This is a genomic window from Bacteroidales bacterium, from assembly GCA_026418905.1.
In the GTDB taxonomy this organism is placed as follows: Bacteria; Bacteroidota; Bacteroidia; order Bacteroidales; family DTU049; genus JAOAAK01.
This window is the reverse complement of record JAOAAK010000047.1, coordinates 1-57,671: the sequence shown is the minus strand read 5'-3', so window position 1 is coordinate 57,671 and position 57,671 is coordinate 1. Positions and strand designations below refer to the sequence as shown.

The 57,671-nt window shown below is 36.3% G+C and carries 45 protein-coding genes, 4 tRNA genes and 1 riboswitch (1 of these 50 running past the window's edge); of the genes, 35 read left to right on the top strand and 14 right to left on the bottom strand.

The genetic code is table 11. The features are described 5' to 3' along the window. The 3 genes from cysK to N2Z72_09100 form a co-directional block, all read right to left on the bottom strand. On the bottom strand, positions 1 to 582 hold the 5' portion of the coding sequence (gene cysK / locus N2Z72_09110) for a cysteine synthase A (protein MCX7697829.1). Its footprint begins 327 nt before the window's first position; only the first 582 of its 909 coding nucleotides appear in the window; its start codon is at positions 580 to 582; the stop codon falls past the left edge of the window. 1 nt (position 583) lies between these two features. Next, positions 584 to 657 (bottom strand) — tRNA-Arg (locus N2Z72_09105). 6 nt (positions 658 to 663) lie between these two features. After that, positions 664 to 738 (bottom strand) — tRNA-Pro (locus N2Z72_09100). 63 nt (positions 739 to 801) lie between these two features. Here N2Z72_09100 and N2Z72_09095 point away from each other — a divergent pair. After that, entirely contained in the window at positions 802 to 3,087 is a 2,286-nt protein-coding gene (locus N2Z72_09095) for an OmpA family protein (protein MCX7697828.1), read from the top strand. On the opposite strand, the gene N2Z72_09090 is transcribed toward N2Z72_09095, so the two are convergent. Beyond that, entirely contained in the window at positions 3,088 to 3,555 is a 468-nt protein-coding gene (locus tag N2Z72_09090; protein MCX7697827.1) for a pyridoxamine 5'-phosphate oxidase family protein, read from the bottom strand. A gap of 60 nt (positions 3,556 to 3,615) precedes the next feature. Between N2Z72_09090 and N2Z72_09085 the strand changes: the two genes are divergently transcribed. Further along, positions 3,616 to 5,787, top strand: a complete 2,172-nt coding sequence (locus N2Z72_09085) for a PKD domain-containing protein (GenBank protein MCX7697826.1) — start codon at positions 3,616 to 3,618, stop codon at positions 5,785 to 5,787. Positions 5,788 to 5,844: 57 nt separating this feature from the next. Here the strand turns inward: N2Z72_09085 and N2Z72_09080 are convergent. Further along, positions 5,845 to 5,917 (bottom strand) — tRNA-Phe (locus N2Z72_09080). Between the two features lie 63 nt (positions 5,918 to 5,980). Here N2Z72_09080 and N2Z72_09075 point away from each other — a divergent pair. From N2Z72_09075 to N2Z72_09030, 10 genes are read left to right on the top strand one after another with little or no spacing between them, the layout of a single operon-like run. Beyond that, positions 5,981 to 6,712 carry a type III pantothenate kinase gene (locus N2Z72_09075; protein ID MCX7697825.1) on the top strand — a complete coding sequence of 244 codons (732 nt, stop codon included), beginning with the start codon at positions 5,981 to 5,983 and terminating at the stop codon, positions 6,710 to 6,712. After that, positions 6,709 to 7,992 (top strand): hypothetical protein, encoded by a 1,284-nt coding sequence (locus N2Z72_09070; GenBank protein ID MCX7697824.1) that lies wholly within the window; start codon positions 6,709 to 6,711, stop codon positions 7,990 to 7,992. Before N2Z72_09075 ends, N2Z72_09070 begins: the two co-directional genes overlap by 4 nt. 15 nt (positions 7,993 to 8,007) lie before the next feature. After that, positions 8,008 to 9,432, top strand: coding sequence for a hypothetical protein (locus N2Z72_09065; GenBank protein ID MCX7697823.1), 1,425 nt, complete (start codon positions 8,008 to 8,010; stop codon positions 9,430 to 9,432). Then, the gene (gene lptC, locus N2Z72_09060; GenBank protein MCX7697822.1) at positions 9,429 to 9,983 is read left to right on the top strand and encodes an LPS export ABC transporter periplasmic protein LptC; all 555 of its coding nucleotides are present in this window, start codon (positions 9,429 to 9,431) and stop codon (positions 9,981 to 9,983) included. Before N2Z72_09065 ends, lptC begins: the two co-directional genes overlap by 4 nt. After that, the gene (locus N2Z72_09055) at positions 9,980 to 10,480 is read left to right on the top strand and encodes a DUF2721 domain-containing protein (protein ID MCX7697821.1); all 501 of its coding nucleotides are present in this window, start codon (positions 9,980 to 9,982) and stop codon (positions 10,478 to 10,480) included. Before lptC ends, N2Z72_09055 begins: the two co-directional genes overlap by 4 nt. Before the next feature lie 23 nt (positions 10,481 to 10,503). Further along, on the top strand, positions 10,504 to 11,970 hold the full coding sequence (locus tag N2Z72_09050) for a WD40 repeat domain-containing protein (GenBank protein MCX7697820.1): 1,467 nt from the start codon (positions 10,504 to 10,506) through the stop codon (positions 11,968 to 11,970). A 3-nt stretch (positions 11,971 to 11,973) separates the two neighbouring features. Further along, positions 11,974 to 12,465, top strand: a complete 492-nt coding sequence (locus N2Z72_09045) for a DUF177 domain-containing protein (protein MCX7697819.1) — start codon at positions 11,974 to 11,976, stop codon at positions 12,463 to 12,465. Next, positions 12,458 to 12,640: a 50S ribosomal protein L32 gene (rpmF, locus tag N2Z72_09040; GenBank protein MCX7697818.1), complete on the top strand. Its 183-nt coding sequence runs from the start codon at positions 12,458 to 12,460 to the stop codon at positions 12,638 to 12,640. The genes N2Z72_09045 and rpmF overlap by 8 nt, the downstream gene beginning before the upstream one ends. Before the next feature lie 10 nt (positions 12,641 to 12,650). Further along, positions 12,651 to 13,655 carry a ketoacyl-ACP synthase III gene (locus tag N2Z72_09035; protein ID MCX7697817.1) on the top strand — a complete coding sequence of 335 codons (1,005 nt, stop codon included), beginning with the start codon at positions 12,651 to 12,653 and terminating at the stop codon, positions 13,653 to 13,655. A 48-nt stretch (positions 13,656 to 13,703) separates the two neighbouring features. Next, positions 13,704 to 13,871, top strand: coding sequence for a 4Fe-4S binding protein (locus tag N2Z72_09030; protein MCX7697816.1), 168 nt, complete (start codon positions 13,704 to 13,706; stop codon positions 13,869 to 13,871). A gap of 30 nt (positions 13,872 to 13,901) precedes the next feature. Here N2Z72_09030 and glmM read toward each other — a convergent pair whose 3' ends face one another. Both glmM and gpmA read right to left on the bottom strand, forming a co-directional pair. Continuing rightward, positions 13,902 to 15,281 carry a phosphoglucosamine mutase gene (gene glmM / locus N2Z72_09025; protein ID MCX7697815.1) on the bottom strand — a complete coding sequence of 460 codons (1,380 nt, stop codon included), beginning with the start codon at positions 15,279 to 15,281 and terminating at the stop codon, positions 13,902 to 13,904. A 1-nt stretch (position 15,282) separates the two neighbouring features. Beyond that, a complete protein-coding gene (gene gpmA / locus N2Z72_09020) occupies positions 15,283 to 16,029 on the bottom strand; it encodes a 2,3-diphosphoglycerate-dependent phosphoglycerate mutase (protein ID MCX7697814.1) in 747 nt (248 codons plus the stop codon). A gap of 91 nt (positions 16,030 to 16,120) precedes the next feature. Here gpmA and N2Z72_09015 point away from each other — a divergent pair, with 91 nt between their 5' ends. Together N2Z72_09015 and N2Z72_09010 are read left to right on the top strand one after the other, a co-directional pair. After that, positions 16,121 to 16,930 (top strand): SDR family oxidoreductase, encoded by an 810-nt coding sequence (locus N2Z72_09015; GenBank protein MCX7697813.1) that lies wholly within the window; start codon positions 16,121 to 16,123, stop codon positions 16,928 to 16,930. A gap of 9 nt (positions 16,931 to 16,939) precedes the next feature. Beyond that, positions 16,940 to 17,800 (top strand): ChaN family lipoprotein, encoded by an 861-nt coding sequence (locus tag N2Z72_09010; protein MCX7697812.1) that lies wholly within the window; start codon positions 16,940 to 16,942, stop codon positions 17,798 to 17,800. On the opposite strand, the gene N2Z72_09005 is transcribed toward N2Z72_09010, so the two are convergent. Further along, a complete protein-coding gene (locus N2Z72_09005) occupies positions 17,797 to 20,088 on the bottom strand; it encodes a hypothetical protein (protein MCX7697811.1) in 2,292 nt (763 codons plus the stop codon). The two genes, N2Z72_09010 and N2Z72_09005, sit on opposite strands and share 4 nt — an antisense overlap. 150 nt (positions 20,089 to 20,238) lie before the next feature. Between N2Z72_09005 and N2Z72_09000 the strand changes: the two genes are divergently transcribed. Genes N2Z72_09000 through mtgA form a run of 4 tightly spaced genes read left to right on the top strand, consistent with a single transcriptional unit; the run spans position 20,239 to position 25,635 of the window. After that, positions 20,239 to 23,421: a DUF2723 domain-containing protein gene (locus tag N2Z72_09000; protein ID MCX7697810.1), complete on the top strand. Its 3,183-nt coding sequence runs from the start codon at positions 20,239 to 20,241 to the stop codon at positions 23,419 to 23,421. Positions 23,422 to 23,424: 3 nt separating this feature from the next. Continuing rightward, positions 23,425 to 24,060, top strand: a complete 636-nt coding sequence (locus N2Z72_08995) for a polysaccharide deacetylase family protein (protein ID MCX7697809.1) — start codon at positions 23,425 to 23,427, stop codon at positions 24,058 to 24,060. Continuing rightward, entirely contained in the window at positions 24,057 to 24,878 is an 822-nt protein-coding gene (gene deoC / locus N2Z72_08990; GenBank protein MCX7697808.1) for a deoxyribose-phosphate aldolase, read from the top strand. The genes N2Z72_08995 and deoC overlap by 4 nt, the downstream gene beginning before the upstream one ends. Further along, on the top strand, positions 24,871 to 25,635 hold the full coding sequence (gene mtgA / locus N2Z72_08985) for a monofunctional biosynthetic peptidoglycan transglycosylase (protein MCX7697807.1): 765 nt from the start codon (positions 24,871 to 24,873) through the stop codon (positions 25,633 to 25,635). Before deoC ends, mtgA begins: the two co-directional genes overlap by 8 nt. A 182-nt stretch (positions 25,636 to 25,817) precedes the next feature. Here mtgA and N2Z72_08980 read toward each other — a convergent pair. Next, positions 25,818 to 25,891: transfer RNA gene (locus N2Z72_08980), tRNA-Asn, on the bottom strand. Positions 25,892 to 25,961: 70 nt separating this feature from the next. On the opposite strand from N2Z72_08980, the gene N2Z72_08975 reads away from it, so the two are divergent. Together N2Z72_08975 and N2Z72_08970 are read left to right on the top strand one after the other, a co-directional pair. Continuing rightward, on the top strand, positions 25,962 to 26,945 hold the full coding sequence (locus N2Z72_08975; protein MCX7697806.1) for an adenosine kinase: 984 nt from the start codon (positions 25,962 to 25,964) through the stop codon (positions 26,943 to 26,945). Positions 26,946 to 26,988: 43 nt separating this feature from the next. Beyond that, positions 26,989 to 29,562 (top strand): gliding motility-associated C-terminal domain-containing protein, encoded by a 2,574-nt coding sequence (locus N2Z72_08970; GenBank protein MCX7697805.1) that lies wholly within the window; start codon positions 26,989 to 26,991, stop codon positions 29,560 to 29,562. A 33-nt stretch (positions 29,563 to 29,595) separates the two neighbouring features. Here N2Z72_08970 and N2Z72_08965 read toward each other — a convergent pair whose 3' ends face one another. Then, positions 29,596 to 32,046, bottom strand: coding sequence for a putative LPS assembly protein LptD (locus N2Z72_08965; protein ID MCX7697804.1), 2,451 nt, complete (start codon positions 32,044 to 32,046; stop codon positions 29,596 to 29,598). A gap of 53 nt (positions 32,047 to 32,099) precedes the next feature. Here N2Z72_08965 and N2Z72_08960 point away from each other — a divergent pair, with 53 nt between their 5' ends. From N2Z72_08960 to N2Z72_08945, 4 genes are all read left to right on the top strand, one after another. Then, entirely contained in the window at positions 32,100 to 33,122 is a 1,023-nt protein-coding gene (locus N2Z72_08960; GenBank protein MCX7697803.1) for an N-acetylmuramoyl-L-alanine amidase, read from the top strand. A gap of 5 nt (positions 33,123 to 33,127) precedes the next feature. Beyond that, complete coding sequence (locus N2Z72_08955; protein ID MCX7697802.1) at positions 33,128 to 34,498, top strand: TlpA family protein disulfide reductase; 1,371 nt, start codon at positions 33,128 to 33,130, stop codon at positions 34,496 to 34,498. 54 nt (positions 34,499 to 34,552) lie between these two features. Continuing rightward, positions 34,553 to 35,638: a [FeFe] hydrogenase H-cluster radical SAM maturase HydE gene (gene hydE, locus N2Z72_08950; protein MCX7697801.1), complete on the top strand. Its 1,086-nt coding sequence runs from the start codon at positions 34,553 to 34,555 to the stop codon at positions 35,636 to 35,638. Positions 35,639 to 35,718: 80 nt separating this feature from the next. Continuing rightward, positions 35,719 to 35,828: riboswitch (TPP riboswitch) on the top strand. A gap of 48 nt (positions 35,829 to 35,876) precedes the next feature. Then, positions 35,877 to 38,243 carry a TonB-dependent receptor gene (locus N2Z72_08945; protein MCX7697800.1) on the top strand — a complete coding sequence of 789 codons (2,367 nt, stop codon included), beginning with the start codon at positions 35,877 to 35,879 and terminating at the stop codon, positions 38,241 to 38,243. Positions 38,244 to 38,286: 43 nt separating this feature from the next. On the opposite strand, the gene N2Z72_08940 is transcribed toward N2Z72_08945, so the two are convergent. Both N2Z72_08940 and dusB read right to left on the bottom strand, forming a co-directional pair. Further along, the gene (locus tag N2Z72_08940; protein ID MCX7697799.1) at positions 38,287 to 39,408 is read right to left on the bottom strand and encodes a 1-acyl-sn-glycerol-3-phosphate acyltransferase; all 1,122 of its coding nucleotides are present in this window, start codon (positions 39,406 to 39,408) and stop codon (positions 38,287 to 38,289) included. Next, a complete protein-coding gene (gene dusB / locus N2Z72_08935; protein ID MCX7697798.1) occupies positions 39,405 to 40,364 on the bottom strand; it encodes a tRNA dihydrouridine synthase DusB in 960 nt (319 codons plus the stop codon). Before dusB ends, N2Z72_08940 begins: the two co-directional genes overlap by 4 nt. Positions 40,365 to 40,392: 28 nt before the next feature. On the opposite strand from dusB, the gene N2Z72_08930 reads away from it, so the two are divergent. The 8 genes from N2Z72_08930 (at position 40,393) to N2Z72_08895 (ending at position 48,651) form a co-directional block, all read left to right on the top strand. Further along, positions 40,393 to 41,307 carry a CPBP family intramembrane metalloprotease gene (locus N2Z72_08930; GenBank protein ID MCX7697797.1) on the top strand — a complete coding sequence of 305 codons (915 nt, stop codon included), beginning with the start codon at positions 40,393 to 40,395 and terminating at the stop codon, positions 41,305 to 41,307. Further along, on the top strand, positions 41,297 to 41,872 hold the full coding sequence (locus tag N2Z72_08925; GenBank protein MCX7697796.1) for a hypothetical protein: 576 nt from the start codon (positions 41,297 to 41,299) through the stop codon (positions 41,870 to 41,872). Before N2Z72_08930 ends, N2Z72_08925 begins: the two co-directional genes overlap by 11 nt. Then, the gene (locus N2Z72_08920) at positions 41,866 to 42,312 is read left to right on the top strand and encodes a 6-carboxytetrahydropterin synthase (GenBank protein MCX7697795.1); all 447 of its coding nucleotides are present in this window, start codon (positions 41,866 to 41,868) and stop codon (positions 42,310 to 42,312) included. Before N2Z72_08925 ends, N2Z72_08920 begins: the two co-directional genes overlap by 7 nt. Before the next feature lie 572 nt (positions 42,313 to 42,884). Continuing rightward, positions 42,885 to 44,783 carry a molecular chaperone HtpG gene (gene htpG / locus N2Z72_08915; protein ID MCX7697794.1) on the top strand — a complete coding sequence of 633 codons (1,899 nt, stop codon included), beginning with the start codon at positions 42,885 to 42,887 and terminating at the stop codon, positions 44,781 to 44,783. 33 nt (positions 44,784 to 44,816) lie between these two features. After that, the gene (locus N2Z72_08910; GenBank protein ID MCX7697793.1) at positions 44,817 to 45,476 is read left to right on the top strand and encodes a LemA family protein; all 660 of its coding nucleotides are present in this window, start codon (positions 44,817 to 44,819) and stop codon (positions 45,474 to 45,476) included. Positions 45,477 to 45,754: 278 nt separating this feature from the next. Then, complete coding sequence (locus tag N2Z72_08905) at positions 45,755 to 47,317, top strand: PKD domain-containing protein (GenBank protein ID MCX7697792.1); 1,563 nt, start codon at positions 45,755 to 45,757, stop codon at positions 47,315 to 47,317. A 29-nt stretch (positions 47,318 to 47,346) separates the two neighbouring features. Next, positions 47,347 to 47,613, top strand: coding sequence for a cupin domain-containing protein (locus N2Z72_08900; protein ID MCX7697791.1), 267 nt, complete (start codon positions 47,347 to 47,349; stop codon positions 47,611 to 47,613). A 9-nt stretch (positions 47,614 to 47,622) separates the two neighbouring features. Continuing rightward, positions 47,623 to 48,651, top strand: coding sequence for a DUF2027 domain-containing protein (locus tag N2Z72_08895; protein ID MCX7697790.1), 1,029 nt, complete (start codon positions 47,623 to 47,625; stop codon positions 48,649 to 48,651). Here N2Z72_08895 and N2Z72_08890 read toward each other — a convergent pair. After that, the gene (locus N2Z72_08890; GenBank protein MCX7697789.1) at positions 48,635 to 48,934 is read right to left on the bottom strand and encodes a septum formation initiator family protein; all 300 of its coding nucleotides are present in this window, start codon (positions 48,932 to 48,934) and stop codon (positions 48,635 to 48,637) included. The two genes, N2Z72_08895 and N2Z72_08890, sit on opposite strands and share 17 nt — an antisense overlap. Before the next feature lie 169 nt (positions 48,935 to 49,103). Between N2Z72_08890 and N2Z72_08885 the strand changes: the two genes are divergently transcribed. The 3 genes from N2Z72_08885 to N2Z72_08875 are packed head-to-tail and all read left to right on the top strand — an operon-like array spanning position 49,104 to position 55,137. Continuing rightward, complete coding sequence (locus N2Z72_08885; protein MCX7697788.1) at positions 49,104 to 54,017, top strand: hypothetical protein; 4,914 nt, start codon at positions 49,104 to 49,106, stop codon at positions 54,015 to 54,017. A gap of 2 nt (positions 54,018 to 54,019) precedes the next feature. Continuing rightward, entirely contained in the window at positions 54,020 to 54,592 is a 573-nt protein-coding gene (locus N2Z72_08880) for a flavin reductase family protein (GenBank protein ID MCX7697787.1), read from the top strand. After that, the gene (locus N2Z72_08875; protein MCX7697786.1) at positions 54,589 to 55,137 is read left to right on the top strand and encodes a C40 family peptidase; all 549 of its coding nucleotides are present in this window, start codon (positions 54,589 to 54,591) and stop codon (positions 55,135 to 55,137) included. Before N2Z72_08880 ends, N2Z72_08875 begins: the two co-directional genes overlap by 4 nt. 766 nt (positions 55,138 to 55,903) lie before the next feature. Here the strand turns inward: N2Z72_08875 and N2Z72_08870 are convergent. After that, a partial coding sequence (locus N2Z72_08870; GenBank protein MCX7697785.1) for a DUF262 domain-containing protein occupies positions 55,904 to 57,671 on the bottom strand: 1,768 nt, incomplete at its 5' end.

Genomic DNA, 57,671 nt, shown 5'->3' with positions numbered 1-57,671 from the left:
TTTTTTTCGTTCTTTAATAAATGTGGATACACCAACTATAGTTCCTGCAGTTCCTACTCCTGCTACCAATACATCAATCTGATTACCAAGATCCTCCCAGATTTCCACTCCAGTGGTAGTATAATGTGCTCGCACGTTATCGGAATTGTTGAATTGATTAAGAAAGACAGCTTTTGGGTCAGATTGAACAATATCCTGTACTTTTTCAACAGCCCCTTTCATGCCTTTTTCTTTGGGAGTTAGTATGAGCTGAGCTCCCAAGTATTTGAGGAGTTTTTTTCTTTCTTCACTCATGTGTTCCGGCATGACAAGAACAAGAGGTATTTTTCGGGTTGCACAAATCCAAGCAAGACCAATGCCGGTGTTTCCACTCGTTGGTTCAACAATGTAACTTGAAGATGATAACAATCCTTTAGAATAAGCGCCTTCAATCATGAAAAAAGCAGCACGATCTTTAACACTTTTACCGGGGTTAAAGTATTCGAGCTTACAGAAAACCCTAACACTGTTCGATACTTGAATTTTTTTTAATTCAACTAAAGGAGTTCGCCCAATCAATTTCAAAATATCAGAAGAATTCATGTGATCCCGGCAGGATTCGAACCTGCGACCCGCAGCTTAGAAGGCTGCTGCTCTATCCAGCTGAGCTACGAGACCGGATCGTCGGGGCAGCAGGATTTGAACCTGCGACCTCCTGCTCCCAAAGCAGGCGCGCTAGCCGGACTACGCTATGCCCCGTCTGAGATTTGCAAAATTATAGAACTTTTTTAAATTACAAAACTCTTAATTTTGCAAAAAAAAATGAATAAATTGTTATGTATTGCTTTCATCGTTATCGCTCTCCCATCAACTTCACAATTTAATGCTCGTTTTAAGAAACTATACGAATTAGCTGATACATATATTTTCTACGAAAATTACAATGAGGCTATTCCCATACTTTTAAAGTTGGACAGCATGGTTCCTAACAATTCAAATATTCAATTTTTGTTGGGGCTAAGTTATTATTTTGTGGATGAAAATAAGAATCGAGCCATTGAGTATCTTAATAGGGCAGCTCAAAATGTATCAGCGGATTATTATGGTGATTTTAAGGAAAAAACAGCTTCAGTATTTACATTTTATTTTTTAGGCAAATCATATTTACGAAAAGATAGTTTTGACAGGGCCATCGAATATCTCAATCGATTCAAATACTATTTAACGGTTGAAGATAAAGAGTGGATTAAAGAAACAGATTATTTAATTCAAACTGCTTTGAATGCAAAAAAAATCATGAAATATCCTTTAAAGATTCGAAGGACTCTTATTAGAGATTTAAATACAGCTTATCCTGAATATGCACCAGTGATGGCCCCCGATCTTTCATATATCATTTTTACTTCCCGGCGTCCTGAAACAACAGGTGGAAGAAAAGATGAAAAAGGTATGTTCTTCGAGGACATATACATAGCTGACTTTGACCCTAAGAGTTTTAAGGCATCCAATGTCAGATCTTTACCTGGAAGTGTTAACACTCCAAACCACGAAGCTTCTATCAGTATATCCTGGGATGGAAAATATCTTTTCATTTACAAGAGCGATAAAGGAGATGGTAATATTTATATGAGTACGTGGGCTGATGGTAAATGGTCTGCTCCTGAAAAACTAGCCCAAGAAATCAATTCGAAGTATTATGAAAACCATGCTTGTTTAAGTCCCGATGGACAAACATTATATTTTGTTTCTAATCGTCCTGGTGGATATGGAGGTAAAGACATTTGGATTTCAAAAAGATTAGGCCATAACAAATGGTCAAAACCAGTCAATGCCGGTCCAAGCCTTAACACTGAATATGATGAAGATTCGCCTTTTATTCTGGCTGATGGGAAAACTATTTACTTTAGCTCTAAAGGGCACGAAACCATGGGAGGCTACGATATTTTCTATGTCACATATGATGATAAATCAGGTCAATGGTCTAAACCTATCAATGTTGGTTATCCTATCAACACTACTGGAGACGATGTTTTCTTTTTCCCAACTCAGGATGGAAAGTTGGCATTTTATGCAACCAATCAACCAGATGGAAAAGGAAGCTGGGATATTTACGCCATCGAACAACTTGAAGAAATGAAAAACATGGTTACGTTGCATGGTAAGATTATGGATACTATTAATAACAAACCTATTCCAACTTATCTCCGAGCATATAATGCTCAAACTGGAGAGTTGGTAGCTCAAACCTACTCAGATAAAGAAACAGGTGAATATGCCATGAATCTCCCTGTGGGTAAAAAGTACAAATTGGAATTAACAACGGATTTTGGTTTGCGTATCGAAGATGAATTTGAAATTCCCTCCGATGTGTATGATAGTTTAAGTTTTCAACGACCTTATTTTTTGGGAAACATATTTGTTCAAGTTAAGCCCGATACTATTATTGACCGAATTAATGTTGGAGAAAGGATTGGTGACAGATTTGTTTTGCGAAATATTTATTTTGATTACGACAAAGCAACGTTGCGCCCAGAATCTAAAAACGAGTTGGATCGTTTAGTTTCTTTATTAAAGACAATGCCATCAATTAAAATTGAAGTTTCAGGTCATACAGATAATCGTGGGTCAGAGGAATATAATTTAAAACTTTCTTACGAGCGAGCTAAAGCTGTGGTTGATTATCTTATTGCTGCAGGAGTTGAAAGTCAGAGACTTTCATACAAGGGATATGGGTTTTATCAACCTATTGCCACGAACGAAACCGAAGAAGGACGGCAACTTAATCGTCGTGTTGAATTTAAGGTGGTTGGTTTTCTTCCAGGTCAACAAGATGTTGTGCAAAATGTTTCGAACAGTGATGTTTTATTACCCCGCAAACCAAAATGGCATATCATTGGCGGCAGCTTTGTTTTTTTAAAAAATGCTGAAAAATATAGAGATGAGGTGATAGCAAAAGGTTTTAAAAATGCTGAAATCATTGGCTTATCATCTACAGGAACTTTTAGGGTATCTCTTATTTCTTTCGACAACAAAGCAGAAGCCATTCAAGAAATCAATAAATTGAAAAAAGTTTTAAATGATTCACACTTATGGATTTTGGAAAAATAATCAATACTTTAATGCTCGTCCTTGTATTTTTTCAATGGGAACGTAAAACACACACACATTTTTAAGTGCAGGAATATTATACTGAAAATTATCCCTTCCTGTATAATGTTTCATGATAATGTTGAGAATTTTTCTTTTTTCTTCCAAATCCTCAACGAAATAAACCTTTCCTTCAACAAGAACACTTTTATATTTCATGAAATAGCTACAAGCCACGTCTTCGTGTTGCCAAACTAATTCTTCACTTGTGCTAAAGGCTATGCAAACATTTGGGTTTATTTTTAAAATCTGAATCTTTTTCCCCTCACCATACCCGTGAAAAAACAATGTATGATTCTCATATCCAAAATTCATTGGAACAACATATGGTTTTCCATTTAAATCTACCATCGATAGATAGCAAACCTTACAGTTTCGAATGATATTTTCTAACTCTTTTTCTGATAAATTCGTTCTGAGTCTCCCCATAAAATTTGTTGTTAATTAAACTTTTAAATAATTTTGCAATCAAAATTAATGAAATTTGACATGGTCATGAAGAAATGGGGGATTTTTTTTAGCATGTGGACCTTACTTATGTTTGGGCAGGCACCTGGATGTCCGTACATTGATGTAAAGTCTATGATTGGTAATTCTGGCGTGGATGATACTGTACTATGTGGGCCTACCACCATTACACTTAAAGCCAATTATTTACAAACAGGTAGTACCAATACTTACAGCGTTAGTTCTATCCCATTTAATCCACCATATCCTGTCTCACAAGGAAATCCTTTTTCAATTGGACAGGATGATATTTGGAGTAGTCCAATTACACTACCATTTAATTTTTGTTTTTTTGGTGGATCCTACAATAAGGTGTGGGTAGGTTCAAATGGTGTTATTACACTTACTGATCCAGGTTCAACCTTTTGCCCGTGGTCTTTTTCTTCGCCAGTACCTAGTGCTAGTCTTATTAAAAATGCTGTTTTTGGAGTATATCATGATTTGGATCCTCGATATGGAGGATCTATCCGGTGGGCTGTCTTGGGTTCCTACCCTTGCAGAACTTTTGTGTTTAATTTTGACCAAGTGCCTCATTATAGTTGTAATAGTTTAAAATCAACTTCCCAGGTGGTTTTGTATGAAGGAACCAATGTAATTGAAGTTTATGTTTTCAATAAACCAACTTGTACTTCTTGGAATAGTGGGAATGCAGTTATTGGAATTCAAAACTCAACAGGTTCAGTAGGATTTACACCTCCTGGTCGTAATACAGGTCCATGGTCTGCCACTAATGAAGCATGGCGGTTTACGCCAGCAGGTCCACCCAATTTTAATATTGCTTGGTATGAAAATGGTAACTTATTAGGTTATGGTCCGACCATACAAGTAACTCCTACTACCAATACTGAATACATAGGTGTGATAACTTATGAAAATTGCGACTTTTCACAATACATTGCACGTGATACATTTAGGGTTACGATGAAAAATATGACTGTGTCTGCCAGTGATACCGTTATTTGTGAAGGGGAAAACGTCACTTTAAGAGCTAACGGTTTAAACTCTTATCAATGGTCAAATGGGCAAAATGATAGCGTCATAGTTGTTTCTCCTACATCAACTACTACTTATACGGTTACAGGTATTGCTTCTACGGGATGTACGAAAACAGCTTCTATTACTATTTTGGTAAACCCCAAGCCTGCCGTTTCAGCTTCAACATCTACTCCATATATTTGTGGAGGAGATACAGCTATTTTAATGGCAAGTGGGGCAGATACATATCTTTGGTCCACTAACGAACAAACTCCTACGATATATGTTTCTCCCCAACAGGCTACTACATATTATGTAACGGGGACTAATTTAGCAACAGGTTGCACCAATACTGCTTCCGTAAATATTGGTTTTTATTCAACTCCCCACATCGATTTTGTGGCTACTCCTTCACCTAAAGGTTGTGAGGATTTAGTTGTTTCTTTTGTACCAACTTATTCTGAACCACTTAAAAGTTTCAAATGGAGTTTTGGAGATGGAACATTTTCCACCCAAGAAATAGCGAAAAAAGTTTATACTCAGCCAGGTAATTATAGTGTTAGATTGGATGTGGTTTCTAACAATGACTGTCCTACTTTTACTGAAAAAAACAATTATATCGAAGTTTATCCTTTACCGATAGCTGGATTTTCAGCAGAACCCTCTACGGTGAGTATGGATAATCCAACTGTGCAATTTATTGATCAAAGCCAAGGAGCATTTTATTATTTTTATTTTTTTAATGATGTAAGTTCTTCTGAACCATATTCATCTGATCCTAATCCAATCCATGTTTTCTCTTCACCTGGAAGCTACAATGTTATGCAAGTAGTAACTTCAGATAAAGGCTGCAAGGATACAGCTTTTACTCATGTCGAAGTTATGGTAGATGTGTCTTGTTATATTCCTTCTGCGTTTACTCCTCACAACCAGGATGGCTTGAACGACGTTTTTAAACCAGTGATACGTGGATTATCTTCTGAACATGGTTCTTATCTATTTTATATTTACAACCGCTGGGGGAATGAAGTCTTTAAAACTAGTGATCCCGAGGAAGGATGGGATGGAAAAATAAATGGTAAGCTAGCTGAGCCAGGTGTTTATCACTTTTACATCAAAGCTAAATTTAGCAATGGTTTAATTCGCGAATACCGTGGTTCAATCCACATTATGAGATAATCTTGTCAGACATGTGGTATATGAAAAAAGCTGGCTTAAGCCAGCTTTTTTTTTAGGTGGCATCGGGTGGAATCGAACCACCGACACAAGGATTTTCAGTCCTCTGCTCTACCAACTGAGCTACGACGCCAACCTTTTTGCGTTTGCAAAGATATAACTTTTTTTAATTTTACAAAAATTTTACACGTTTTTTATGAAATTTCTTTTACTGGATGTAGGTAACAGTCTAACTAAGTGGGCATTAGCAACTAAGTATGAGAAAATAGACGTAAATACTTTTCCTTCGTCAGAAAAAGAATTCGTTGAGTTTTTAAGCGATAATAAGATTTTGAAAGCAGATTTGAAGGTTTATTCATCTGTAAAAAAGCTTAGCTCTGTTGTTCGTAATCAACTCAATAGACTTGATTTTATTTCGTTGAAGTCAATAGCGCATTCATTCGTACAATTAAACTATTCCTGGGATGAAATAGGTGAGGATAGAATCTCTGCATCATTGGGAGCCTATTATTCTTCTCGTTTTCACACTCCTTTACTTATCGTTCAACTTGGGACTGCCATTACATATGATTATATGTTAGCACCTTTAAAACTTGAAGGTGGTGCTATAAGTCCGGGTTTATATATGCGTTTTCGATCTTTACACAATTTTACTGATTTACTACCGTTTATAGAACCAGAAACTTTTGCTCATATGATGGGTCATTCAACTAGGGATGCTATATTGAGTGGTGTTATGGAAGGTGTTAAAGCTGAATTATTGCACAGAATTCACGATTTTTTCACAAATTATCCTACAGGGAAAGTGTATATATCTGGTGGTGATATAAAATATTTTGCAATCTCCGATAAAAATCGGATTTTTGCAGAGCCAGATCTTGTACTTTTGGGGCTTTATTATGCAGCAATGAGATTGAAACAAACATGAAACAGATACTTTTTTTAAATGTGTTCTTATTTTTTATGGGATATTTATTAGCCCAGAGTACTTATTATACTCCATATTCACGTTTTGGATTTGGTTTTCCGCACAGAGAAGGTAACGATGCTTTAGCTTTTACCATGGGTGGGATGAACATTGCTTATGCCTCTCCTTTTTTTATTTCTTACCAGAATCCATCTGGTTTAGCTATGATAGGACATTCAGAAGATTCTTTACCTTTTCTTTTTTCAGGAAATGTATCAGGTCAGTTTGCTAGAATACAATCACAAAATAGGGTTGCATATCCATTTAACATGAGTTTGAACTCTTTTGGAGCGGGATTTAAGATTTTCAAAAATCTAAGTCTTGGAATGGGTTTTGCTCCATTGACAACCATTGATTATAAAATTCGCATTTCAGATTTGGTTGACACTTTTCAGACTGTCAATACGTATGAGGGGAAAGGAGGATTGAATAATGCATGGTTAGGAGCAGGTATCATGGTGAGAAAATATTTCTTGATAGGATTGAAATTCAACTACTTATATGGTTCTATATCTCACGATAAAAAAATTGTTTTTTCAGGAACAAATTTTCTGCATACAAAACTTTTGAGTCAGGATTTTTACCAAGGAATTATTGTTGATGGAGGATTAATATGCAGAATGAATTTTAACGATTGGGAAATGAGCATGGGTATCAGTGGTAAAATTAGACAAAAAATTAGTGAAGAAATAACTTTTCATGCCTTCAGGTATTATATTTCAGGTGATTTCGAATATATTTATGATACGGTAGCAATGAATGAAAAAAGCAAAGGAAATGCATATTTGCCATCAGAATGGAAATGGGGATTATTCTTTCTGAACAAGCAATATGGAGGGTTTGGCGTGAATGCCTCTTATACCAACTGGAGTACTTACTCCTCCCTGAGCAATATTGATACCTTGAAGGAGGAAATTGTCTTTTCTGCTGGAGGATTTATTACACTTGATTCAAAAAGCCAAAATTTCTTTAAACGTTCAACCTGGGTTTTGGGGATGAGATATGAGCAAATCCCTTTTGTGGTGAATCATCAAAGAATTAATTCTGTATCTGGAAGTGTAGGGATTATTATGCCACTTGCACCTATATACCAGAAGTTACAGCAATCAAAATTGATCTTTGGTATTGAATTAGGAAATTTAGGTACTTTAGACCACAAGCTAATTCGTCAACAATATGTTTTATTCAAATTTGGCATGGTTTTTTCAGAAAAATGGTTTGAAAAAAGATTTTACAGATAAAAAAGTGTTTAAGCCATGAAAACAAAAGTGTTCTGGATTTTTGGGGTAATATTAGTAGCTGGTTATTGTCATGCTCAACTGGCTGATGTAAGCTTTCCAAAGTCCTGTAGTGTGAAAGCGCCTAAATACGGTACTGACAGTGTTACGACCGTGAAGAATTTTTCTATTTATCGCGAAAATTTCAAGCAGTGGAAAAACAGTAATTATACCAATGATGCCATTAATTACTTGCTGGATCCATGGCGTTACTGCTTTAGAAATGCTCCTCTAGTGAGCCAGAACCTATATTTTGATGGATTGAAGATTTATGAATACTTTATCAAAAAGGAGAAAGATTCTATCAAAAAAGAACGTTATATTGACACCTTATTGTTGCTATATGATAGAAATATTGAAACTTTTGGATGTTCCAAGCAATACGGAGAAGGTTATATTCTTGGTAGAAAAGCCGTAGATATGTATGAATACCGACCTCGTGAACTGGATAAAATTTACCTTACACTAGAAAGATCTGTTAAATTGCAAGGAAAAGAATCTGAAAGTGCTGTTATATCTCTGTTGTATAAGATTACCATCGATCTGGTTAAGATTGGAAAACTTGATACCTCGAAGGTATATACCAATTATGATTGGTTAATTGATCTTACATTAAATAAACTTGCCGACTTGAGTAAAGAATATAAGTCAGCAGGTAATGATACGGATAAGGTTAGAAAAAAAATTGAGCAATACAAAATAACGGAGAGCAATCTTAACAATCTTTTTGAACCTTGGGCTAACTGTGACATGATCATTAAGATTTATGGACCTAAATTCGATGAAAATCAAACTAACTCTGAATGGCTACAGCGAATTACTTCCCTTCTTTCAAGAAAGGGTTGTACAGATAGTGACTTGTTTTTCAAGTCTTCTGAAGCATTATACAAAATCAATCCTAGTCCCGAATCGGGCATTATGCTCGCTAAGGCTTTTATGAGAGTAAAACGCTTCAATGATGCCATTAAATATCTGAACGATGCCATCCCTAAGTTAACTGATAACGAAAGTAAATTTGAAGCTAATATGACCCTTGCAAATGCACATCAAGCTTTAAATCAATTTTCGAATGCTCGCTCTGCTGCACTTAATGCTATTTCTATTAAACCTAATGATCCCATGCCTTACATTCTTATTGGAGATCTTTACATGGCAACAGCTTCATCTTGTGGTGATAACGAAGTTGCTAAACGTGCAGGATACTGGGCAGCTTATGATAAATATCTTAAGGCTAAATCATTGACGCAGGATGAAAAGCTACTTGGCGTAATCAATCAGAAAATGGGGGCGGCTGCAAGTGGGTTTCCTGATAACGAAAAATTGTTTTTTTACAATCTTCAATCAGGAATGCCTTATACAATTAATTGTTGGTATTCCGAAACCACAACGGTTCGGTCACGATGAATGACAGGCTCATAGTATTTGGGATTGTTGCAAGTCTGACGATGCTTAGTTTTTTACTTTCTTGCAGCAATGGTAAATTGAGAAATATTGATGTAAAAGTAGATACATTTCCCATCGAAATAGCAAAGGATATTGATTTTTTATACACAGAGTATGGATTGCCTAAAGTAAGATTGACAGCTACAGTTGCTAAAAGATACAGGGAGAAGGAGGGTGAAATTATTAAATTACCAGCTGGTATGTTGCTAGCTTTCTATGATTCACTTGGAGTTTTACAAGCCAAGATATCCTCGAAATATGCAGAACGGATTTTGCACCAAAAAAAAACTATTTTGAGATATAATGTTGTTGTTGAAACTCAGGATGGGAAAAGACTTACTTCGGAAGAATTGATTTGGGATGAAGTCGGACATAAGATCTTTTCAAGTGCTTTCGTGCGGATTGTAACACCAGATAAAATTATTTGGGGAGATGGTTTTGAAAGCGATGAAAAATTTGAACAATATAAAATTTTAAGACCCAGAGGCGAAATACAAATCAATGAAATATGATTCATGATGTTGTTCTTTTTATTCAATCCATGCTTGCTCCTGGTCTGATGATATCAGCATGTAGTTTGCTTTTGCTCGGAACAAATAATAAATATTCTTTGGTTGTGAATAGAATACGAGCACTTGATGAGGAAAGAAGAAAGCTACTTATTCAACAACACCAACAAGAATTAAAACCATGGGAAGTAGAACGCCTTAAAAATATAGATGAACAACTTTTGTTGTTTTTTGAACGAGTTCGCCACATTAAGTTGGCTGTGACCATGTACATCGTCGGGATAGCTTTCTTTATTCTTACCTCTTTGCTCATTGGCCTAAGTTTTATTATACCGCTCCATTATTACTTCGTAGTTGGTATTTTTATTGGTGGTATGATATGTGTCTTTGCTGGGGTGTTAAAGATGTTGAAAGAAATTGGTATGAGTTACAGGATTATAAAAATAGAAATTTTTGGGACAATGACTTTTTTGGATAAGCAAAAGAAAAATAATTTATAACTTTACAGAAAAAAATAAAAATGATGAAATGCTGGGTCTTTATTTTAGGGGGATGGTTGTGGGGTATCTTGTTTAGTCAAGTTCAGCTTAAAGAAATTACAGTATCTCAGCAAATTTTATCGAATGTTTTTTTTATGGAAAGTGGTGGAAAAGCTGTTGTATCTAGTTATGACGGAAAAATGTATGTTCTGGATCTAATTAAAGGAGTAGTGGAAAAGTCTTTAGATGCACATCAATCATTTGTGCTTGCTATGGCTCCTAATGTAAAGACCAAAATGATTGCCACAGCTGGTTGGGATAAAAAAATAAAGATTTGGGACATGCAAAATATGTCTCTTACAAAGGAAATATTAGCACATGCTGATAAAATAAATGCTCTTGCTTTTACATCGGATGGTAAGTATGTAGTTTCCGGGAGTGAAGATTTTACTGCAATTGTTTGGGATGTGGCTCAAGGAAGTAAAGTATATACTTTCAAAGATCCCAAAAGTAGTGTTACTTCCGTGGATATCGATCCAAACGATAAATATGTAGCTTTAGGTAGTTGGGATAAAAAAGTTTATTTATATTCACTAGAAAATGGAAATCTTATTCGTTCTTATCAAGGGCACCAAGCGGCAGTAAACAGTGTAGTTTTTTCTCCCGATGCAAAATATATTGTTTCCTGTGGAGATGACAATCAGGTGGTCGTGTGGAATGTAGATAACAATTCCAGACGGTTTTTGTTTACTACTTTTTCATCGCCAGTTATGGATGCTAAGTTTTTTTTGAATGGCAGATTTTTATTTACCGTTGAAAAGAATGGCGATTTCCAGGTTTTTGATATGAACAATGGAAATTCTGTAAGTAAGAAAAATATTTCGAAGAATGTCATAAGAAAATTATATGTCTTCGAACCTAAATCGTATATTTTAACTGCTGGTTCTGACGGAATAGTGAAATTGTTCAATGCAAATGAGTTTAAATTTTATGATTGTTTAAGACAAAAAATGGATTCTTTTGCTGATTTAGCGAAACCCAAAGCTGAATTTGAAACAAATGATCAATACAACAAAAGGATAAAAGAATATGAGCGGCAGAAGAACTTAAAAATTAAAGATTGTGAAAAAGAATACGAAGCCATGCTTAAAGCTCAGAAAGAAAAGGAGGAACAGGAAATTCTGGCTTCATATAAATATGTATTTTTCCCAGTAAAACTTGGAACATATGATGCTACGCAGAACGAATTACCTATTGAATTCAATAACCTATCTTACAAGGTAAAAATAACTCCCGAGGAAGCAAAAACCATGAAAGAAAGCCAGAAAAATGTTCAAGTGAGAGGAATTCAACGCATGAACAATAAAACTTTAGAAATTATTAATTACGAACTTATTCATCCTGTTACGCAAAAAACTTACCCTGCAGGACCACAGGTAGCACCATCCCAAGATAAATTTTTGGCAAAGTTTTTACAACAACAACAGCAAACTCAGTCATCAAAAAAATAATTCGTGAAAAATTTTATCATAGCTTTTCGTGGATTGAGAGATGGTGTTCATTACTTCAACTGGCACGTAGATACTTCTTTTTTTGAAAATGACGATTTTGATCAACTTGACTTTGCGGATGTTAATATTTCTGTGGTGCTTAGAAAAAAAGAACGAATAATGGAGTTTGATTTTAATTTCGAGGGAAGTGTAACTCATGTTTGTGATAGGTGTTTACTGCCAGTAACTTTATCAATTTCAAGAAAAGAACATCTAATTGCTCAGGAAACATATAAAAAGGAAATTTCTTTTGACGAAAATTTAATTTATTACAATGAAAATGAAAACGAGATAGATTTTAATTTTTTTATCAGAGAAATAATTTTTCTATCTTTGCCAATGAAAATTGTTCATCCTGAAGGAGAGTGTGATCCAGAGATGGAAAAAATCATTCAATCTCTGAAAGTTCGGGATGAATTACCTTTGTTTCATCAAATATCAAAGAGAAATGGCTAATCCGAAGTATCGATTTTCGAAGAGTAGAACAAGGAAAAGAAGGTCACAGTTTAAAAAAACAGCTCCGACCATTTATTTTTGTTCCAATTGTGGTGCTGCTGTTAAGTTACATCATGTTTGCATGGAGTGTGGTTATTATCGTGGGCGGCAGGTCATTGAAGTAAATCGCTCCTAAAACGTAAGTCATGGCCTATAGAGCTGTTATCAGGGGAGTTACAGGGGTGCTTCCCGATTATATTTTAACCAACGACGAGCTTAGTCAGATGGTAGATACATCTGACGAATGGATTATGACGAGAATAGGTATCAAGACCCGTCATATTTTAAAAGAAATAGGTAAGGGATCAAGTGATTTAGGCGCCCCTGCTGTTCAAAAATTGCTTGAAAAAACAAATACTTCTCCAGACGAAATTGATTTACTCTTGTGTGCTACAGTAACACCAGATAATGTTTTTCCTGCAACAGCCAATATTATTGCTGATAAAGTTGGAATTAAAAACGCCTTTCATTTTGACATCAATGCTGGTTGCAGCGGTTTTCTTTACGGCCTTTCTATTGTAACATCTTATATTGAAGCTGGCAAAGTCAAGAAAGCAATACTGGTTGGGGCTGAAAAGATGTCAAGCATTGTCAATTATGAAGATCGAACGACCTGTCCTATTTTCGGGGATGGGGCTGGCGCTGTGTTGGTTGTCGCTGAAGAAGATTCCCCTTATGGTGTTATCGACATGATTATGAGAAGCGATGGAATAGGAAGACACCATCTTTATCAAAAAGCAGGTGGAAGTTGCTATCCTGCTTCCATAGAAACTGTAACAAACCGGGAGCATTTTATTTATCAAGAAGGACAGGCTGTGTTTAAATGGGCTGTTTCTAAAATGGCAGAAGTGTCTTTGGAAATCATGAAACGAAATAACCTGACTTACAAAGATATTCAATGGTTGGTTCCTCATCAAGCGAACATTCGAATTATTGAAGCTACAGCTCATATGATGGGACTCGATAAAGACAAGGTCATGATTAACATCGAACGCTATGGTAATACAACTGCTGCTACCCTGCCTTTATGTTTGTTGGATTATGAAAATCAGCTCAGAGAAGGTGATAATATTATTCTTGCGACTTTTGGCGCAGGTTTTACATGGGGTGCTATTTATTTGAAGTGGGCATATGATGGTAGTCAGTTTTAAAGTTTTTTTTAAAAAAAAGTTTAATTTTGGACATCAAAATCTAAAGCAATGGCATACGTAATTAGTGAAGATTGCACGGCATGTGGAACGTGCATAGATGAGTGCCCGGTTGGAGCAATTAGTCCGGGTCCTATTTACAAAATTGACCCCGAAGTTTGCACAGATTGTGGAGCTTGTGCAGATGTTTGCCCTGTAGAAGCTATCCATCCGGCATAATATTAAAAACCCTCCAAAAGGAGGGTTTTTTTATATCATTTTTTTGACTAATTCTATTAAATGGTTTGCTTCATTAGCATTTTTAGCTTCAGCAATGATACGAATTAAAGGTTCTGTATTAGATTTGCGAATATGAATCCAGCTTTCTTGAAAAATTAATTTTATACCATCATCTTCTATGATTTCAGCAGCGTGAGGTGTAAAGTGTTCTTTTATTTTTCTCATAAAATGTTCAAATGCGAAATCGAGAGAAGGTTTAATTTTTGTCTTTATCATTTCATAAGATGGAAGGAGTTTTCTCCATTCATTAAGTGAGATTTTCTTTTGGGCAAGCCCTGATAGTATAAGAGCAATACCTACGAGAGCATCTCTTCCATAATGCAAGGAAGGCAAAATAACACCTCCATTTCCTTCACCTCCGATGATGGCATTGACTGCTTTCATTTTTTCGACAACATGAATCTCACCAACGGGTGACTGATAATGAATGCAGCCATAACGGTGTGTAACGTCACGTAAAGCCATGGTAGAACTATAATTGGATACGGTATTACCTCGTTTTTGAGATAAAACATAATCAGCTGCTGCCACTAGAGTATACTCTTCTGAGAATGGAGTTCCGTCGGATTGGATAAGAACGAGCCTATCAACATCAGGATCGACAGCAATACCTAAATCGGCTCCATAAATTTGGACAATCTTAGAGAGTTCTTGGAGGTTTTCAGGTAAAGGCTCGGGTTCATGGGCAAATTTTCCAAATGGAGTTTCGTTAATCAAGATTGCTTCGACGCCTAGAGCATCAAAAAGGAGGGGTAAAGCGAGAGCCCCGGTAGAATTAATAACGTCGGCAACAACTTTAAAACGTCGCTTACGTATGGCTTCAACATCAACAAGATCCAATGAAAGTATTTGATTGATGTGTTCTGGAATAAAAGAGCCTATATTTTTTTTAGAACGAAGAGCATCTTCAGGAACCGTGGCAAAATCGTAATTCTCTGAAAGTTCGATAAGTTCTTTTATAGCTTTAGGGCTTAAAAATTCCCCATTTTCATCTAGAAATTTAAGTGCGTTCCATCCAGGAGGATTATGACTAGCAGTGATCATGATTCCACCGGCTGCTTTATGAAAGGGAATGGCTATTTCAATGGTTGGAGTGGTTGTCAGATCGAGGCTACCGACTTCGAAACCTTGCGAAAGAAGTGTTCCTTCAACGATCGATTGAATAAATTCACCAGAGGTCCTACCATCTCTGCCTACGAGTATTAGAAGAGGAAGTATATGTTGATTTTTATTTTTGATGAGTTCTCCATAAGCAAGGACGAGTTTAACGATGATGGATGGATGAAGCGTATCATTTTCTTTTCCGCCGATGGTGCCTCGGATGCCACTTATGGATTTGATTAAACTCATTTTATTTTGCTTTACCTTGATTAGCAACTTTAGCAATAGCTTCACGGACTTTTTCTTCATCTGCAAGATAACGAGAGGTGATGGGTTTTAAGTTTTCGTCAAGTTCGTAAAGCAGAGGTATACCAGTTGGAATGTTATAGTGCAGAATATCTTGTTCGCTCATGTTTTCCAAGTATTTGACGATACCTCGAAGGCTGTTACCATGAGCTACAATAAGAATGTTTTTTCCTTCAAGTAAGTTGGGTGCTATTTGGTTTTCCCAGAGCGGAATTACACGACGTATGGTATCTTGAAGCGATTCGCCGCGTAAATAAATCATATCATCAATGTTTTGATATCTTTTTTCGAGAAGCATGGGTTTAACCTCTTCTTCATCAAGCAAAGGGGGGCGAACGTCATAGGCTCGACGCCACAACAAAACCTGTTCTTCTCCGTATTTAGCTGCCATTTCTGCTTTATTTAGGCCTTGTAGTTTACCATAATGTTTCTCGTTCAATCTCCAATGGGGTATGATTGGCACCCACATTCTATCCATAGCTTCAAGAGTTAACCAGCAGGTTTTAATAGCCCTTTTAAGTACGGAAGTGTAAGCTAGGTCAAATTCGATTTTTTCATTTTTAAGAGCTTGACCAGCTTCCTTAGCTTCCTCAACTCCTTTTTCACTTAAATCTACGTCAATCCATCCAGTAAATCTGTTTTCCTTGTTGTAGATGCTCTCTCCGTGTCTTAATAAAACTAGTTTTTTCATATGTGAGAATTTTTTCAAATTTAGAACTTTTTCTTTTTGACGGCTTTTTTATTAGACAAGTTAGATAAATTTGAGCTATGTTTGCAAAAAAATGAAGTTTACAAATAAAGTAGTTGTCATTACTGGTGCATCGTCGGGTATAGGAAAAGCTTTGGCTGAACTCTTTTTGAATGAACTTGAAGCACGAGTGGTTTTATTTGCAAGAAGTGAAGAAAAAATGCTGGAAGTAGTTAATAATCATCCCAATGAAAGATGGATGATTGTTAAAGGTGATGTTACACGAGAAGAAGATTGCCAGCGTCTTATTCATATGACAGTTGAACGTTTTAATAAGATTGATGTTCTCATTAACAACGCTGGTATATCTATGCGAGCACTGTTTGAAGATGTTGATCTTGCTGTTTTGAAAAAATTGATGGATGTAAATTTTTGGGGGACGGTTTATTGTACTAAGTTTGCTTTACCATATTTGCTTAAGTCGCGTGGATCTGTAGTGGGAGTTTCCTCTATTGCTGGTTATCAGGGCCTTCCTGCGCGAACGGGCTATTCTGCATCAAAGTTTGCTATGCATGGCTTTTTAAACACTTTGAGAATTGAGACCATGAAAGAAGGACTGCATGTAATGATAGCGTGTCCAGGATTTACTGCATCCAATATCAGATTTTCGGCCCTTACTGCAGATGGTACTGTGCAAGGAGATACGCCACTTAAAGAAGAAAAGCTAATGACACCTGAGGAAGTAGCACGAAAAATAGCAAAAGGTATTAATAAAAGAAGACGAGAGGTCATTATGACAACGCAGGGAAAACTTACAGTTTTTCTTGGAAAATTCTTTCCATCCTTGGTCGATCGTCTTGTGTATCATCATATGAAAAAAGAACAAAATTCACCTTTAAAATAAGCATTCAATATGAAAAGCTTGTGGTTATTTTTTTCATTTTTTTTGTTAGCAACAATTTTAAATGGCCAATACAAAAAAGCTTATCGACTTGTTGATCAAAATGGACGGGACGTTCAATGGAATCAATGGATCGATGATTTATCTAGGCAAGATATAGTTTTATTTGGTGAATTGCACAACAATCCCATTGCTCATTGGTTGGAATTTGAACTGGTAAAGGCATTGTATCAGAAAAAAGGAAAGCAATTGGTTGTGGGAGCAGAAATGTTTGAAAGAGATGATCAGTTGTTAATAGATGAATATTTAAGTGGATTAATTAAGCAAAAGAATTTTGAAGAAGAAGCAAAACTTTGGAATAATTATCAAACAGATTACAAGCCTATTCTTGAATTTGCAAAAGAAAAAGGAATTTTGTTTGTAGCGACCAATGTTCCACGAAGATATGCTGCCTTAGTACATTCGAAAGGTCTTGCTGCACTTGATATTTTATCCGCTGATGCTAAGCTACACATTGCACCTCTTCCCATTGAATTCGATTCGACATTAGGATGCTATAAGAATATGTTAAATATGGGTAGTCATAAGACTGGCATTACTTTCGCTCAGGCTCAGGCAGTCAAAGACGCAACCATGGCACATTTCATCCTGAAAAATTGGAATCCAGGAATAACTTTTTTTCATATTAATGGGGCTTATCACTCTGATAACTTCGAAGGTATCGTTTGGTATTTGAAAAGAAAACAACCTAACTTAAAGATTGTTACTTTGACAACAGTAGAAATGGAAGAAATTGAAAACATATCTTTCAAAGAGTTGCCACGAGCAAATTTTTATCTGATAGTTCCTACCTCGATGACTAAAACATATTAGTCAACAGAATCAAATGTAGACGTATATACTCGATAAACATAAGTTTTACTTATTTTTTCGCGATCTGGAATCATCATATTAAGGGGTATCCAAATATTATCTTCATTATCTAGATAATCGATATGATATTTGTCTACCGGGGAAGAGGTAAAAATGAGTTGATCTGAGTTTGTGAGTTTCATAGCGGTTAATAATTCATGTTCGCTATTGTTTAGATTAATCACATCTTTTTTGAATAAACGTGATGAAAACTTAAGTAAGATTGGATGATAATAAGGATTTTCATCGTCGGGGATGGAATTGATCCCAACATAAATGTATTTTCCATCTGTTAAAAGTATCGGATTAAAACCTTCTAACATTGAATATTGAGTGATTTGTGTTTCGAGAATTGTTCCCTCATCAGATATGCGGCTTAAAAAAAGTTTTTTCTCTCCTCTTTCATAACCAGCCAAAATATACTGATTGTTGATATATGTAAGTGATTGTGGAACAAGGTTGGTATCTAGATGGAGTGGAATTGTTTTTAAAATTGTCATCTGGGAAAGACTGATTTCCGTAATGTTGTAAAAATCTAGGTTTCTGATTTTATTTTTATTTAAAGTGATAACCCTGTCGTCATTTATGATGGTGACATTTACCCAAATAGTCATTTGATCTGACATGGGAACAGTGAAAGAATACCAATTTCCGTTTTTCAAATTAATATTCAAAATAGAAGGAAGCATCATCTGTAATCTTTCATGGTAGCTTCTTCCACTGACGTAAAGTACATTGTTGATTGGTTCAGCCCAGAATGGGTAAAACGACATGGGATAATTTGATAAATAGTAGTAAAAATAGATCTGCGAAAAGTCATTTTCTGTAAGGGCCAGAAGGTGGAAAAGATTTCGTTTGTTTTTTTCATAAAAGCCACCAATACAAATGGAAGGTGTGTCATTGATCATTACAAATTTGCCAAAGCAAGGGTAGATCTTCTTATAATGATTTTGATTCAAAAAGTCGTTTTGGTATTTAATTTTTCCATTGTTATTTAACACATATAAGATTAAGTTGGGTCGATTGGTTTGTTCGCCTTTCTGGATAGCTAAAAGTTTAATTTCATTGTTTTGCACTTTTAAATCTGAAATGGAGAAAATTTGAATAGGTAGTTGAATGTTCCATTCTGTTTGACCATTTTTATCCATTTTACATAACCATTTTCTAGGTGGTTCATGCCATTTTGTTTTGGCTTCACCAAGAATGTATAAGAATCCATCTCCAGGATCAAAGATTTTATTTGCTGTTTCAAAGTAAAGACCTTCAAAAGTTTTTCGCCAAACCACGTCACCACTTGGATTAACCTTATTTATGAAATAGTCGGTTTCACCATTTGGTTTGTTGATGTAGCCAATTATGTATAAATGATCATCAGTGAGAATCGCATCGGTAGCCATTTCATCTTCCTGGCCAGAGATAGAAAAGTTTATCGTTTCCTTTTCTCCCTCGAAAATATGTACATAAATATCATGATCTTTCGTTAATTTTGAACTATAGTTTTCGATAACCGCAAATTTTGAATCGTCGATTTTGATAAGTTTAACGGGAATTTTATCCTCGTTTTCACCATAAAAGAAGATAGTTTTCAATGAGTTTAAATTCTTTGAAGACAACCAAATCAGAGCATAATAGGAGAGATATTCTCCTTGGTTCTTGAGTTGAACGAGCAATATAGCGTTTTCATTCTGACCGATGATGGAAATGGGATGAACATCGTACATTTTGGGGAAAATTGAAATAAAATTTGAAATAAAATCAAAACTATTTTTAGGAATGATTCGGACAATTTGAGCATAACGTGAATTTTTTAATATGGAATCCCTTAGGTTTGAAAAAGAGAAAATACTTCCATCATTCTTGCAAAGAGAAGTCAAATATATATCCACATCATGATGGAAAAAAACAATATGATATTCAATCATTTCAGGGTTAATACAATAAAGTGCATTCCTAGTATTAAGGTAGAAATCGTTGGGATTAGATTTTGTAGGAAAGATACGCAATGGTAAGTTAGATTTTTCATAAAAGTTTACGATTTTATTAATGCTTCCATCAGGATTTAGGTATACCATCGATAATTCCCCATCTGAGTTAAGACCTATAAAGTTTATTTCGTTCTGAGGTGTTATGAGAAAGTCAGAGGCAATAAAATCTTCGATAATGATTTTCGAGATTTCTTTCTTTTTGCATGAAAGAATAGCTTGAATAAATAATAAAATCATAATGATACGACAAAAATAGTTTTTCATCAAACGAAAATTTTACAAAGAACAAATATCTATAAATTCTTCAATTTTGTGAGATAAGATATAACTTTTCAAAAGGAAAGATGTTTGCCATTTTAATAATATTTCATAAAGCTTATGAAAAATGTGTAATTTTGCTCAAATCTTTGTCGTATGTTTAGCTATTACCGTAAACTTAACATTATTTTAGGCTGGTTAATTTTTGCTGTGGGTGCTTTTGTTTATATTTCTACAGCAGAGCCTACAGCCAGTTTCTGGGATTGTGGAGAATACATTGCAACGTCATATAAACTACAAGTAGGTCACCCTCCCGGAGCCCCCACCTTTCAATTGCTTGCTCGAATTTTTACATTATTTGCTTCATCGCCCGAGAACGTTGCTTTTATGGTAAATTTAATGTCGGCTTTGGTGAGTGCTTTCACTGTTATGTTTCTTTTCTGGATTATTACGTATTATGCACGAAGGCTTTTTGTAAAGGAAGAACTTTCTGACATTGAAGTTCTAACTGTGTTAGGTGCAGGTTTGATAGGTTCCCTTGCATATATGTTCTCAGATTCGTTTTGGTTCAATGCTGTCGAGGGTGAAGTGTATGCAACATCATCTTTTTTTACGGCACTGGTTTTCTGGGCTATGATTAAATGGGATGAGGAAGCAGACCAACCCTCTTCATATCGTTGGTTGATTTTCATTGCTTTCATGGTAGGTCTCTCCATCGGTGTTCACTTGCTCAATTTGCTGACTTTACCTGCACTTGTAATGATTTATTATTATCGTAAGTTTAAAGTAAATTTGAAAGGGGTCGTCGTTGCTTTAATTTTATCAGTTATTTTACTAGGTTTTATGTTTTATCTTTTAATTCCTGGTCTTATTAATTGGGCTGGTAAGATTGAGATTTTCTTTGTTAATCAGCTAGGTTTGCCCTTTAATAGTGGTACCATTTTTTACTTTCTTTTTTGGGCTGGTTTGCTAACATGGGCCATCATTTATACCCATCGAAAGGGAAAAATAGTTTGGAATACTATTGCCTTGGCATTTACTTTTATCCTTATTGGATATTCTACTTTCTTGACCTTGGTTATCCGAAGCAATGCTGGTACGCCTATCAATGAAAATGCACCTAAAGATGCACCAGCTTTACTCAGTTATCTAAATCGTGAGCAATATGGAACAGTTCCCTTATTCTACGGCCAATATTTTAATGCTCCTTTTGAAGATGGCTCAAAATGGAAAGATGGTACTCCCAAATATGAAAGAGACGATAAGTTGGGCAAATATGTTATTATTGACGAAAGGAAAAAAGCTATTCCTCGCTATCAACGTAAATTTTGTACTATTTTCCCCAGAATGTGGAGCAATCAGGAAGATTCGCACATTGATGCCTACATATCTTGGACAGGCATGAAAGAAAGCGACCTTTATTACCCCGCCGTCGATCAACAAGGCAATCCAGTGATTGGAAGAGACGGGAAGGTGGTATACGACAGAAATCGTCCTAAAAATCCTCCCTCCTTTATAAAGAATTTACTCTTTTTCTTTAAATACCAGTTAGGTCACATGTATTTTCGTTATTTTTTGTGGAATTTTTCTGGTAGGCAGAATGATATTCAAGGACATGGTGCTCCTCATGAGGGAAACTGGATAACTGGGATTTCTTTTATTGATCAAGCACTTTATGGTGATCAAGACAAATTGCCTTCTGATTTAAAAAACAACAAAGGAAATAATAAATATTATCTTTTACCATTGATTCTTGGTTTAATTGGCTTGTTTTATCATTTAAATAAGCATCCTAAGGATTTTTTCATTGTTTTTCTTTTCTTCATCATGACTGGGATTGCTATTGTGGTATATTTGAATCAGTATCCATATCAGCCACGTGAACGAGATTATGCATATGTGGGAAGTTTTTACGCTTTTGCAGTTTGGATTGGTCTCGGCATTGTTGCTCTGACCAATTGGCTCAGAAAAATTAAACTTCTTAATAACTCAGTAACTCCCATAGGGGTTACCTTAATGACTTTTTTTGCTGTACCTTACATCATGGCTCATGAAAATTGGGATGATCACGATAGGAGCAATCGATATACAGCTAGAGATTTTGCTAAGAATTATTTAGCTTCTTGTCCTCCTAATGCTATTCTGTTTACCAATGGCGATAACGATACTTTTCCCTTATGGTATGTTCAGGAAGTAGAAGGCTTTCGAACAGATGTGAGAGTAGTTAACATGTCTCTTTTCAACACCGATTGGTACGCTGATCAGGTCAAAAAGAAAGCATATGACTCTGATCCTGTGCCCATGTCAATGTCACATGAACAATACCGGCAGGGTACTAGAGATATTGTTTACTTGTTTGATGGAAAAGAACTTGGTCTTAATGTGAAAGGTTATGTTAATTTAAAGGAATTGTTCAATATTTTACATAAATCACCAGAAAAGCTCAAAATGCATTTCCAAGGAATGACGCTTGATTACTTTCCAACTAGAAAATTTTACATACCTGTGGATAAGAAAACTGTTTTGGAAAATGGTGTTGTTCCTCCACATATGGCTGATAAAATTGTAGATAGTGTAAAATTTGAAATTAATCGTCGTGCATTACAAAAGAATGCCTTATTCCTACTTGACATTTTAGCTCATTTTGACTGGAAACGTCCCATATGCTTTGCCGTAACAACAGGTTCTGATGTGTATTATGGATTGCAGAATTATTTTGCATTGGAAGGAATGGTTTACAGATTAGTTCCTATTTATACTCCTGAACTGAGTGAAGATGGTTCTTATGGTTGGGTCAATACACAAGCTATGTATGACAACATGATGAATAAATTTGTTTGGGGTAACGTCAATGGTGATGATGTGTATTTAGATGAAAATAACCTGCGTTTTGTGATGAATTTTAGACAAAATTTTGCTCGTCTTGCTAAGGCTCTCATCCGAGAAAATAAAATAGATAGTGCACTTAAAGTTCTTGATAAGGCTTGTGAGCTCTTTCCTAAAGATAAAGCTTATTACAATTTTTTCGTTTTGCCTATTGCTGAAGCCTATCTTGAAGCAAAAGCTTATGATAAAGGTTTACAAGTACTCGAAGATCTCATGAAATTGACAGTGGAAAAACTAGATTATCTATTTACATTACGCAATGATTTGCAAGCTTATGTTTCTATTGACAAGCAACAGAATTTATTTGTAATGCAGCAAATCATCAATAACCTTGAAAAAATCAACAATACAGAAAATATTGATTCCACTGTTAAAGACAGAGTGAAAAATATGCTTTCAGGAAACAAAGAAAAATTTGATTCATACTTACAAATGTTTATGTCTTCATTTTAAACTATGCTCGTTAGGCCTTATTTGATTATGAATATTTTTCATGATAAAGTCATCTGGCGTGGTGACCGAAATGATAGAATTGTATATTTGACATTTGATGATGGTCCTACACCTCATACAACCGAGGCAATACTAGAAATTTTAGAAGTGAAAAACGTTAAAGCAACCTTTTTTTGTGTTGGCGACAATGTTCGAAAATATCCACATCTTTATGAAACAATAACTTCTTTTAATCATGAAACGGGAAACCACACTTTTCACCATCTTAATGGATGGAAAACATCGACAAATACATATGTTGAAAATGTGATAGCTTGTGAAAGTTTTTTTCAAACACCTTTCTTTCGTCCTCCTTATGGGAAACTTACTTATTCTCAGTATCTGCAAATAAAACAACGATATCTAGTTGTGATGTGGGATACATTAAGCATGGATTATGCGTCTACTGAAACACATGTTTCATGCTTGAAACGTCTAATAAGATATACTAGATTTGGATCTGTAGTAGTTTTTCATGATAACGTCAAATCTAGAGCGACTTTACTAAAATGCCTACCTGCTTATTTAGATTTTTTGAAAAACGAAGGATATACGTGCAGAACCATAACAGATTTTGTCATAAAAAAAGTTCACATATGAAAAGTTTTTCAATCGAGAAATGGGATAGCATAAAAAATGAATTGTATTCAGAGATGATTGAACAGGAACAGATTTATGGAGAGCTCATTGGTTTTATCGACCTAACCTCTCTCGAAGCTACTGATCATGAAGAAAAGATAAAAAATTTAGTCCAAAAAGCACTTCGTACGATAAACCTTGGAGATAATAAAAGAGCTGTGGCAGCAGTTTGTGTATATCCTGTTTTTGTACGCCAGGTTGCTGAAGCTCTAAAGGGGACAGGGATTCAGGTAGCTGCCGTTGCAGGTGCATTTCCATCCGGTCAAAGTCCTCTCTATCTTAGGTTAGAGGAGGTAAAATATGCTTTAAATGAAGGGGCGACAGAAATTGACATGGTTATATCTCGCGGAAAAATGCTAGTTGGGGATAGAGATTTCATTTTCAAAGAAGTTTACGAACATAAAAAAGTCTGTGGTGACGCTCATCTTAAGGTTATTCTTGAGACAGGTGAATTGAAGGATTCAGAGCTCATTTACGAGGCTTCGATGATTTCGATGAAGGCCGGTGCCGATTTCATTAAGACTTCAACTGGCAAAATTCAACCTGCTGCAACACTTGAAGCCTCGTGGGTTATGCTTGAAGCCATCAAGGATTTTTATCAAAAAACTGGTAAAAAAGTAGGTTTCAAAGCTGCAGGTGGCATAACTGAAGCAGCGACAGCTTATCAATATTATGCACTGGTTAAAAAAATTTTAGGTAAAGACTGGCTCACACCTTCGCTTTTCCGAATAGGAGCAAGTAGGTTGCTCGATCAGCTTTTGCAAAAAATTCATGAATAAAAAATTTTTTGTACCCAAATCTTTTTTTATTAAAACTTTTTATATCATACGAAACCTAGTTGTAGTTTTTGTTTTATTTTCGATAATGCTGATTTTTCTGTACAGATGGATGCCAATCGCTTTTACCCCTTTAATGGTTATTAGAAGTTATGAGCAATGGGTAGCCACAAATGAAAAGATCAAATTCCAATATAAGTGGGTGTCAATTGATTCCATCAGTCCTTACTTGTGGAAAGCTGCTATAGCATCTGAGGATGGTTTTTTTCTCAATCATTGGGGGTTTGATTGGGATGCTATCCGCTATGCTTATGAATACAACAAAACTCACAAAAAAAAAATAGGTGGTAGTACCATATCTCAACAGACAGCAAAAAATGTCTTTTTATGGCCCGATCGAACATGGGTTCGAAAAGGACTTGAGGCATATTTTACTATTCTTATAGAACTCATTTGGGGCAAGCGTCGTATCATGGAAGTATACCTTAACGTAGTTGAAATGGGTCCCGGAATTTATGGAGTAAAAGCAGCATCTTATGCTTATTTTAAGAAACATCCTTATTATCTAAATGCTTCTGAAGCTGCTTTGCTTATAGCTACACTCCCTAACCCACGCAAATGGAATCCATATACGCGAAGCCCTATTCTTTATCGTCGTCAGCAAAGAATATTGAAAAACATGTCTTTTTATCGTATCGATGTGTTGGAACGGAAACCATATTCAGAGATGAGTAAATGGAGTGATAAGCGAGTGTTTTAGGAGTAAAAATTGTTATATTCGTATTTCATTTCTTTTCCAAAATGAAACACAAATTGTAAATCCGTTTTGCCTTCGTTTTTTTATTATTTAAGCAAGATAAGCGTTAAACCTCATTACTCATAGGAAATCATACAAATCGCTGATAAAATTCTTAGAAACAAAAGAAATGCTCATCGAATTTGCTCCCCCAGTAGGACTTGAACCTACGACCCTCTGATTAACAGTCAGATGCTCTAACCGACAGAGCTATGGGGGAATAACGTTGCAAAGTTAGAAAAAAATTTTTTTACCAAACAAAAAAAAACTGAATTTTGCGAAAAAATAAGATGAAAGTTATTTCGGTTGGTAATGCACTGGTAGATTTACTTGTCATGCTTCCTTCTCATGAGGTATTGCGACAACTTGGTTTAGTAAAGGGCAGCATGCAATTGATTGAAAAGAGCATGCGAAGAAACATTCTGGAAATTGTGAAAGATTTTCCTCAAAAAATTGTTAGCGGTGGTTCAGCAGCTAATACAGCTGTCGGTATGGCGCAACTGAACATAAATTCTTCATTCGTGGGTGTTGTAGGTAATGATAATTTTGGAGATTTTTTTCAATTGGATTTAAAAAAACAAGGCGTTCATACTTTTATTGATCTTTGCAAGGAACCAACCGGTGTTTCTATAGTACTTGTAACCCCAGATGGTGAAAGAACATTTGCCACCTTTTTGGGAGCATCTCTGCACTTAACTATCGATGCCATACATCAAGCGATACGGCAAGAAAGATTTGATTGGTTGTACGTAGAGGGATTTTTAGTAGAAAATCATGATTTTTTTGAAAGTATACTCAAGCTTGCAAAGGAAATTAATTTAAAAGTGGGCCTGGATCTTGCTAATTTTGCTGTGGTTGAAAGACATAGAGATTTTTTGTATGAAATGATTCGGAAATATGTTGATCTGGTTTTTGTCAATCGAGAAGAATGTATAGCTTTTTGTCATCAAAAATCTGAAGAATCCATAGATTTCTGGAAATCTATGGGCAAAATAGTTGCTCTTAAGTTGGCAGAAGATGGTGCTATCATAATTTACAAGGATGCTATCGTTTATAGTCCAACCGAAGCTGTTGAACCTCTTGACACTACAGGAGCTGGAGACTTATTTGCTGCTGGATTTATGTTTGGTTTAAGTCAAGGTCTATCTATGGAAAAAACGGCAAAAATTGCTAACTTCGTAGCGCGAGAAATAATTCAAATTATTGGAGCTAAATTACCGGTTGAAAAATGGAGTGAAATAAGGGGAAAAATTAAAAAAATAATTATTGAATAAACTTTACATAAGAAAAATAGTCAGAAATTTGTAAAAAAAAGAGATGAAAAGAATATGTTTTTTAATAGGGGGCCTTTTTAGTTATTTAATAATTTCCTCACAACCCAAAGTATATTTAAACGCAGCAACGCATAATACCACGCAAACAGGATGCTCTTTTTGGTTTTATGATGATGGTACGGAAACTAGTAATTATACGAACAATCAAGATAGATGGATTACATTTGCAAGTTCAAATCCCGTCAATACTCATATACGTCTTGAATTTGCTGCTTTTGATATTGCCAACGATGATACACTTTTTATTTATGATGGGCCAAGTATTAGTTCTCCACTCATTGGGTGGTATAATAATTCTCATCCTTTAACTAACCCAAATACCGTTGTTCAAGCTTCGATCTATAATACATCAGGTAAATTAACAATTCGCTTCAAGAGTAATAATGTTAATAATCGATCAGGTTGGAATGCTGCAGTATCTTGTATCCCACAATGCCAGACTGTAATTGCTGCTGTTGATACACTTGAAATGATTCCTTTACCTGATGATAGTAATTACATTAATATTTGTGCTGGAACACCTATAAAGTTTGCAGCTTTGGGAGCCGGTCCCGGTGCTTTTCCACAAAATGACATTCTGTATCATCAAGATAGCACTACATCTACTTATCATTGGGACTTTGGAGATGGAACACAAGCTAATGGTAGAGTGGTATGGCATACATATCCTGTGACGGGGGGCTATACAGTATATTTAACTGTTACTGATGTAAGAGGGTGCACCAATACTCAACTTTTGCAACTTCGTGTTCGAATAGCTGATAATCCTATAGCACATCTAACACCGCTTCCACACATTTGCGAAGGTGATACCATATATATTCATAGTGGTATGGGTCCAGGGAATCAAATCGTAATTAATCCAACAAATTCTAACATTGTAATCTCTGAGTCTTACGATAGTACGACTTTTATCCCTGATGGTCCCAATTGTCCTCAAACATGCTATCAAACCCCCGTGACTTTTACTTCGTTTCCTCCCGGTTCAACCATTCAAAATGCAAGTGACATTTTGGCTATTTGTATTAACATGGAACATACTTTTGCTGGAGATCTTTCTTTTAGAATCATTTGTCCTAATGGGCAAAGTGTATTGCTAGATAGTTACGATAATTCTGGGGGAAATGATTTGGGACAAGCAAATTACAATGATAATAGTACTTTTCCATGCAATGCTTCTTTAAATCCTCCTGGAACAGGATGGCTTTATTGTTGGAGTCAGATCTATCCTCAGCAGGGATTGTTGAATACACTTGACGGTTCTGGTCCAACTCCTATACCTCCAACAGATACGGTCAATCATACTAATTACATTACACCACAGAATCCTTTATCTGGCTTGGTAGGGTGTCCACTTAATGGAACGTGGAGCATTGAAATATGTGATAATTGGGCAATAGACAATGGGTATGTTTTCTGGTGGGGACTCACGCTTAGCAATACATCATCATCGGGTGGGTGGTCTTACTATGTAGAGATTGACTCGGTAATCTACTATGGTCCTTTTATTTACCAGATAGATGATACTACTGCTCGTGTAGTTCCACAATCGCCGGGAACTTACAATTATACGGTAGTTGTTTATGATGAATACGGTTGTTCGTGGGATACCACCATTACTCTTCAGGTTGTTGATGTGCCTGATGTGAACCTTGGTAACGATACCATTTTGTGCGATGGACAAACTTTAACTCTCAGTGCACCTAATGCTCAATATTATTTCTGGAACACAGGTTCATTGAATCAGTCCATTCAAGTTAATCAAACGGGTTTCTATTCAGTGACAGCTGTCAATGAAACTTCTCAGGTGACTTGCTTTGACAGTGATGAAATTTTTGTCGAGTTTTATCCCAATGCATCAGTCAATCTTGGAAACGACACTTGTGCTTTAAGTGGCCCTATTCTATTGGATGCTGGAAACCCTGGTTTTAGGTATCAATGGTCAACAGGAGATACGTCGCAAATACTTCAAATTAACTCATATGGATCTCATGAATATTGGGTGAGGGTAGGCTATGGTCCTAATTACATGTGTGGAGATAAAGATACTATTCGTGTTACCATTATACCATCTGCGCAGGTAAGTTTGGTGTCTGATGAAATCTGTCCATTTCAGCAAAAACAATACGATGTCACTCAGAATCTTCCTTACTATAGATACATTTGGTCTAGTGGTGACACAACACCTAAAATCATTATTCAAATACCAGATCCTGGCGTTTATCATTATACTGTGCAGATCATTGGTTGTGATACTATAACCGATTCTACCACAGTTACTGTTCTTGATTGTGGCATTATGATTCCTAACATCATTACTCCTGAAAATAAAGACGGATTTAATGATGTATTTCGTATTGTAAATATAGAACACTATCCCAATAGTCATCTTTGGATTTACAATCGATGGGGTAAAAAAGTTTTTGAAAGTAGTAATTATCACAATGAATTCGATGGCGAGAACTTACCTTCCGGAACTTATTACTATATTCTGAGACTAAACTACAATAATGGTAAAACTGAAGATTATCAAGGGACAATCACTATATTGCGTTAATGTTAACACTTTGATAAGCTTACGAATTATCTTTTAGTAGTAGTCCCTGAAATCTGTTTTCTTGGTAATTTTTAGATCTTGTAGTATAGGAGATTTAACACGCAAGGTAAAATTATAACTTTTGCGAAATCCAGTGGGAATCCAATTGAAAATAATTTCCCAACAGTGAAGGTCGCGGTGAATGTTGATACTGGTGTAACTCAACCCCTTGTTGATAAAATCATAACCTGTCATGAAACTCATGCGCCAATTACGAGTTGGTTTGAAATCACCTGTGATAGAGAGTGTTTGAATTCTTTGGTACGGCTTAGTAATCCCTACTAATAAATTTTCAGTATATTGAAACGTATATGAAATGGTAAGTGACCAGGTTGGTATGTAAAATGTAGTATCTTGCGCTTTTTTATTTTTGATGAATGTGCTTTGATTAATGCTATAATTCAAGCTAAGGATGACATTGGAGGAGTTTTTCCTAAGCAAGCGTCGATTTGCTGTCCACTCAAGTGTATTGAGATTTTTACCAAGACTATCAACGGCGTAGGGATCAAATTGTGCTGTGTATCGAATGTCTAATCCTTTGACTATGGCGGTTCTACCACTCATGTTGACCGTAGACCAGCGTAGACTATCGGCAGCTAAATTATAAGAGAAATTAATGTTAAAATAATCTACCAGAGTAATTTTTTTTGTACCAGTGATGGTATCATTTTTTGATTTTACTTTCATTTCCAAATTGTTATTAAAATTAAAGGTGATCAAAGCTGCTTTTCCTGAAGGTGGTGCGCCAAAAATAGGATTGGTGAAAATAGAATATGGAATTGCTTGTGTCGAAGATGGTGGCACGAAATATCGATAGTATCGCCATATGGATGTGGTGTAATCTGGTCGCCATGAAAAGCCAATGTTCGGTGTGAAAACGTGTCGGATAGCTTGTATAGGGCCTTTTTTATATAAAATAAATGTGAAGAATTGGGTGGAGAAATTTGAATTAAGAGCTATCTCGTGAACGGGCTTAAATTCCCTTAACGTGTCGGTCAGAATGCTGTCTAATTGATTATCGTAGCGTTTTCGAATGGTCCGAAAATACCATTTTTCTGTAAATGAACAAGAAGTGTTCCACGTTATTACTCGGAAAAGGTTTAGGGGAAGGTAAAAAGGGATATGATGTTTTATGCCATAATTGAAATTGTTAGGACTAAAAGATGAAAAAAGAAGTGTGTCTAAGGTTTCCAATGAGTTTTTTGCTTGAAACATGTAGGATGTATTTATTTTTTCAAGCCATTTAAACCGTAAGGATGGCTTTTGAGGATTGCGGAAAGGGTACCATCGAGAGCTAGTTAAAAGCAGATCCGGTAGTGTAATGGCAAATTGATGAGTTTGCTTATTTTGAGAATGATTGGCCGTGATGGCGAGATTGAAAGCAGAAGAAAGTTGAGTCGAATAGGCAATGGATGAAGAATAGTTTGAGCTAAGGTAGTCGTTGGCACTAGATGGATTGAAGGTAGTATAGTTGGAAGAACCTGCCTGAACATTAGCTGAAAAACGACTTCGAGGACGGGCGCGTGGATCTTGTTGGTGTTGCCATCGAATGAAAACATCCTTGTGACGCTGATATTGGCTAGTGAATTTCTCACCAAATACGTTGATAGCATAATTTAAGTTAAGAGATCCTTCAAACTTGTATCGTTTTTTGTAATTGCTATAAATCTTAGCAGCCCAGCTTCCTCGAGAATAAATATCGCCCCTTAGAGCAAGATCAATATAATCGCTAATCCCAAAATAATATCCTCCATTTTCGAGAAAAAAGCCACGGTTAGCACTTTCTCCGTAAGATGGTATAAGAAAACCCGATGATCGTTTTTTCTGATTAGGAAAATATCCAAAAGGCAGAGCAAGAGGCGTAGGTATATCCTCTACTTCAAGCCAGATGGTACCGGTCAAAATATGATGGTTGCGTTCTACCCTTGCTTTGTCGAAACAAATGCTATAATGAGGATGTTCCAACTCACATGTGGTAAAAGCACCACGTTTAACAAGATAAATAGAATCATTCAGTTGTTTAATTTTTTCTCCATGTAGGTAGCCACCAGCTTCTTCACTGTGAATGTTATAAATAAATCCTTTCTTGGTTTCAAAATAATACCATAAACTATCTGTTTTGACCTCTCTTTCTTTGTCTTTTAAAATGGGATGCTGAACATACTTCCCACTACTATCTATGATACCTTTGGCTATGAGTTTGCTTTGTCCAAAGTCAATGCAAATACATCCAGCGTCTAGAACAATGTCTTCATATTCGACATGAGCTTTACCATAAAGACAAACTTTCTTTTCTTTGAATTCATAAATTAAAGAATCATCGCAGGAATAGTGTATGGGATTTGGTATAAGATTTGACATAGGGAAGGTATCGCTACTCATTTCTTGGGCAAATCCTGCCGTCATGATGAACAGCATGAAAAATAAAAAAGCCGTGTTTTTCACTCTATTCAAAAAAAGTATTTTTGTAAAGATAGAAGCAAAATTACGTATTTGAAATGAAAAACTGGTTTTTAATTCTTTGTTTTTCATATGCATTATTACATGGGCAAAAAAATGATACGTGGGTAGTTGTTTTGGATCCTGGTCACGGAGGCAAGGATCCTGGAGCCACCGGTAAGTTACTTCAAGAAAAACAAATAGTCCTTGATGTTGCATTGCGATTGGAAAAGTATTTGCTTACCATGCCGGATGTAAAAGTAATCTTAACGCGGAAAAAGGATATTTTTTTACCATTGCATGAAAGGGCTAGTATAGCTAATAAAAACCAAGCTGACTTGTTTGTTTCCATCCATTGTAATGCCAGCAAAAAAAAGGACGTAAAAGGTTTTGAAATTTTCGTTATGGGAATGGATAAATCTGATGAAAACTTAGAAGTTGCCATGAAAGAAAATTCTGTTGTGACCATGGAAGAAAACTATCAATCTGTTTACAAGGGCATTGATCCCAATTCAGCGGAAGCATATATCATATTCAGTAATCTTCAAAGTATCTATTTGCAAAAGAGTTTACAGGCTGCAACCATCATCAAAAAGCATTTTGAACAACTGACTCATTTTGATAATCGAGGAATTAAACAAGCTCCTTTTTTTGTATTATGGAAAACAACAATGCCATCTGTGCTTATCGAGCTTGAATTTATTTCAAATGCGGAGCAAGAAAAGCTTCTTGCTAAGGATTCTGTCAAAGAAAAGTTAGCTTATGCAATTTATAAAGCTTTAGTTGAATATAGAAATCAGATTCAAGGAACGGAAATTAATCCTGTTGAAATGTTTTCTATTCAAAGTACACAACATAATATTGTTTACCTAGTTCAGTTTGCTAGCTTGAAAACACCTTTGGATACAAGCCATGAAAAATTTAGAAATTTTAGACCTATCTCTGTTGAAAAACAAGGAAGTTATTATGTTTATTTTTCGGGAAAGTTTTCCAGCAATAACGAAGCCGATAAACACAAAAAATGGATCATTTCTCAAGGGTACAAAGATGCCATAGTTGTGAGCAGAAAAGTCAAAAAATGAGGTGTATGAATATGCATAAAATTATACATTTTTTTGTTTTAATTTTGGGGATCTTTAATTTTTCGTTCTGTCAGAATTCTAATAACTCTGGTAAATTCACTCTAGAGATTAATTTCGATAGAAAGCCAAAGGAAAAATATGTTTATTTTTGGAAAATCAGAGGTTTTGAGGAGGAAATCATAGACAGCATCCCCATTTCTGGATTCAAAGCGATCTTAACTCGAGATACTATCCCCGAAACAGGAGAATATCGAATAAGCACAAGCCTGAACGATGATGGTTGGTATATCATTATTCATCGAGAGTCCACTATTCAATTACGAATTACAACTAACAATAAACTGATCATCAGAAATTCACAGGAAAATTCCTTATACAGTTACCTTCAACGCTTTCAAGATAAACTTGATAGCTTGGAAACTCGTGGAAACTACTATTATCAAACTGGTCGATACGATCAACTGGTTCAGGTGAAAGAAAATATAAAAAGGTTACTTCACAATTACACACGAGTTCTTGATTCTATGAAACAATTGTATCCCCAATCGTTTGCAGTGAAAGTTCAATATGCATCTATTCCACCACTTTTTGATGATTATAAGAAAAAAAATCCCGATCATGGTTATCGCAATGAGTACCATTTTCTTCAGCGAAGGTTGTTCGACAGAATAGACAAACAGGATTCAAGTCTGGTCAACACTCGTGTTATTGCTCGAGCTGTGGAATTTTATTTAAACAATTTACTTGATTCGGCAACGGAAGAAAATTATAAAAAGGCTTGCGATTTCATTCTGAGTACTTTTTCATGGAACAACACGCAGTTTAATTTTGTCTTGCATTTACTCATGAATACTTTTGAAGACAGCCCTTTTGAGGGTGTTTACCTTCATCTTTACGATTTGTACTACCATCATAGCAATTGCGAAGGAGGGATTCCAGATGCTTACGAAAGAAGAGCTTTTTCGCTTCGTAATCTTAAACCCGGTATGCAAGCTCCTGTTTTAGAAGGCTTAGATCCAAATGGAAATAAAGTATCATTGTCTGATTATTTAGGTAAAAAAGTACTTATCATTTTTTGGAATTCCCAATGTGAACATTGTCATCATCAATTGCCAGAAGTTTTGTCTTATGTTGAAACTATTCCAGATCTTGTTGTGTTGAGTTTTTCATTGGATGAGGATAAAGACGCATGGGTGAAAGGTATCCGTGAACTACATCTTCCTATGCCATCGATCACCGATCTAAAAGGTTATGAAGGTGAAAATGCCATTCGTTGGGCCGTGTTTGGAACTCCTTTGTTTTTTGTGGTTGATTTTGAAGGTAAAATCATAGCTAAACCTAAAAATATGGACGAACTTAAAAAATCCTTAAAATGATTAACATCATAACCTTTCATTGATTAACGCGTTTGTGTTTATTTTATCCATCATATGGAATTGAAATCAATTTTAGAAAAGACCCATTTTAATATTGAAGAGATTGAGCATTTACTCTCTTTAAATGACGAGGATGCTCAGTTATTGTTTCAGAAAGCTCACGAAGTTAGACTTCAAGAAATTGGAAATAAAGTTTACATGCGTGGGCTAATTGAGTTATCTAACCATTGCATGAAAGATTGTTTTTATTGCGGCATTCGGCGAAGCAATCATACGATTGATCGTTATGTAATGACAGATGAAGAGGTATATGCAGCCGCTGAATATGCGTATAAAAATAATTTTGGATCCATAGTGATTCAAGGCGGGGAGTTATCGTCTCCTGCATGGGTAGAGAGAATTGAAAGACTGATAAGAGGAATTAAGCAAATTGGAGATAAAAGTCTTGGCATTACTCTTTCCCTTGGTGAGCAGGAAGAAGAGACGTATCGGCGTTGGTTCGAAGCTGGATCTCATCGCTATTTGTTGCGTATTGAAACTTCTGATCAAGAACTTTTTCATCAAATACATCCAGTGGATGGATATCATACATATGAAAGAAGGCTTGAATGTTTATATACGTTGAAAAAAATTGGTTATCAAGTGGGAACAGGTGTGATGATAGGCTTGCCAGGACAGACTATTCGTTCTCTTGCGCGGGATCTTCTTTTTATGAAGGAATTCGACATCGACATGTGTGGGATGGGTCCTTACATTGAGCACAAAAACACCCCCATGTATCAACGAAAACATGAACTTTTGCCACCTTATGAAAGGTTTATGCTTTCGATTAAAATGGTGGCGTGCTTGCGACTTTTAATGAGAGACATTAATATAGCTGCTACGACAGCCATGGAGACATTACATCCATCAGGACGACTCATGGCTTTTAAAGCTGGTGCCAATATTGTGATGCCCAACATAACCCCGGAAAAATATCATGATAAATATTGGCTCTACGAAAACAAAGCCGGAAGTAAACAACAAATAGAATTGTTAAAGATTCGCATTACGCAAGAAATTTATAAAGCTGGCTTAGAACCCGGTTTTGGTCAGTGGGGAGATTCAAAGCATTTTCAAAAACGCCAGCAAACACATTGAGCAATTCATCAGCTTGTTTTATATATATGATATATATCATCTGTTACGTTTTAGAAAAAATTATAATGTTTGCATTGTAATTCTCAACACAGGGGTGCTCGAAGACTTGCAAGCAATTCTTCGGGCTGAGATTACACCCTTTGAACCTGATCCGGGTAATACCGGCGAAGGGAGTGCAGTTCGATTCGCAAAAATGGATTCCACCCCTTGCCGTTTTTGCATTTAAAAAAATGCAAAAATGAAAGGAAATTTGTTTGTTTTACTGATTTTCACGAGTTGGTTTAAAATTTATAGTCAATACGAGATTCAGGGTGAAATTCGTGATGCCCATACAGGCAAACCTCTAGTTGGTGCGCAGATTATGGTTCACGAAACATTCATTGGAACATATTCAGACTATAGTGGTAAGTTTGTCATAAAGCTTAAAAAAGATCCTCCCATCAAGCTAATCGTTTCCTATCTTGGTTACTTTAACGACACAGTCATTATAAAAAAATTACCTGAAAACAATATCATAGTGGATCTGCAACCCAGGTCGTACCTTACACAGGAGGTTGTAATTCAAGGTATTCGCTTGGGTGGAAGAGAGATTCCCACCTTTACTATGCTCAATCAGCAACAAATAGAGCAAAAAAATTTTGGCACAGATATCCCCACTGTTTTAAATTTACTTCCATCAGTGACTGTAAATACTGATGCTGGAACTGGAATAGGGTATACGAACATATGGATTCGTGGTACGGATCAGGCTCGAATCAACGTAACTTTAAACGGAGTCCCCTATAACGATCCTGAATCTCATGGAGTTTTTTGGGTAGATATTCCTGATCTTCTCTCTTCTGCTAGGGATTTACAAGTGCAACGTGGTGTAGGAACTTCAACTAATGGAACAGCATCTTTTGGAGCATCCATTAACATCAATACCATGGATTTCAATCCTGATTCCTACGCTACTTTACTACTACGCGCCGGTAGTTACAAAACGTATGGTTCGACCTTGCGTTTCGGTACAGGCCTTTTAAATCAACATTGGGTTATAGATGGAAGAGCATCATATTTACATAGTGATGGATACATTGATCGAGCTTTTGCCCAACTTCAATCCTTCCAGATCAACAGTGGTTGGTTTGGAGCTAGAGATATTTTGCGTTTTATGGTGCTACGTGGCCAGGAAAAAACTTATCAAGCATGGTATGGGGTACCTAAAGATTCTCTTAAAACCAATCGCACATATAATCCTTATACATATAAAAATGAAATCGATTTTTATCAACAAGGGCATTATCATCTGGTTTATTCACATCAATTTAGTGAATTTTTTTCCTCTTCGGTTACAGCGTTCCTGACTACAGGCTTTGGATATTATGAGCAATATAAAGAAAATCAAGAATTAACCGAATATCGATTGCCTTTGATAGTGATTGAAAATGACACAATTACTCAGACTGATCTTATTCGAAGAAAATTTCTCGATAATGATTTTTATGGTTTTGTGTATTCACTAGATTACAATTCTCATCAAAAATGGACTTTGAATGTAGGTGGAACCATTTCACGTTATGATGGCAGACATTTTGGTCGCCTCATTTGGATGAAATATGCTGGACCTATTAAAGTCGATCACGAATATTATCGAGCTTATGGACTTAAAGATGATGGAAGTTTTTATGCAAAATTTAGCATGAACCCTAACAAAAATCTTAGCACTTTTATTGACGTACAGATACGGGGTATTCAGCATAAAATATGGGGCCTAGATGATGAGGTAGGGAACCTCAATTTGAAAAAAACATACGTTTTTTTGAATCCTAAAACGGGAATTTCTTATAACTTAAATCAATGGAAATTTTTTATCTATTGGGGCATGGCTTCTCGTGAACCAACTCGTTACATGCTCGTCGAAGCTGATTCAGGTCAAATTCCTGTACCTGAGCATTTATATGATCTTGAAATGGTAATACAGAAGAAGGGTAACACATACACATTTCAACTCAATCCTTTCTACATGTTGTATCGTAATCAATTTGTTCAAACAGGTGAAATTAACAGTGTAGGGGTTCCGGTTTACGTTAATGTACCTCACAGTTATCGCACCGGTATAGAGTTTTTAGGACAATGGAAACCATTAAGTAAGTTAACATGGGACTTTAATCTGACATATTCTCTTAATAAAATGAAAAATGTTACCATCTATATTGACAATTGGGATACATGGTCACAAGATAGTGCATTTTTTGAATCTACTGACATCAGTTTCTCTCCACCTTACATCTTTAACTCACAACTTACGTATGAACTTACGAAATTTTTGACGTTGGGTCTTGAAACTAAACATGTAGCACGTCAGTATATTGATCTCACTTCAAGCAAAGAACGTTCGTTAGATCCATATACTGTTTTTAACTTTAATATTGGATTTCATTTCAGTCCACAATGGTCAAAAGGTATTGATATTAGCGTTTCTTTGCGAAACATTTTTTCGGAGAAATATGAGACCAATGCATGGGTCTATCGATATATTTCTGGTGGTGCAGAACAAGTCATGGATGGATATTTTCCTCAAGCTCCTCTTCACGTTTTTGGCCTATTGCAAGTGAAATTTTAGTTATTTCAAGTTTTGGGTGACTTTTGCCTAGAGAGTAGTATTTTCACTTGCGTTGATTATCTTCTAGTTTATTGAAAGAGGAATTTTTACTGAAGCAATTTCTTGCAGAATGCGCATAAGGCAATAGGAGAAATCGTTCCATGCTTTCAGTGAGTTTATATTTATTCTTTTGCTGTTCAAAGTACTGACGAGCCCTTTCAAAATCATTTGAACGAAGGGGATAATTTGGATCGAAGATCTTCCAGTATGCATACAAATGAGTAGAAAAACAGCGTTGATTTTTCTGAATATTTTCGTCGAGAGCAAGTTTAATTTTTTTTAAGAATTGGTTTTCAATGGGTAATTCTATGTAGAGAGGTTTATCAAAATGAACGTGAACATTACCTTTATTTTCTAAAAGGCCAAGTTTCATGTGAAGTAGGTCGTCTTCAGGGTTTTTATTCATTGATAATCCTTCACATGCTTTGCTTAGCTCAACAGCCTTTAGGGCATCACACGGATCAAATTCATAACTAAAAGTGACAGGGACTATGTGATAATAACCTTTATTATTTCTGAATGATAGATTCAACATTTTAAGCAAAGAGAGTTGTGTTTCATCTATGCCATTTTTGGCTCTCCCTTCACGTTGGGCAATCCATACAGATTCTTTTTTCTCAATCAAAGTATATTTGATGTATTCTGATAATTGCTTGAGTTCAAAAAAAAGTCTTTTTCCTTTCAAATTTCTATAGACAACAAATGATTTATTTAAACGCACAATTTTTTCTATCCATGGTTTGATGAGAAGATTGTTTCCTATTCCTATTTGGGTGGTCGGAAAATGGGATCGATATAGAACATAATTAATTAACATGGGGTCCATGACTATGTCTCTGTGATTGGAAATAAATAAGTAGGGAACATCGGCATGGAGGTTTTCAATACCGCTATATGTGAGTTCCTCGACAGTTTTTTGTACGATCCAGTTGGCAAAAGGGTAAATTATTCTTTGCTGAAAATCGCGTATGGTTTTAATTTCCTGTAATTGGGAAAAAATTTTAGAAAAGTCTTCGGGTAAAAAAGAGATTGATTGGCGCAGATCGTTATCATCGGCAAGTTGCTGTAAAATCGTGTCGACATCACTGTCTTCGTAAGCTCTGATATGCTCAAATTTTTTACTCATAAATTTTCTATTAAATGAACGATTTCCTCAAGAGAGGATGCTTGTAGCAATCTAACTTTTCGTTCCTTGAAATGAGGTATACCTTTAAAATAATGAGGAATATGTCTACGCATTTCCAAAACACCACGTTTTTCACCTTTCAACTCGATAGATCGTTGTAAGTGTAGTAAAAAAACATTTTTTCTTTCTTCCAAGGGAATCACAAGTTCTTGTTTAGTTTGAAAATAATGCTTTATTTGTTTGAAGATAAACGGATTACCTATGGCGGCTCTACCTATCATTAGTCCTGCTATGCGAGTAGTTTCGAGAGCTTTTTGGGCAATCTGACCATCGGTGATATCTCCATTTCCAATAATTGGTATTTTAACTGCTTGATCATTGGTGACTTGCTCAATAAATTCCCATCTTGCCTTGCCTCCATACATTTGAGCGCGTGTTCGGGCATGAATGCTCACTAGACTAATTCCTGCATCTTGTAGGCGTAATACAGTATCTCTTACGTTTATAGATTGCTCGTCCCATCCCAGGCGTATTTTAGCTGTTACGGGAACGTTCACATGTTTAACTACCTCAGAGGCTATTCCTTGTAGCTTGTTAAGATCTTTCAAAAGTGCAGCGCCAGCACCTTTGGATACGATTTTCTTTACCGGGCATCCAAAATTTAAATCAATTACGTCAGCTCCAAATTCAACTACTTTTTCAGCTGCTTTTCGCATAGTCGAGGCATCATGTCCGAAAATTTGCACCCAAAGAAAGGGCTCCTTTTCAATTTTTTTGATTTTTTGAATACTTTTTTCTACACTACGGATGAGAGCCTCGGAAGAAATAAATTCAGTTACAGTAACATCACAGCCATAGTTCATGCAAAGTTCTCTGAAAATAATGTCGTTTATTCCTTCCATCGGTGCAAGGATTAGTGGCCTTCTAGAAAGAAAGTCAAGCAAAAAGTTTTTCATAATTTTGACAAAAATAATCATAAGGACAATGCTAAAAAAGGGCTTTCTCGAAGGAAAAAGTTTCATCGTTCAATTGCTGGCTTTGATTTTGATTACGTTAACTTCAGCTCTAATTATCATGCTCCTTTCGTTTTCGTTTGGAGCGATGATTTGGGGAGTAGATTTTTATTTAGGTTTAATGGGTATAGAAAAGAATGATATCTATTATTACTCCTTGTTTCTTCTTTTTTTTCAGCATCTTGGTTTTTTTATAATTCCGGCTATCATTTTCATTCATGGTTTTTTAGAAAGACCTGCTACTTTTTGGGGCATGGATCGGTTCGTTCCCGTATTAAGCTTGATGATCGTATTTTTAATATTGATTTTTTCGCAGTTTCCCATAGCATGGTTATATGAACTAAATAAAAGCATCACATTACCGTCTTCATGGGCAGCTATTGAAGAACAGTTTAAATCATGGGAAGAGAGTGCACAGGAAACCATTAACCTTTTATCTTCTTACCCTGGATGGGAAGGTTGGTTTTTTTCATTTTTGCTTATTGCTGTACTGCCAGCTTTAAGCGAAGAAATTTTTTTCCGTGGTACACTACAGACATGGCTTATGCGATTTACGAAATCTTGGGTTGCCATAGTATTAGTGGCCATCGTTTTCAGTGCTTTTCATTTTGATTTTTATGGTTTTTTACCAAGATTTGTTTTAGGTTTGTTGTTGGGCTATATTTATTATAAAACTGGTTCCCTTTGGAGTACGATGTTCTTTCATTTTTTAAACAATGGACTTGCTTTTGTTTTCAAAAGATTGTATTTGTTAGATTACACAAATATCAATCTAGAAGATCCATCTGTTTTTACTTTTTCGTGGTGGCTAACATTCCTTTTTACCTTAGTGACTGTAATTCTTCTTTACTTTTTTCATCAAATGAAGCATTCGAATGAGCAATGAATGGCATATTTTGACAGTAGTTTGTTCTTTGTTGGCTCTTTTCGTGCCTTCTACGAGTGCGATTCTTTTGCAAAGGCGTAAGTTGATTACTAAAAATCAAAGTTTACTTGGATTGTTTTTGTACTCAGTAGTTTTTTCTTTGATGTTTTATCTAGGAACAATAGTTTCTTATAAGCTTGTTGAACCTTTGACTTCTGCTATATACATAAGTATGGGGATATTGGCCGTGATGAGCTTTAAGACTTTTTACGTCTACGTCAGGCCACGAAATTTGTGGGTTAAAGTTGAAGTCAGTACTATGGAGCAATTTTTTTGGGTTGCATTTGCCATGTCTTTTGATTGGTTTATTACTGGAATGGGATTAGGGTATTTTTTGATGCATTCTTGGTATGTTGTTGTGTTACTTTTTATTTTATTGTTCCTGCTGCTTGGTCTAATGTATTTCTATACTTTTTCTGAAGTTTGGTTTCGTAGAGCTGAAAAATTATTTCCATATACTTACCTTTTTGCATCTACCTTGTATATTTTTGCCATGTTGTTCATCATGATTGATATTTTATGGTGAAGATTCTAATAACCAAGCGTTTTTTTTTCGAATCAGCTCATGCTCTTTTGGGCTATGATGGAAAATGCAAAAACATTCACGGTCATTCCTATATATTAGAGGTGACCGTGAGTGGTGAGCCTCTCGTGCGCCCGAATCATCCCAAAGATGGAATGGTCATGGACTTTGGCGATCTGTCTTCGTTGGTCAAGGAGCATATTATCGATGTGTACGATCATAGCTTGTTTTTAAATGAAAAACATCGTGAGCAAATACCTGAAGAACTATTCAAACAATTCGAACGTGTTATCTTCTTTCCTTTTCAGCCAACGAGTGAAAATCTTGTTGAGTACTTTAGCAATATCTTGTTAAAACTTTTACCCGATGGTGTAGCCCTCTATTCAATTCGTTTATATGAAACACCTACTTCTTTTGCTGAATGGAGAAGCGATCTTATTTGAAATACTAGTCCCATGTTAATTTCTTGAGAGTTTAAAAGAAAAACTCTAAAGTATGAGGATAATCTTTTTAGGTTTTTATGCTAATTGCATAGCCTGTATAATTAAAACTATATAATTGATTGATTTGCAACTAGATAGCAAAAATATTTTAGTATTCTTCGATCGAGATTCTTGTGGCAAGGAGTTGATGAAAAGCCAACTTTAACTGCTTTTGAAAATTTTGCTTCGCTTTGAAACAAGAGGATTGAGTTTTAAGTTTATGCTAACGTTAGCTCATTGCTAGGATGGGGTTGCTGCTTTCTTTTTACATGTGAAAAGAACATCAGCATTTTTTCTAAGTTCGAAAAAAACAAACATGTATTTCACGGTTTTCTTTCTTATAACCAATTTTAATGAGGGAACTTTTGTAAATTTTTAAGTAGTCAGAGAAAATAATAGCATTGTTAACAATTGTATTCTTATTTGTCGTGAAAGTTTTTTGGCTTTACTCTAGTTTTTGAAAATGAATCTATGACAAATTGTCAGGAATTGAATTGGTATTTGTTTTGTAGTGCAACCAACAAAAAGTTATCATGAGAAAAGGTACCATCAATGTTCAGACTGAAAATATTTTTCCGATTATCAAAAAGTTTCTTTACAGTGAACATGAAATATTTCTTCGCGAACTTATCAGTAATGCTGTGGATGCAACGACGAAACTTACCAAACTTGTTTCGTTGGGAAAAGCAGATTTGGAACTAGGGGATTTGACGATAAAAGTTGAATTGGATACGAAGAAAAAGATACTCAAAGTTATTGACCGTGGAATTGGGATGACTGAAGAGGAAGTTCTCAAATATATCAATGAAATAGCCTTTAGTGGTGCAGAAGAGTTTATCAAAAAATATCTTCAACATACTGATCAGAAAGACACAGGGATCATTGGGCATTTTGGACTTGGCTTTTACAGTTCTTTCATGGTAGCCAAGCGCGTTGAACTTATTACTAAAAGCTATCTTCCTGATCAGGTAGCTGTGAAATGGTCATGCGACGGAACACCCGAGTTTACTATTGAAGTTGCCGATAAAGTTGATCGTGGAACAGAAGTAATAGTTTATTTTGATGAGGAACATGAGGATTTTAACGATGAAATCCGTATTTTAAATATCCTAAAAAAATATGCTCGCTTCTTACCTTATCCTATTCAATTTGGCACGGAAAAAGTTACCGAACAAGTCGAAGGAGTCACCGATAAAGAAGGAAAACCCACCTACCGAACCGTAGAAAAACCTCGCATCATCAACAAAGTTGAACCATTGTGGAAAAAACCACCTCAACAACTTAAATCGGAAGATTACGAAAAATTTTACTATGAGCTTTACCCCTACTCTTATGACAAACCTGTATTTTGGATTCATCTCAATGTCGATTATCCTTTTACCCTCAGTGGAATTCTTTACTTTCCGAAATTGAAAAAATTTTTCGAACTCAATAAAAATAAGATTCAACTATATTGTAATCAGGTATTCGTTACCGATAACGTAGAAAACATTGTTCCAGATTTTCTTATGCTTTTGCACGGTGTTATTGACTCACCTGATATACCACTCAATGTAAGCAGAAGTTATCTTCAGAGCGATCCCAACCTTAAAAAAATCAACAATCACATCACTAGAAAAGTGGCTGATAAACTGGAGGAACTTTTTAAAGAAAGCCGTGAGGATTTCGAAAAAAAATGGGAAGACATCGAAATTTTTATTCGTTATGGCATGATGACTCATGAGGAATTTTACGAAAGAGCTGAAAAATTTGCTCTTTACAAAGACACTGAAGGAAAATACCATACATGGGATGAATATAAAAAATTAATCGAAGACAAACATAAGGATAAACACAAACAGCTTGTTGTTTTGTATACCAACAATCCTGAAGAGCAATTTAGTTATATTGAACAGGTTAAATCGAAGGGATATCACGTGCTTGTGTTGAATTCAGTTGTCGATGTACATTTCATTGATTTTCTAGAAAGAAAACTTGACAAGGTAAGTTTTAAACGAGTAGATGCTGATGTGAGCGATAGGCTTATTGAAAAGGATGAAAAGAAAAACATCGAAAAATTAAGTGCTGACGAAAAGAAAACGCTTGAAGAGTGGTTTAAAACTGCTATTACTGACAATCATATCACCGTACGAATAGAATCATTACACGAGAGTGAACCTGCTGTTAAACTGGTGCAACCAGAATTTATGCGTCGTTTACATGATATGAGTCAGGTTTCTGGTGGCCTCATGGATCCTGGTATGGAAAGAGCATATACTCTCATCATCAACGCTAATCATCCGGTGATCACAGATCTGGCCGATACGGTTGACGAGGAAAAAAGAAAAAATAAAATTCAACATCTTCTGGATTTAGCGATGTTAGAACAGGGCTTGCTTAAAGGAGAAAAATTAACTCGTTTCATTCAAAGAAATTTTGAATTGTTAAAATAAAAACTTGTATTTTTATGCTTAGAATTCATATTTATGGAAAGTGAAGGAAAAAATAATTTACCCAAAGGTGCTTTGCCACCAGATGCCAAGCCAAAAACAGGTTGCTTAGGATCGAGTTTGTTAATATTTATTCTCATCATACTAATTTTCCCAATTGTGATTTGGATATGGACGGCATATAATAAAATGGTGAAAAAAGAAGAATCAGTCAAGAAACAATGGGCTCAAGTTGAAAATGTCTATCAAAAAAGATACGATCTTGTAGATAACTTAGTTGCTACAGTTAAGGGATCTGCTAATTTCGAAAAATCAACCCTTACTGAAGTTATCGAAGCCAGAAGCAAAGCAAGCAGCATCCAAGTTAATGCAGATAATCTCGATCCTGCTTCTATCCAAAAATTTGAAGAGGTTCAAAACCAGTTCTCAGGTGCATTGAGTCGTTTGTTAGTGGTCATAGAACGTTATCCTGATCTTAAAACTACCCAAGCGTTTCAGAACTTGATGGGGCAGCTTCGTGAAATAGAAAATGAAATCCTTGCACAAAGAAACGCATTCAATGAAGTAGTTATGAATTACAATCAGTATATCCGTACTTTCCCTCGGAACATTTTTGCTTCTTGGTTTAACTTCAAAGAAAAAGGTTATTTCCAAAGTACTCCTGGTGCAGAAAAAGCTCCAAAAGTATCTTTTTAATCCGTCATAGATTTTGCAGTTTCTGGGATTGCTAATACTGGAGGCAGAGTGATGTCCATATCCGATGACTGACCTGGGATGATTGATTGTGTAAATGAGAATGATGTTTAAAAAGACTCCGTGATAACATTTTAGGTTCTTTTTTACTAAAAGCGATGAGAGTATATTGTGTTTACTTATTTATCAAACGCTTTTCATTCCATAATTTAATTCTTTAAAATTTTGATCCACCATTTAAAAAAAGATTAATTTTTTTATATTTGCTGAAAGATAGTTATATGAAAAAATGGTGTTTAGGGATAGTCGTTTTGCATTTCACTTTTTTTTATGCCCAGAACTGGGTCATGCAAAACAGTAATTTTGGGGTACTGGGTCGGGGTATCATGTGGATGTATGCAGTTGATTCTAACATAGTCTGGGCATTGGGATATGATGGCACTAATCCACAGGCTTTAATCCAAGAGTTTACTCGAACTTCCAACGGTGGAAGTACGTGGAAGGCTGGTTCTATACCCAATTTAGCCAATCATGGACCATCGTGCATAGTAGCTGTTGATTCTCTTATAGCATGGGTTGCTTTTTATAACGCTAATGGCGGTGGAAAAATCCTTAAAACCTCAGATGGGGGTCTTACATGGACACATCAAAATTCTGCGACTTTTTCAGCTCCCAATGGTTTTCCTAATATCGTCTACTTCTGGGATCATCAAAAAGGTGTTTGTATTGGTGATCCCAACGGAGGGTATTTCGAGATTTATACAACAAACGATGGAGGTAATACGTGGACTAGAGTACCCGATGAAAACATTCCGCGACCTTTGAACAATGAGTATGGGGTAACGTCTTACTATTCAGTTGTCGGAAATACGATCTATTTCTCAACCAATCAATCCCGTATTTTTAAATCTACTGACTTCGGTCATACGTGGACTGTCTTATCAACACCTATTCCAGCTAATAAACAATTCAAGGTTGTTTTTCGTTCGCTCAATGATGGTATCATTAGAATGAATGAAACTCCATACACCGCTTATATTACTCACGATGGTGGTCAGAGTTGGCAATTGCTATCTTTTAATGGAAAATGGTATAGGAACGATTTTACCTATGTCAAGGGTACGACAAACACATGGGTAAGTGTGGGTGCTGATTATCAAACACCATACATGGGTATTTCATACAGCACAGATGATGGACTGAATTGGATTGATTTCCCTAACATGGATACTACTCAGCACCTTCAAGTTGTTTTTCCATCTCATCGAGTAGGATATGTAGGAGCATTTCATAATTATGGTAATGATGGTATTTTTAAATATACAGGGCAGCTTTTTGTCCAGGATACTTGTTCTGGTTTCACAGCTGAAATTATTCCTTCGGCGACACTCATAGATTTAGCACAAAACTCTAATGTGTCTTTTTCTGTCAATGCAACTGGTAGCATCGACAGCTATTTATGGAATTTTGGTGATGGAAATACTTCAACCGACGCTCAGCCCGTTCATTCTTTCAGTGATACCGGAACTTACGTAGTTTCAGTTATCGTTCAGCACGGCAATTGTAAGGACACAGCATTTATTCAAATCACGGTATTAAATTCGACTTCTATGAGTGAAGTTTATTCCTCGTTTAATCTATGGCCAAATCCTGTATCCGATCAACTTCATATATCATCTCCTTTCATCATTGATCAGGTGGTTATTCGTTCTTTAGATGGAAGAACGATAATGATCTACGAAAAACCAACTAACGTTATCGATGTATCCCTTTTAAGAAATGGCTCCTACATGGTTGAGATTGTAACAGCTCAACTCAGAATCCATAAAAGTTTACTGAAGTAACATAATTATCCTATATTTGCAAAAAAGTCATGAAAGTTGAGATAAGGAAAATGTCGATGGGTGAGGCCATTGAAAGAGGTATTACTCAATGGCCTATATGGGAAAAAGGTGTTTCACGTTTTGATTGGACCTACGACGAAACAGAAGAATGCTACTTTCTCGAAGGTGAGGTGGTGGTGGAAACTCCAGACGGAAACTATGAAATCAAGGCCGGAGATTTTGTTCGTTTTCCAGCAGGATTGTCCTGTGTTTGGGATATTAAGAGCAAGGTGAAGAAACATTACAATTTTCCATAAAATTCTATCATGTCTTCTTTTAAGGTTGGTCAGAAGGTTGCATTTATATCGATGCGCCAATCTGGAGTTGTTTCACGTATCGAAGGTGATATAGTTTTTGTGGAGATAGAAAAAGGATTCGAAATTCCAACCACGTGTAATGACCTCATTTTGTTGGAAGACATCGCATCGGATATGAAGCAAAAAGAAAAGGAAAAAGATGCTGAAAAAGATTCTGAATACCGTAAAAAGTCTCAGCATATCCATCTTAATAAAGGACTTTACTTTTCTATCATTCCTTCCAGTGATTCACCTCAAACATTTGAGTGCTACTTAGTTAACTTTACTTCTTTTGTTATAGCTTTTCATCTGATTGAAAAATCTAAAGCTGCTGGTCATCAAACGATTCATTATGATTTTCTACAACCAGGTGATGCCATTGTTGTTTTGGATAAATCTTATAAGGATCTCTTACACATTGATACTTTACTCATACAATGTATGATCGTTGATGTCAAAGAACATCAGTTTTTTGAAACATTGGTACATAGTTTTTCTATCAATTGGCATATGCTGCTTACACCAGAGATTTTCCAACCTAACCCTTTCTTTGATGAGAAAGCTTATGTGATTAAAGTTTTAAGTTTCGAAGAAAAAATTCATCGCATCGGTGAGTTACCAGCTCAAAAAAACATACTTACTTCAAAAGAAACAGCGAACAATCAGTCTTCTGAAGTTAAATCTTATTTGATTGACCGTTTTATGATCGATGATGAAACCGCTGAAGTTGACTTACATGCCGAGAAAATTTTTCTATCGTCCGAACATACTCATCCCTCCGACATATTGAGAAAGCAAATTTCCTTTGCTAAACAATGTCTCGATAGTGCTCGTGAAAAAGGGATCAAGCGAATCATTTTTATCCATGGAGCAGGGAAGGGAACACTTAAATTTGAACTTTATTCCCTCTTAAGAACTGAAAACAACATTCAATATGGTGAAGCTAGTTTATTGAAATACGGTGGTGGTGCTATTGAGGTAGTTATTCTTTCTTCGTAGATTTTTGGTATACCAATACGAAAATATCTTCATTGTCTTTTTTGAACATGTATTTTTCTCGTATGAATTTGACGTATCGCTCAGGATATTTTTGTAATTCTTGAAGCTTTGACTGATTTTTTTGAATTTCTTTCCGATAAAATTCTTCTTCCTTTTTAAGTTCATTGATCTGACGTTTCAGTTTCCATTGATAGATGAGGTTATTTTTATCGAAAAACAAAATCCATACGAAAAAAATAAAAAAAGCAATGAAATATTTATTGAGCCAAAATTTTCCTTTCATAGGTGGAATGTTTGTCAAATTTACAAAATTTAAAATATGTTAAAATATGTGAAAATTGTAATGAGAATGACGGATAAAGCTGATGTAAATTAAAAATTATTCGCATATATTTGAAAAAAAAACGACGGAAAAGTTAAAATTTGGTTGTTTTTGGGGGCTTATTATATTGTTGTTCTCTTTAGGAAGAGTTGATTATCATTTATTTGCTCAGGTAAGGCAGGATATTGTTAACATTGATAAAGAAGCTAGGCTTCATTATGAAAAGAAAGATTTTTGTAAGGCTTTTCCTTTGTATAGTCAACTGCTGAGTCTCGATAAAACCAACGCTGAATATGCTTTTCGCTTTGGGGTTTGTTTGTTGCACTGCGACAGGCGGGATGTTGAATTGCCTATTAAATATATCAAGCAGTCTCAAGGGAAGTTAAAAACGGCGGATTCTATCTATTTTTATTTTTATCTGGGTTTAGCTTGTCATCAAGCCTTTCGATTTGGTGAAGCAGCAAGAGCATTTACAGTTTTTCTTCAAAAGCGAGGAATATCGGACGAATTTAGACGTGAAGCCAAGCTACGCTTGCACATGTGCGAGAATGCTATACGTCTTATGAAAAACTTGAGTGAAATAGCTGTTCTTAAAAAAATCACAGCCGATTATGGGACGTTCTACAAATCTTACGATTTAAGTAAGTTTGAGGGATCCATTGGGAAAAAACCTGACTTCCTTAAAACTTCTTATGATCGAAAAATGAAGGACGACGGGCTGGTATTTTTCTATCCGAAGAGTAATGATCTCTATTATAGCAGCTACGGAAAAAATGGCTCGACAGGCAAAGACATTTACCGGGTTCAAAAGCTGCCGAATGGAAAGTGGGGTAAACCTGAGCGATTGAGTGATCGTATCAATACACCTTATGATGAAGATTATCCCGTGCTCATGGATGGCGGGAAAACGTTGTATTTCTGTTCCAAGGGTCACAATTCTATGGGAGGATACGATATTTTTAAAGCTGTTTGGGATGAATCAAGTCAAAGTTGGTCGGAGCCCGAGAATCTTGATTTTGCCATCAATACGCCTTTCGATGATATTCTTTTTGTTCCTCATCCTACGTTGAAATATGCTTGGTTTGCTTCCAACAGGATGGTGGCAGAAGGAAAACTTCATGTTTTTTTGGTAAAAATCGATAAAACCATCCGTGAATTCGATGATTATAAGCCACAATTGCTAGCCGTCGACTATATTCAAGTGAATTCGGAAGAATATGTGAAGACCATTGAAAAAATTCAACGCATTGCTTCACTTGAAGTGAATACGAAAGAAGAAATACCAGAAACAAAGGATACGGCCAAGTATGTTTTATGGCAACGCTACAACATACCGCCAAATCCTGTTGATACTCAACTTATCAACAGAGCTTTTTTTTATTCTGCTGATGCTGAAAAGAAACTTAATGATTTTAGTCGTAAAAGAGCTTTCTATAATCAATTATCTGTCAAAAAAAAGAACGAGGCTATCAATCTCAATCAGCAAGGACAAAATTTGTATGATAAAGCCTTGAAGGAAAACGATCCTGAAAAGCGAAAATCTATGCTTTCGGAAGCTAATGAGTTGCTCAAACGAAGCAATGAAATACTCTCAGAATCGGAAATAGCTAGAAAGATGTATGTGCAATTTGATCAGGCGTATGGATTTCAACAAAAAAAATACGACGAATTACTTTACCTTGCTGGGCGAGTACAACAGACGGCTCTTGCTCGAAATATCGATTCGTCTGTAGTTTTGCTCATTCATCTTATAAACAAGGTCGATACGTTTAAATTTCAGCTGATACAGCTAGAGCACAGCTTTGAGGGCGACAGTGCTTATCTTATCGACCAAGAGCGTAATTATGAGCTTATGTTGTCGGAACTTCAACAAAAGGAAAAACAACTTCAACAAACTGAAAACAAAATAATTTCCTTAGAGGCTCAACTCAAAAAAACTTCAGATCCGGATGTGAAACAAAATCTTGAAAATCAAAAAAATCAATACCTACAAGAAAAAAACGCACTGAATGGAGAAATTCAAAATTTAAAGCAAAAAATTGATTTACAACAAAATAATCTTGCTCAACAACGTCAGGAATTAGCTATTCGCCAGAAAATAAAATCCGAATATGACATGGCCAGCAGGAGCGGACAGCTAGCTTCTCTCGTTGTAGATGAAAAACAAAAACCTTCACAAACCAGCTCCGGTCAGAATCCAACTTATTCTGCACCTTTGACTGATCGATCACAACAACCGACAGCCAACAACTCCCAGCAAGTCAGGATTCAGAATCAAAATAATCCCCCACAGCAAAGCAAGATCCAAGAAGAAGAGAAAAAACGAAAAGAAACAGTCTTCAGGCAACGTATCGAAGAAAATTTAAACCATCTTGCTTCGTACGAAAAACAACTGCAAGATTCGGCAACTTATTACGATAACCTTAAAAATAATTTGTCGAAAAATTACATTCAAAAAAAAGATGAATACGAAAGTAAATTGAAAGAGTCATCACCAAGCCTGGATGATGTTTGGAATATGTTGGCCGAAATTCAAGCCATTTATGAAGCTATCACTTATGCCGAACAGAAGAAAACATTTTACGAACAGCAAAGAAAACAAACCACATCTCTACGCAATGAATTTTCAAAGCTTTCAATTTTAGATTCTTCCAGAATTTCTGTGCTTGAAAAACAAAAACTTGCTATCACAGATGCGACGCCTCCTCTATTTCGGATATCTACGTCGACCAAACAAGATTCTCTTCGAGCCATTTTGGATCAATTGCGTGAAAAGATCGACCCTCTTACTGAGAGAAAAAAGTACCTGACTTATAGAGAAGACAGCTTGAGTTCGATTCTAGATAAGACCCGTAACAAGAAGAAACGACTCCAGATAGAACGTGAGTTAAATCTTGTTCGCCTGAATATCAACGAAGTAAATGAGGAAATTCAATCATTGGAAAAACAGAAAGAAAAAGCTCAAGCTCCATTGCTATATTATCAGAAAGTACAACAATCGTGGAACGACTTACAGAAGCGTTTTGATCAAACAGCAAAAAAATCGTCTGGGCAAACACCTGCTTACCTTTCAGCCAAAGTTGGTCCGGTCGTTCCCCCGTGGAATACGGACGAGTTAAACCAAGTTAGAAAGGAGTTGTTAGTTCAAGAGAATACTCGTAACAATCAACTTTCGGATCAAAAACGTTCTCAAAATTGGTCGAGTTGGCTTGGATATGCTAGCCCAGGCTCCATTAAGAATGTACGACAATTTCTCGATGGCGACGAAAGTAAAGAAAAAAACGTCCAGGCATTTCTTTTCCGTCAGGCAGGTGATGCCATTATGCTCAAGGTGGTTGAACTCAAAAACAATCCTTCAGGAGCTGGCGATAGATCCAAGCAGGAATATGTAACAGCACTTGAAAAAATGGCGCAGAACTACTACGAAATGGCAAAGATTCAGGACCCATCATCAGGTGGGAAAAAACTCGAAAATAACAACCAAATCCAAATTTCTGATCTTCATCCTTCCCTTGTAGCTCAATATCATATGGAAAAATATCACGAATCCTTACGTCGGAGAGACAGTCTCCAGAACGAACTTGCTCGAGTGCGAACACCACAAGAAAAAACAACCATCGAACGTAAAATAGAAGAACAAAATAACTTAGCTCGTTATCACTATTACCTTGCTCAGGATATTTATGGCATTTGGAACCATGTTCAACTTGAGTGGCTACATCCATCCGATCAAATACACGACGGTACGACCAACGACATCGTAGAAGCTAGAAAACTACGCTCTCAGGCTTTTCAAGAAAAAGATTTTTCCAAGCAACAGAAACTATACGAAAAAGCCAACGAAAAAGAATTGAACATCATACAAAAGTTGTCTACGATGGTTTCCAAAGATACCATCATCAATAAGATGCAACGTCTTGCAACAGACTTAGAAAAAGAGAAGAAAAAAACGCTACAACAAATTTTCGACACGTATTTTAGCTCATCGGAGAAAAAAGATGAACTGTTGATGCTTGCTCAACAAACCAACCGATCTGATCGACAAACTAATCCGCCATCTCAAGAAAGAAACGTCAATGTTAGGCAAACCGATGTAACCAACAGAAACTATCGAGAACCGTCACAAACGTCAACCTTGAAAGGTATTTACTATCGCGTCCAAATTGCAGCTAGCAAACGTGAAGTCAATCCTCGTGAATACTTTAACGAAGTGGATGTGGTGGTCAATTATCATCATGGTTGGTATTGTTATCTGAAAGGTATTTTTTACTGTTACGACGATGCCAGAAAAGAGATGCTCAGATTAAGAGCTGATCGGTACAAGGATGCTTTTCTCGTAGCTTTTACTGGAAATGATCGAATTCCTGTCTATGAGGCTAGAAAATTCGATACTTGTGCTATGCAGATTGCGCAGGGGATGGGGAATACGTCGTTCGCTCAATTTCCGGGTTCTAAAACCTCAGCACCCGTACTAACATCGAACGTCGATGGTCTTGTATTTACTGTACAGGTGGGGGTTTTTGCTACACCTCGATCGTCGGTCGAGCTTTTTGGATTGAATCCGCTATTTTACGACAGGATGGAGAACGGTTATTATAGGTATTTTTGTGGTCTTTTCGTTGATTTAAATGAAGCCAATCGTTTGAGAGATCAACTCAGAGCTACGGTCGTACGGGATGCTTTTGTGGTTGCACTCTATAGAGGTAAAAAGATATCGGTCGCCGAAGCTAGGCAATTGATACAAAAAGGTGTTCCCCTCGGTACATCTTATCAATACGAAAAACAGGTCGCTGTTGAACCCATAGAATTTAGAATTCAAATCGGTGCGTATCGAAATGAGGTCCCCGTCAGTGTAGTTAACAAAATGCTTGAAGTAAGTACCAACATGGGAGTAGATAAAATATATCAGGATGATATTACTTGTTATACTGTAGGAAAGTTTTCAACTTACGACGAAGCTCGTCAGTATCTCAATGAAAAGGTGAAACCTGTTTTTCCTGATGCTTTTATCATCAAAGTGCAAGGCGGCAAAAAAATAAAATAGTTATGGCAAAAATTGCATGGGAACCGGGGACAGTACTTTATCCTTTGCCGGTGGTGATGGTTACCTGTGGCACGATGGAGTGTCCCAACATCATTACCGTGGCATGGACTGGTATTGTAAGCACAACTCCGCCCCGAACATACGTTTCCATAAGACCAGAGCGTCATTCGCACGGAATCATTAAACAAAACATGGAGTTTACGATCAATTTAGTATCTGAAAAATTAGCTTATCATGCAGACTTTTGTGGTGTGCGAAGTGGGCGCCATATAGACAAATTTAAAACACTTGGCCTGACACCTTTACCTGGCACGAAAAACACTTGCCCGTGTATTGCCGAAAGTCCTCTTTCTCTTGAATGTAAGGTATTTGAAATAATTTCCGTTGGCTCTCATGACATGTTTTTAGCAGATATTGTGCAAGTGATAGCCGAAGAAAGTTTGTTTAATCGCAAGACTCAGCATTTTCATATTGAAAAAGAGATGCTCGTAGGTTACCTACATGGTGGTTATTATACTTTTGACAGATTTATTGGCAGGTTTGGTTTTTCGGTAAAAAAGAAAAAAAACAAATGAGGTCTTGTCTGACGCTTTTGAGCTGGTTCGTTTTAACTTTGTCGTTGGTTTCGTGTCGTGGGCTGATCGAACACATTCGGGAACGACAGCGGGCTACGCACGAAGCTCGAACGCATGCAACTTACTTTAAGCAGATCGAACAAAAGTGGGGGGTGAAGCTTCCCCCTCAGGTCGACAGGAAATTTATCGAAGAAATTGACAGTTGGTTGGGTGTGCCGTACAAGTATGGAAGCAACACCAAACAAGGAACAGATTGCAGTGGCATGATTCAGCAAATCTACAAGACGGTCTACGGTATTGATCTTGAGCGAAGTGCTGCCGGCATGCAAAAAAACGTAGACTTCATACCACTTGAGCGAGCCCAATTGGGTGATATTTTATTCTTTAAGATTGATTTTAAGAAAGTATCTCATGTAGGGCTGTATTTAGGCGATCGGAAATTCATCCATGCCACCACTTCGAAGGGTGTCATCATCAGCTCGTTGGACGAAAAATATTATCAGGACCGTTTTTTCCAAGCTGGCAAAATAAAAGGGTTGCGCTAGCACAAAAAACAAGCAACGTGACTTCTGATGCATACACTATTTTGAGCTAGGTTAGCGCACTTGATTTATACTTTTAAGAGGGGTGTTTTGTTTTATCGTACGTTATAATTCGCGACACCTCTCTATCGATCATTTTTTTACTTCTTTTTAAAATCTATTAATCATTTTACTGCTAAAGAATTTTTTTGCATAAGGGATAGAAAAGAAAGAAGTCAAACTATTGCATCCATTAGATCGAGGAAAATTACCATGAACCGGGTAATGAAATATGCTTTGGATTAATTTTTTGCTTATTCTCTTGAACGTAAACTCTGATCAGGGCAATGTGCTTGCTTTAGTGTTATGCATCTGAGCAGTGCTGAAAGTTGGTCTTTCGCAAATAGTTATCCATGTCTGAAGCTAGATGTTTTAAACTCTGAGCGCTTGGATCATTTCACAATAAGTGTCCAGTTGATCAATTTTCGTTATATTTAATCATACCTCACCCCTCCCACACCTTGTCAATCACCCGCTTGATTTTTTCCTCGTAGGTTTTTATCAGCTCCTGACAACCCTCACCCACCTTTTGCTCGGTTTCGATACGATCTACTGTTCTGTATTAATAATCGAGGGAATTACATTCACCACCTCCCTCGACAATCTTGCAATTTGTCAGCAGACCTCGATTGCACTGAAACTTAGTAGGGGCTATTTTTAGTTGACTAAGCAGTACCAATGTAGTTTTCAACTGTGATATGTACTGCAGCCTTGATTGCATCATTATCTTTTATTTAATTTTTTCAAAGCCTCGACGGATTATATTTGCTATTCTCTTTTGTCTTTCTTTTAAGAATTCATGATAATCCATTTCATACCAGTTTTCTGGTAGGGCATGCAGATCATACATTTCTTTAATCTCATCTGCTGAAAACTGTTTTTCCAGTTTTGGAGCATATTCTTTAGGAGGGCGATTAGATATCTCAACATTGTCTCTCCATTCTACTAAAGCATAATTTGCAGTTTGATTGATTATTCGTTTCTCAGTGATTCCGATTTTTTGGAGATATTTCCGTGGGAAAAGATGATGGCGTTCCAATGCTGTTTTCTTGGCTTTTGCTGAAGGGTCCAATAATTCGGATACTTTCATCTTTGAATAAAGTACAGGAGCATCCAACAGGCAAAGGGCTGCATAGTAAGCAAACTGGCCTGTGTTGCGTGCCGCTGCGGTTTCTAATTCATTTGGTAGAGTTACCTCCCAATAGTCCCTGGTTAAAACCGTCTCTATTTGCTGATTGAGTATGTCAACAAAATTGTCCGCCGTCTGAGCACTGCGCAACAATGCCAAATCCTGCTCCATCCGGCTTTCAGCTGAGCTGGTGTAACGCCCGGTTAGAGCCGCCATGAAAAACCAGCGCGCAAGAATATCACGCAAACGGTGGTGATCGACATTAAAATCAAGTTTGCCAATAAGCCAAAGGGCATAGGCATATAACATAGAGATTTCAGACGAGATAAACTGGGAGCTTGAATATCCAGCGCGTTTGAGAACCTTATAGAATTCATGCCAGTTCTGTAAATCTAAGACATACTCTTGGCTTTTTTTCAAAATAGCAAATTGCCTTTCTCGCTGCTCATCTGAGAATTGTTTGGTTTGCAGGTCTTTTCCCCGTAACAAGGAGTAGACGTACTCTAGACGTGCACGGCGAAAGCCTAAGGCTACGCTAACCCTGAGTAACTGGTCAGGCTTGGGTAACAGGTAGTAGTTGAAAGGAGAAGCTTTGTTGCCAACTGGTGGTGTTTTAGCCTGCTGGCAGAAACTTTCTAGCTCTTTACGCCCTTCATCCCAGAATACGGACATTAAAGTCAAGATGAAATTGGCCTGATTGAGTGGCGTTCCCTTGCTGTTAATTCGGACGAATATCTCGGCCACGAGGTCCTCATCAACTGAGTACGATATCTCTAATACAGTAATAGGATAATCCTTCAACTTGATTAGCCGATCAATGGAAACAGCTATTTTTTGCTCCTCTGCAGGAGATAGGGAACGTCGTTCTTTCAAGCGCTGCAAAAAATCTTGGATGAACTTATAAGCGTTGGTCTCTGGTCTCCATAACTCGCTCACGTCAACAATCCAGTCCACATCTCTTTCAATGGCAGAATTGGATACCTCAAATTTTTCCTCAAGAGGATGAAAGGCAATTCGGATGCGCTCTTCATGATATTTTTCGTTGATCACTGAGATGCCCCTGATTACCGCATAAAGTGAAGTGAGGCGCTGCTGTCCATCCACAATCAGTAAACGGGGTGCCTTTTGCTTATTCCCTGTCCCAATAGTCCTATGCCCCTCAGAATAGCCGTTTTCCCAAAAGAGTAAGTACCCAATAGGGAAGCCGCGATACATAGAATCAAACAGGTCGCGCACCTTGCTGCGTGGCCAAACAAAAGGACGTTGGATATCAGGCAAACCGATTTCGCCCAAATGAATATCCTCGATGAGTTTTTTCAAGTCATAATCCACTTTTTTGAACAAAACATCTGCCATATTAAACCTCCCA

Excerpts from the sequence above, each read along its gene's own strand:
- N2Z72_09095 (MCX7697828.1), top strand. The coding sequence starts at position 802 with ATGAATAAATTGTTATGTATTGCTTTCATCGTTATCGCTCTCCCATCA.
- N2Z72_09090 (MCX7697827.1), bottom strand. The coding sequence starts at position 3,555 with ATGGGGAGACTCAGAACGAATTTATCAGAAAAAGAGTTAGAAAATATC.
- N2Z72_09085 (MCX7697826.1), top strand. The coding sequence starts at position 3,616 with ATGGTCATGAAGAAATGGGGGATTTTTTTTAGCATGTGGACCTTACTT.
- N2Z72_09075 (MCX7697825.1), top strand. The coding sequence starts at position 5,981 with ATGAAATTTCTTTTACTGGATGTAGGTAACAGTCTAACTAAGTGGGCA.
- N2Z72_09070 (MCX7697824.1), top strand. The coding sequence starts at position 6,709 with ATGAAACAGATACTTTTTTTAAATGTGTTCTTATTTTTTATGGGATAT.
- N2Z72_09065 (MCX7697823.1), top strand. The coding sequence starts at position 8,008 with ATGAAAACAAAAGTGTTCTGGATTTTTGGGGTAATATTAGTAGCTGGT.
- lptC (MCX7697822.1), top strand. The coding sequence starts at position 9,429 with ATGAATGACAGGCTCATAGTATTTGGGATTGTTGCAAGTCTGACGATG.
- N2Z72_09055 (MCX7697821.1), top strand. The coding sequence starts at position 9,980 with ATGATTCATGATGTTGTTCTTTTTATTCAATCCATGCTTGCTCCTGGT.
- N2Z72_09050 (MCX7697820.1), top strand. The coding sequence starts at position 10,504 with ATGAAATGCTGGGTCTTTATTTTAGGGGGATGGTTGTGGGGTATCTTG.
- rpmF (MCX7697818.1), top strand. The coding sequence starts at position 12,458 with ATGGCTAATCCGAAGTATCGATTTTCGAAGAGTAGAACAAGGAAAAGA.
- N2Z72_09035 (MCX7697817.1), top strand. The coding sequence starts at position 12,651 with ATGGCCTATAGAGCTGTTATCAGGGGAGTTACAGGGGTGCTTCCCGAT.
- N2Z72_09030 (MCX7697816.1), top strand. The coding sequence starts at position 13,704 with ATGGCATACGTAATTAGTGAAGATTGCACGGCATGTGGAACGTGCATA.
- glmM (MCX7697815.1), bottom strand. The coding sequence starts at position 15,281 with ATGAGTTTAATCAAATCCATAAGTGGCATCCGAGGCACCATCGGCGGA.
- gpmA (MCX7697814.1), bottom strand. The coding sequence starts at position 16,029 with ATGAAAAAACTAGTTTTATTAAGACACGGAGAGAGCATCTACAACAAG.
- N2Z72_09015 (MCX7697813.1), top strand. The coding sequence starts at position 16,121 with ATGAAGTTTACAAATAAAGTAGTTGTCATTACTGGTGCATCGTCGGGT.
- N2Z72_09010 (MCX7697812.1), top strand. The coding sequence starts at position 16,940 with ATGAAAAGCTTGTGGTTATTTTTTTCATTTTTTTTGTTAGCAACAATT.
- N2Z72_09005 (MCX7697811.1), bottom strand. The coding sequence starts at position 20,088 with ATGAAAAACTATTTTTGTCGTATCATTATGATTTTATTATTTATTCAA.
- N2Z72_09000 (MCX7697810.1), top strand. The coding sequence starts at position 20,239 with ATGTTTAGCTATTACCGTAAACTTAACATTATTTTAGGCTGGTTAATT.
- N2Z72_08995 (MCX7697809.1), top strand. The coding sequence starts at position 23,425 with ATGCTCGTTAGGCCTTATTTGATTATGAATATTTTTCATGATAAAGTC.
- deoC (MCX7697808.1), top strand. The coding sequence starts at position 24,057 with ATGAAAAGTTTTTCAATCGAGAAATGGGATAGCATAAAAAATGAATTG.
- mtgA (MCX7697807.1), top strand. The coding sequence starts at position 24,871 with ATGAATAAAAAATTTTTTGTACCCAAATCTTTTTTTATTAAAACTTTT.
- N2Z72_08975 (MCX7697806.1), top strand. The coding sequence starts at position 25,962 with ATGAAAGTTATTTCGGTTGGTAATGCACTGGTAGATTTACTTGTCATG.
- N2Z72_08970 (MCX7697805.1), top strand. The coding sequence starts at position 26,989 with ATGAAAAGAATATGTTTTTTAATAGGGGGCCTTTTTAGTTATTTAATA.
- N2Z72_08960 (MCX7697803.1), top strand. The coding sequence starts at position 32,100 with ATGAAAAACTGGTTTTTAATTCTTTGTTTTTCATATGCATTATTACAT.
- N2Z72_08955 (MCX7697802.1), top strand. The coding sequence starts at position 33,128 with ATGAATATGCATAAAATTATACATTTTTTTGTTTTAATTTTGGGGATC.
- hydE (MCX7697801.1), top strand. The coding sequence starts at position 34,553 with ATGGAATTGAAATCAATTTTAGAAAAGACCCATTTTAATATTGAAGAG.
- N2Z72_08945 (MCX7697800.1), top strand. The coding sequence starts at position 35,877 with ATGAAAGGAAATTTGTTTGTTTTACTGATTTTCACGAGTTGGTTTAAA.
- N2Z72_08940 (MCX7697799.1), bottom strand. The coding sequence starts at position 39,408 with ATGAGTAAAAAATTTGAGCATATCAGAGCTTACGAAGACAGTGATGTC.
- dusB (MCX7697798.1), bottom strand. The coding sequence starts at position 40,364 with ATGAAAAACTTTTTGCTTGACTTTCTTTCTAGAAGGCCACTAATCCTT.
- N2Z72_08930 (MCX7697797.1), top strand. The coding sequence starts at position 40,393 with ATGCTAAAAAAGGGCTTTCTCGAAGGAAAAAGTTTCATCGTTCAATTG.
- N2Z72_08925 (MCX7697796.1), top strand. The coding sequence starts at position 41,297 with ATGAGCAATGAATGGCATATTTTGACAGTAGTTTGTTCTTTGTTGGCT.
- N2Z72_08920 (MCX7697795.1), top strand. The coding sequence starts at position 41,866 with ATGGTGAAGATTCTAATAACCAAGCGTTTTTTTTTCGAATCAGCTCAT.
- htpG (MCX7697794.1), top strand. The coding sequence starts at position 42,885 with ATGAGAAAAGGTACCATCAATGTTCAGACTGAAAATATTTTTCCGATT.
- N2Z72_08910 (MCX7697793.1), top strand. The coding sequence starts at position 44,817 with ATGGAAAGTGAAGGAAAAAATAATTTACCCAAAGGTGCTTTGCCACCA.
- N2Z72_08905 (MCX7697792.1), top strand. The coding sequence starts at position 45,755 with ATGAAAAAATGGTGTTTAGGGATAGTCGTTTTGCATTTCACTTTTTTT.
- N2Z72_08900 (MCX7697791.1), top strand. The coding sequence starts at position 47,347 with ATGAAAGTTGAGATAAGGAAAATGTCGATGGGTGAGGCCATTGAAAGA.
- N2Z72_08895 (MCX7697790.1), top strand. The coding sequence starts at position 47,623 with ATGTCTTCTTTTAAGGTTGGTCAGAAGGTTGCATTTATATCGATGCGC.
- N2Z72_08890 (MCX7697789.1), bottom strand. The coding sequence starts at position 48,934 with ATGAAAGGAAAATTTTGGCTCAATAAATATTTCATTGCTTTTTTTATT.
- N2Z72_08880 (MCX7697787.1), top strand. The coding sequence starts at position 54,020 with ATGGCAAAAATTGCATGGGAACCGGGGACAGTACTTTATCCTTTGCCG.
- N2Z72_08875 (MCX7697786.1), top strand. The coding sequence starts at position 54,589 with ATGAGGTCTTGTCTGACGCTTTTGAGCTGGTTCGTTTTAACTTTGTCG.